The sequence below is a fragment of the Amantichitinum ursilacus genome (assembly GCF_001294205.1).
Lineage (GTDB): Bacteria > Pseudomonadota > Gammaproteobacteria > Burkholderiales > Chitinibacteraceae > Amantichitinum > Amantichitinum ursilacus.
The window spans coordinates 1-57671 of sequence record NZ_LAQT01000033.1; the positions used below are offsets into that span (position 1 = coordinate 1).

General features: G+C 59.2%; 52 protein-coding genes (1 of these 52 running past the window's edge). 24 read left to right on the forward strand and 28 right to left on the reverse strand.

From position 1 onward, the window contains the following. Positions 1-91: 91 nt before the first annotated feature. The 3 genes from WG78_RS18585 to WG78_RS18595 all read right to left on the reverse strand — a co-directional run bounded on the left by WG78_RS18585 (position 92) and on the right by WG78_RS18595 (position 4169). Positions 92-2266: a response regulator gene (locus WG78_RS18585; RefSeq protein WP_083459375.1), complete on the reverse strand. Its 2175-nt coding sequence runs from the start codon at positions 2264-2266 to the stop codon at positions 92-94. Positions 2267-2444: 178 nt separating this feature from the next. After that, the gene (locus tag WG78_RS18590; protein ID WP_152969293.1) at positions 2445-2633 is read right to left on the reverse strand and encodes a hypothetical protein; all 189 of its coding nucleotides are present in this window, start codon (positions 2631-2633) and stop codon (positions 2445-2447) included. 189 nt (positions 2634-2822) lie between these two features. Continuing rightward, positions 2823-4169 (reverse strand): cytochrome-c peroxidase, encoded by a 1347-nt coding sequence (locus WG78_RS18595; RefSeq protein ID WP_053939344.1) that lies wholly within the window; start codon positions 4167-4169, stop codon positions 2823-2825. Between the two features lie 193 nt (positions 4170-4362). Here WG78_RS18595 and acpA point away from each other — a divergent pair, with 193 nt between their 5' ends. Further along, positions 4363-6519 (forward strand): acid phosphatase, encoded by a 2157-nt coding sequence (gene acpA / locus WG78_RS18600; protein WP_053939345.1) that lies wholly within the window; start codon positions 4363-4365, stop codon positions 6517-6519. A gap of 60 nt (positions 6520-6579) precedes the next feature. Here acpA and WG78_RS22965 read toward each other — a convergent pair whose 3' ends face one another. The 10 genes from WG78_RS22965 to WG78_RS18635 all read right to left on the reverse strand — a co-directional run bounded on the left by WG78_RS22965 (position 6580) and on the right by WG78_RS18635 (position 16675). Then, the gene (locus WG78_RS22965; RefSeq protein WP_053939346.1) at positions 6580-10308 is read right to left on the reverse strand and encodes a patatin-like phospholipase family protein; all 3729 of its coding nucleotides are present in this window, start codon (positions 10306-10308) and stop codon (positions 6580-6582) included. Between the two features lie 254 nt (positions 10309-10562). Next, complete coding sequence (locus WG78_RS18610) at positions 10563-10976, reverse strand: DMP19 family protein (protein ID WP_053939347.1); 414 nt, start codon at positions 10974-10976, stop codon at positions 10563-10565. 439 nt (positions 10977-11415) lie between these two features. Beyond that, a complete protein-coding gene (locus tag WG78_RS22560) occupies positions 11416-11877 on the reverse strand; it encodes a hypothetical protein (protein ID WP_161805150.1) in 462 nt (153 codons plus the stop codon). Positions 11878-12547: 670 nt separating this feature from the next. Then, positions 12548-12862 carry a DUF4288 domain-containing protein gene (locus WG78_RS18615; RefSeq protein WP_053939348.1) on the reverse strand — a complete coding sequence of 105 codons (315 nt, stop codon included), beginning with the start codon at positions 12860-12862 and terminating at the stop codon, positions 12548-12550. A 180-nt stretch (positions 12863-13042) separates the two neighbouring features. Next, on the reverse strand, positions 13043-13555 hold the full coding sequence (locus WG78_RS22970; RefSeq protein ID WP_201782487.1) for an RHS repeat-associated core domain-containing protein: 513 nt from the start codon (positions 13553-13555) through the stop codon (positions 13043-13045). A 100-nt stretch (positions 13556-13655) separates the two neighbouring features. Beyond that, the gene (locus WG78_RS18625) at positions 13656-14087 is read right to left on the reverse strand and encodes a hypothetical protein (RefSeq protein ID WP_152969295.1); all 432 of its coding nucleotides are present in this window, start codon (positions 14085-14087) and stop codon (positions 13656-13658) included. Continuing rightward, positions 14042-14455: an RHS repeat domain-containing protein gene (locus WG78_RS18630; RefSeq protein WP_053939351.1), complete on the reverse strand. Its 414-nt coding sequence runs from the start codon at positions 14453-14455 to the stop codon at positions 14042-14044. Before WG78_RS18630 ends, WG78_RS18625 begins: the two co-directional genes overlap by 46 nt. 333 nt (positions 14456-14788) lie before the next feature. Beyond that, on the reverse strand, positions 14789-15271 hold the full coding sequence (locus WG78_RS22565) for a DUF6714 family protein (RefSeq protein ID WP_152969297.1): 483 nt from the start codon (positions 15269-15271) through the stop codon (positions 14789-14791). Positions 15272-15336: 65 nt separating this feature from the next. Then, positions 15337-15852: an RHS repeat-associated core domain-containing protein gene (locus tag WG78_RS23430; RefSeq protein WP_373278996.1), complete on the reverse strand. Its 516-nt coding sequence runs from the start codon at positions 15850-15852 to the stop codon at positions 15337-15339. A 67-nt stretch (positions 15853-15919) separates the two neighbouring features. Then, the gene (locus WG78_RS18635) at positions 15920-16675 is read right to left on the reverse strand and encodes a hypothetical protein (RefSeq protein ID WP_161805151.1); all 756 of its coding nucleotides are present in this window, start codon (positions 16673-16675) and stop codon (positions 15920-15922) included. A gap of 3 nt (positions 16676-16678) precedes the next feature. Here WG78_RS18635 and WG78_RS22760 point away from each other — a divergent pair, with 3 nt between their 5' ends. Then, complete coding sequence (locus WG78_RS22760; protein WP_161805152.1) at positions 16679-17056, forward strand: hypothetical protein; 378 nt, start codon at positions 16679-16681, stop codon at positions 17054-17056. Here the strand turns inward: WG78_RS22760 and WG78_RS18640 are convergent. Continuing rightward, positions 17053-17631 (reverse strand): hypothetical protein, encoded by a 579-nt coding sequence (locus tag WG78_RS18640; RefSeq protein ID WP_152969298.1) that lies wholly within the window; start codon positions 17629-17631, stop codon positions 17053-17055. The genes WG78_RS22760 and WG78_RS18640 overlap by 4 nt on opposite strands. 262 nt (positions 17632-17893) lie before the next feature. On the opposite strand from WG78_RS18640, the gene WG78_RS18645 reads away from it, so the two are divergent. From WG78_RS18645 to WG78_RS18670, 6 genes are all read left to right on the forward strand, one after another. Further along, the gene (locus WG78_RS18645) at positions 17894-18364 is read left to right on the forward strand and encodes a GNAT family N-acetyltransferase (RefSeq protein ID WP_053939354.1); all 471 of its coding nucleotides are present in this window, start codon (positions 17894-17896) and stop codon (positions 18362-18364) included. Between the two features lie 116 nt (positions 18365-18480). Then, positions 18481-19680, forward strand: a complete 1200-nt coding sequence (macA, locus tag WG78_RS18650) for a macrolide transporter subunit MacA (protein ID WP_053939355.1) — start codon at positions 18481-18483, stop codon at positions 19678-19680. 2 nt (positions 19681-19682) lie between these two features. Continuing rightward, positions 19683-21647: a macrolide ABC transporter ATP-binding protein/permease MacB gene (gene macB / locus WG78_RS18655; RefSeq protein WP_053939356.1), complete on the forward strand. Its 1965-nt coding sequence runs from the start codon at positions 19683-19685 to the stop codon at positions 21645-21647. Between the two features lie 43 nt (positions 21648-21690). Continuing rightward, a complete protein-coding gene (locus WG78_RS18660) occupies positions 21691-23064 on the forward strand; it encodes an efflux transporter outer membrane subunit (protein ID WP_053939357.1) in 1374 nt (457 codons plus the stop codon). A 198-nt stretch (positions 23065-23262) separates the two neighbouring features. Next, complete coding sequence (locus tag WG78_RS18665; RefSeq protein ID WP_083459379.1) at positions 23263-24210, forward strand: alpha/beta fold hydrolase; 948 nt, start codon at positions 23263-23265, stop codon at positions 24208-24210. Between the two features lie 135 nt (positions 24211-24345). Continuing rightward, complete coding sequence (locus WG78_RS18670; RefSeq protein WP_053939358.1) at positions 24346-24798, forward strand: DUF2214 family protein; 453 nt, start codon at positions 24346-24348, stop codon at positions 24796-24798. Between the two features lie 9 nt (positions 24799-24807). Here the strand turns inward: WG78_RS18670 and WG78_RS18675 are convergent, their stop codons facing one another. After that, positions 24808-25314: a DUF2442 domain-containing protein gene (locus WG78_RS18675; RefSeq protein ID WP_152969299.1), complete on the reverse strand. Its 507-nt coding sequence runs from the start codon at positions 25312-25314 to the stop codon at positions 24808-24810. A gap of 811 nt (positions 25315-26125) precedes the next feature. Between WG78_RS18675 and WG78_RS18685 the strand changes: the two genes are divergently transcribed. The 7 genes from WG78_RS18685 to WG78_RS18715 all read left to right on the forward strand — a co-directional run bounded on the left by WG78_RS18685 (position 26126) and on the right by WG78_RS18715 (position 34148). After that, complete coding sequence (locus tag WG78_RS18685) at positions 26126-27133, forward strand: putative 2-aminoethylphosphonate ABC transporter substrate-binding protein (RefSeq protein ID WP_053939360.1); 1008 nt, start codon at positions 26126-26128, stop codon at positions 27131-27133. A 68-nt stretch (positions 27134-27201) separates the two neighbouring features. Continuing rightward, positions 27202-27777 carry a phosphonate degradation HD-domain oxygenase gene (locus WG78_RS18690; RefSeq protein ID WP_053939361.1) on the forward strand — a complete coding sequence of 192 codons (576 nt, stop codon included), beginning with the start codon at positions 27202-27204 and terminating at the stop codon, positions 27775-27777. Continuing rightward, entirely contained in the window at positions 27774-28877 is a 1104-nt protein-coding gene (locus WG78_RS18695; protein WP_053939362.1) for a putative 2-aminoethylphosphonate ABC transporter ATP-binding protein, read from the forward strand. Before WG78_RS18690 ends, WG78_RS18695 begins: the two co-directional genes overlap by 4 nt. Next, positions 28874-30571 (forward strand): putative 2-aminoethylphosphonate ABC transporter permease subunit, encoded by a 1698-nt coding sequence (locus WG78_RS18700; protein WP_053939363.1) that lies wholly within the window; start codon positions 28874-28876, stop codon positions 30569-30571. Before WG78_RS18695 ends, WG78_RS18700 begins: the two co-directional genes overlap by 4 nt. A gap of 124 nt (positions 30572-30695) precedes the next feature. After that, a complete protein-coding gene (locus WG78_RS18705) occupies positions 30696-31793 on the forward strand; it encodes a 2-aminoethylphosphonate--pyruvate transaminase (RefSeq protein WP_053939364.1) in 1098 nt (365 codons plus the stop codon). A gap of 55 nt (positions 31794-31848) precedes the next feature. Continuing rightward, a complete protein-coding gene (gene phnX / locus WG78_RS18710; protein ID WP_053939365.1) occupies positions 31849-32700 on the forward strand; it encodes a phosphonoacetaldehyde hydrolase in 852 nt (283 codons plus the stop codon). Positions 32701-32702: 2 nt separating this feature from the next. Then, positions 32703-34148 (forward strand): FAD-dependent oxidoreductase, encoded by a 1446-nt coding sequence (locus WG78_RS18715; protein WP_053939366.1) that lies wholly within the window; start codon positions 32703-32705, stop codon positions 34146-34148. A gap of 218 nt (positions 34149-34366) precedes the next feature. Here the strand turns inward: WG78_RS18715 and WG78_RS18720 are convergent, their stop codons facing one another. The 7 genes from WG78_RS18720 to WG78_RS18750 all read right to left on the reverse strand — a co-directional run bounded on the left by WG78_RS18720 (position 34367) and on the right by WG78_RS18750 (position 41200). After that, positions 34367-35299, reverse strand: a complete 933-nt coding sequence (locus WG78_RS18720) for an exopolyphosphatase (RefSeq protein WP_053939367.1) — start codon at positions 35297-35299, stop codon at positions 34367-34369. 83 nt (positions 35300-35382) lie between these two features. Next, entirely contained in the window at positions 35383-36321 is a 939-nt protein-coding gene (locus WG78_RS18725; protein ID WP_053939368.1) for an SPFH domain-containing protein, read from the reverse strand. A 117-nt stretch (positions 36322-36438) separates the two neighbouring features. Next, the gene (locus WG78_RS18730) at positions 36439-36876 is read right to left on the reverse strand and encodes an NfeD family protein (RefSeq protein WP_053939369.1); all 438 of its coding nucleotides are present in this window, start codon (positions 36874-36876) and stop codon (positions 36439-36441) included. 213 nt (positions 36877-37089) lie between these two features. Next, the gene (gene serS, locus WG78_RS18735; protein WP_053939370.1) at positions 37090-38376 is read right to left on the reverse strand and encodes a serine--tRNA ligase; all 1287 of its coding nucleotides are present in this window, start codon (positions 38374-38376) and stop codon (positions 37090-37092) included. Between the two features lie 99 nt (positions 38377-38475). Next, positions 38476-39795: a replication-associated recombination protein A gene (locus WG78_RS18740; RefSeq protein WP_053939371.1), complete on the reverse strand. Its 1320-nt coding sequence runs from the start codon at positions 39793-39795 to the stop codon at positions 38476-38478. Continuing rightward, positions 39779-40393 (reverse strand): outer membrane lipoprotein periplasmic chaperone LolA, encoded by a 615-nt coding sequence (gene lolA / locus WG78_RS18745; protein ID WP_053939372.1) that lies wholly within the window; start codon positions 40391-40393, stop codon positions 39779-39781. Before lolA ends, WG78_RS18740 begins: the two co-directional genes overlap by 17 nt. Positions 40394-40501: 108 nt before the next feature. Further along, positions 40502-41200, reverse strand: coding sequence for an OmpA family protein (locus WG78_RS18750; RefSeq protein WP_053939373.1), 699 nt, complete (start codon positions 41198-41200; stop codon positions 40502-40504). Between the two features lie 303 nt (positions 41201-41503). Here WG78_RS18750 and gyrA point away from each other — a divergent pair, with 303 nt between their 5' ends. The 7 genes from gyrA to hisC all read left to right on the forward strand — a co-directional run bounded on the left by gyrA (position 41504) and on the right by hisC (position 49138). After that, on the forward strand, positions 41504-44179 hold the full coding sequence (gene gyrA, locus WG78_RS18755) for a DNA gyrase subunit A (RefSeq protein ID WP_083459381.1): 2676 nt from the start codon (positions 41504-41506) through the stop codon (positions 44177-44179). 21 nt (positions 44180-44200) lie between these two features. Further along, complete coding sequence (locus tag WG78_RS18760; protein ID WP_053939374.1) at positions 44201-44668, forward strand: PaaI family thioesterase; 468 nt, start codon at positions 44201-44203, stop codon at positions 44666-44668. Further along, the gene (locus WG78_RS18765; protein ID WP_053939375.1) at positions 44665-45087 is read left to right on the forward strand and encodes a PaaI family thioesterase; all 423 of its coding nucleotides are present in this window, start codon (positions 44665-44667) and stop codon (positions 45085-45087) included. Before WG78_RS18760 ends, WG78_RS18765 begins: the two co-directional genes overlap by 4 nt. 73 nt (positions 45088-45160) lie before the next feature. Next, entirely contained in the window at positions 45161-46255 is a 1095-nt protein-coding gene (gene serC / locus WG78_RS18770; protein ID WP_053939390.1) for a 3-phosphoserine/phosphohydroxythreonine transaminase, read from the forward strand. A 45-nt stretch (positions 46256-46300) separates the two neighbouring features. Continuing rightward, positions 46301-47374: a prephenate dehydratase gene (gene pheA / locus WG78_RS18775; RefSeq protein WP_053939376.1), complete on the forward strand. Its 1074-nt coding sequence runs from the start codon at positions 46301-46303 to the stop codon at positions 47372-47374. Positions 47375-47392: 18 nt separating this feature from the next. Then, on the forward strand, positions 47393-47980 hold the full coding sequence (locus tag WG78_RS18780) for an LOG family protein (protein ID WP_053939377.1): 588 nt from the start codon (positions 47393-47395) through the stop codon (positions 47978-47980). A 51-nt stretch (positions 47981-48031) separates the two neighbouring features. Continuing rightward, positions 48032-49138, forward strand: a complete 1107-nt coding sequence (gene hisC / locus WG78_RS18785; RefSeq protein WP_053939378.1) for a histidinol-phosphate transaminase — start codon at positions 48032-48034, stop codon at positions 49136-49138. A gap of 38 nt (positions 49139-49176) precedes the next feature. Here hisC and rarD read toward each other — a convergent pair whose 3' ends face one another. The 4 genes from rarD to rquA form a co-directional block, all read right to left on the reverse strand. After that, complete coding sequence (gene rarD, locus WG78_RS18790) at positions 49177-50061, reverse strand: EamA family transporter RarD (protein WP_053939379.1); 885 nt, start codon at positions 50059-50061, stop codon at positions 49177-49179. 124 nt (positions 50062-50185) lie between these two features. Further along, a complete protein-coding gene (locus WG78_RS18795; RefSeq protein WP_053939380.1) occupies positions 50186-50677 on the reverse strand; it encodes an SRPBCC family protein in 492 nt (163 codons plus the stop codon). Positions 50678-50790: 113 nt separating this feature from the next. Beyond that, entirely contained in the window at positions 50791-52707 is a 1917-nt protein-coding gene (locus WG78_RS18800) for a DEAD/DEAH box helicase (protein WP_053939381.1), read from the reverse strand. A gap of 304 nt (positions 52708-53011) precedes the next feature. Next, positions 53012-53776 carry a rhodoquinone biosynthesis methyltransferase RquA gene (gene rquA, locus WG78_RS18805; protein ID WP_053939382.1) on the reverse strand — a complete coding sequence of 255 codons (765 nt, stop codon included), beginning with the start codon at positions 53774-53776 and terminating at the stop codon, positions 53012-53014. Between the two features lie 205 nt (positions 53777-53981). Here rquA and WG78_RS18810 point away from each other — a divergent pair, with 205 nt between their 5' ends. Further along, the gene (locus WG78_RS18810; RefSeq protein WP_053939383.1) at positions 53982-55094 is read left to right on the forward strand and encodes an NADH:flavin oxidoreductase/NADH oxidase; all 1113 of its coding nucleotides are present in this window, start codon (positions 53982-53984) and stop codon (positions 55092-55094) included. After that, entirely contained in the window at positions 55091-55969 is an 879-nt protein-coding gene (locus WG78_RS18815) for an NAD(P)-dependent oxidoreductase (protein WP_053939384.1), read from the forward strand. The genes WG78_RS18810 and WG78_RS18815 overlap by 4 nt, the downstream gene beginning before the upstream one ends. 74 nt (positions 55970-56043) lie before the next feature. On the opposite strand, the gene WG78_RS18820 is transcribed toward WG78_RS18815, so the two are convergent. Together WG78_RS18820 and WG78_RS18825 are read right to left on the reverse strand one after the other, a co-directional pair. After that, positions 56044-57654, reverse strand: a complete 1611-nt coding sequence (locus WG78_RS18820; protein WP_053939385.1) for a GGDEF domain-containing protein — start codon at positions 57652-57654, stop codon at positions 56044-56046. Continuing rightward, a protein-coding gene (locus WG78_RS18825) for a diguanylate cyclase domain-containing protein (protein ID WP_053939386.1) crosses the window boundary here: on the reverse strand, positions 57651-57671 show its end. It continues 1533 nt past the right edge of the window; the window shows 21 of its 1554 coding nt (coding positions 1534-1554); the start codon falls outside the window, past its right edge; the stop codon is at positions 57651-57653. The genes WG78_RS18820 and WG78_RS18825 overlap by 4 nt, the downstream gene beginning before the upstream one ends.

The following is a 57671-nucleotide window of genomic DNA, read 5'->3' on the forward strand; positions in this document are numbered from 1 at the left end:
CTGGCAGACTGCTTTGTTTGGTGGGTCTCGACCCACCCTATGTGGCGCCGCGGGCGTCGAGCGGGCAGTCGCGTTTACGTCCGCCCATGGGTTACAGATTCGCGCTGCGCGCCAGCGCCTCGTGCAGAGCAAGATTCAGTTTTTCTTCGCTGAATGGTTTGGCCAGCACGTTGATGCGAGCTTTCAGCGCGCGCTGCAGTTCTTCGGCGTAGCCAGTCATCAGCAGTACCGGCAAATGCGGCCACGCCACCTTGATGGCCTCGGCCAGATCGATGCCGTTGATTTCGCCGGGCATGTGGATATCCGACAGCACCACATCCAGCAGCGCATCGCGTTGCAAGGCCTCTAACGCCGCAGCAGCGCTGGCGACGCGCGAAACCACGTGGCCGTCGGTATCGAGCATCGCGGCGATGCCCTCGGCGACATCGTCGTTGTCTTCCACCAGCAAGATGCGCAGCGGAATCGAGCTTCGCGTCGCCTGGGCGCGTAGTTCGCTCACCTTGACTGCCTCGGGTTGCGCGCGCGGCAAGTACAGATTGACGCTGGTGCCGCCATTAACCTTGCTTTCTACCGTCACCAGCCCGCCGGATTGCTCGCAAAACGCAAACACCTGCGCCAGGCCCAGCCCGGTGCCCTGGCCTTCGGCCTTGGTGGTAAACAACGGTTCAAACACGCGTTCGCGTACCGATTCCGGCATGCCTGGGCCATTGTCAGCCAGCGTTAACCGCACAAATTCGCCCGAACGCCCCGGACCGTCGGCGGGCAGCACAATGTTCTCGGCCCACACGGTAAACACACCGCCATAAGGCATGGCGTCGCGCGCATTGACGGCGATGTTGATCAGCGCCACCTGCAGCTCGCTCGGGTCTACCTTGATCGGCCAGATGTCATCGCTCAGTGCATTACGTAATTCGACTTTCTCGCTCAGGGCCGAGCGCAGCAGTTGCTCGGCCAGCTCAATCTGCCGCGGCAGGATCACGATTTCGGCGCGCAGCGGAAAGCGGCGGCTGACGGTCAGCAACTGCCGCGTCAACGCTTCGCCAGTTTGCAGCGCGCGTTCAATCGCATCGACATAGCGGTTTTCTTCGGTCAGATGGCGGCGGCGCAGGATTTGCACATTGGCCGACACCACCATCAGCAGGTTATTAAAGTCGTGCGACACGCTGCCCATCAGCTTGCCCAACGCTTCCATCTTGCGTGATTCGCGCCAGGCCGCTTCCATGGCGTGGCGCGCGGTGGCTTCGGTCAGCCAGCGTTGCCAGGCCTCTTCTTCACGCGAAAGCTGGCGCAGCGAATACATGATTACGCCCCACAGGGCGGCGCACGGCAGCAGAAAAATCAGGCTGAAGCCGGCAATCTGCCGCAGCCAAGCCATATACAGATCGTGCTCGGGGTAGGCCGAAATCACGTAACCGCCGTGGGCCTCCACGCGGCGATAGGCAAAGAATTTCCATTTGTTATCAAGGCCGGAGCGCGCTTCCAGCGTACCCGCCAAGGGTGAATTCTGATAAGCCGTAGCAAATTGCAGCGAGGGATTAAAGCGCATGCCTACGCGCGGGCTGGATGGAAAAATCGAGAGCAGCGTGCCGTCGCTACGCGTTAGCGCAATCGACTGGCCGGGCAGGTCGCCGGCCAGTTCGGCATAAAACTTCTGAAAATAATCGGGATTAAGCGAAATCAGCACCATGCCGGCAAAGCGCCCGCTGCTGTCGCGCCAGGCCACGCTGTCATTAAAGATGACATGCGGCGACGCGCGCGCCACCATCACATCGGACAAGCGCCCACCCACGCCCGCGCGGATGTCCTGAAAATCCTTGCGATCGGCGATATTGACTGGCATCGCCGGGTAAACGCGGCTGCTGACCAGCGCGGTGCCATCCGCGCCCACCACGGCGATCGCGTAGACCTGCGGCAGGTTGGTGGCCATGCGGGCCAGCCGTGCATGCAACTGCGCCTGATCGGCCTTTAACTGGTCTTCGCTGCGATTGCCCAATAGTTCGACCACGCGATCCGTCAGCGCGGCATCCAGATCAAACACTTTGTTGGCTTGTTCAGCAGCCACGCGCGTGGCGCGGATCAGCGTGGCTTGCACTTCATCTTTGCGATCTTCCAGCGCGCGATTGGCCACCACGATAAACAGCAGCAGCGGCAAAACCACCGCCGCGGCCAGCGTGGCTTTCAGCACGCGGCGCAGCAACTCGAAATTGCGAGGAGGGAGTGCCCGCAGCGGAATCATCTCTGCTGAGGAATCGTGCGCACGCGTCATGGCTGCTGCTGGACCTTGTTTATGCAAATAACATAGGGGGAGGGTGGGGCCGATTATGCCGTTCCGACCGGTCGGTTTCTACGTTGGTGCCCACATGTACAAAAAAACGTGAGCCAAGAAAAACCCCGCCGGGGCGGGGTGGGGGATCAGCGCAGCGGCCGGCCTTAAGGCGGGCTGCTTAGAAATCGTAGGTCGAGCCCGAGTTACGCGCTTCGACCAGATCTTCCAGCTGGCGGCGACGCAGGGTCTTTTGCCGGTTAGCGTTGGAAATCATTTCTTCGGTCGGACCACGACGGCGGGCCGGAGCCGGGCGGGTGGTCATCTGGGCTACTTCTTTTTCAAGCGTTTCGTCTGCGTTCATTGACATCTACCCCTTCCTGGAAACGTTACGCGGGTTAACAAGGTGTACTGCGGGTTGTTGTTAAGTCTTGCCTGAAACGTAATTACAAACCGCAAGAATAACACTATCTGCCCGGAAATTTCTGATATTTCCTTGTAACCCTCGAAAAAGCCAATGCGGCCCACAAGGGCCGCATTGCTTGCACCGCGCCAGGGCTTACTGCGCTTTAGCGGTGCGGATTTTGCCGCCTTGCTGGATCGGATCGGTGTAGCCATCGGTCAGCGTTTTCATAAACGCCACCACATCGCGGATTTCAGCATCGGTCATCGGCGGCTTGTCGCCCCGCTTGTGATTAAACGGCGCTTCCATATTGATGTTTTCCACATATTGCTTCGGCAGATCGTCGTATTTGATCACTTTGCCGTGGCTGTCTTTGGCGTACCACTTGCCCGGATTGGTTTCGCGCTCGTTATAAAAGTGCACCACTTTTTCCAGATCGTTAAACGCGCCGTTATGGAAAAACACCTTGCGCGTCGCGACGTTACGCAACGACGGCGTGCGGAACAGCCCGCAGAATTCGCCCCGGCCTTTCAGATCAGTACGGTCCGGGCCGCACGCGCCCATATCGTTGAACTTGCTGTTCTGGTTGATGGCCAGCTTCATGTTGCGCGGCACGCCGATGGCCAGCAAACCAAAGTCGCTAAAGTTGGGAAAGATGCCTTCGGGCGTCACGGCGCTGATGTGGCAGCTGGCGCAGTTGCCTTTTTCTTCGTCGTTAAACACCTCCAGGCCGTGCAGCTCTTGCTTGGTCAACTGGGTCTGATGGCGCAGGAAGGCGTCGTACTTGCTGCTGTAAGGATAGAAGTCGGCGGGCGTATCTTGATAGTCCTCCAGCGCCAACGTGCCCCACTTGAACAGCTGATCCGGGTTATTGAAAATCTCGTCGCCCAAGAGCTTGCGTAATTGTGGGGCATACGCCGCTTTTTGCAGTTTGGCGGCCACTTCAGCGGGCGAAGCATTGGCCATTTCGTTAACGGCCAGCAGCGGAATCCGCGCTTGCTCATGCACATTGCGCGCACGGCCATCCCAGTTATGCCCGCCGGTCGGGCCCGCATCGACGCTATCGTCGCCATCATCGTCATAAAAGTGCTCGGTAAACACCGGCACCGTTTGCAGATAACGCAGCGAGGGCACAGCGCGCGTGCCTTCCAGTTTGCCGTCGCGACCCCCCAACTGCACTTGCAGATTGTTGGGGGGGCCAAACGCATGATCAGGGCTGTGACAGGTGGCGCAGGCCATCTTGCCCGATGCCGACAGCGACGGATCAAAGAACATCAGCTTGCCGACGGCGGCCAGTTCTTTGTAGCTGGGCTGGTTTTTTACCGGCGCGTAATCAGAACTCTTCCAGGCCGGTTCTTTTTTGGCGGTGGCGCTGGCGCTACGGGCGGCAGGGGTGGCGGCCAGACTGTCTTTGCCGCCGTACAGGGCGCCCAGTGCCAATAAGGCGGCGCAGCTGAATACAGGAAAAAAGAGCCGGGATTGGGGTTTGGTGAAACGGGGCATCGCGGTTGCCTGCTTATCAAGAATTATTCTCAGGCCCGCAGTCTAGGTTTGACACATTACCGACATATGACAAGTCGGCGCATCGCTGACAGCGACACGGTAAATAAATTCCATCCCGCAACATTTCGCTAACGTGGCTGAAACATTGCAATACACATAATGCGCCCACTTCTAACAAGGAGATGTACAAAACATGAAGCGCGCACTTGTATTCCTGCCCATGGCCGCGGCCATTGCGGGCGCTCTGGTGGCCTGTGGCGAGGGCAATGATGGCGGCAACGTCACCACGCCCACCCCGTCGCCCACCCCCGTCGCAACAATCTCCGGTGTTGTAACCGGTAGTTACTTCCAGAAAGCCAAAGTCTGTATCGACGCCAACAACAACGGCGTGTGCGACACCGGCGAAACCAGCACCACCACCGATGCAAGCGGCGCCTTCACGCTGACCGGTACGGGCGCTCTGGTGGCCGAAATCGGCACCGACGCCGTCCGCTACGACCCGGACACCAAAACCAGCACGCCAGTCACCAGCAAGCTGGTGTTCCGCGCACCGAGCGGCGCCACCGTGGTCAGCGCGCTGACCACCGAAGTGGTGGCCATTGCCGGCACCAACGGCGGCGATATCGCCGCTGCGCAATCCACGCTGGCTACTCGCCTGGGCGTGACCATCGCGCAAGTGATGGAAGACCAGAACAAAGAAGCCGACACCAACGTTAAAGCCATCCTGAAAGCCGAAAGCGACCAGGGCATCACTCGTATCGCCACCGCAGTGGCAGCGGGCGGCGACGTGACCAAAGCGCTGACCAACGCGCTGGCGCTGGACCAGATCCAGAACGTGGTGGTCATCTACGCCGAAAACCGTGGCTTCGATAACCTGTATGGCTTGTTCCCCGGCGCTAACGGCATTCCGGGTGTTAACCCGACTGCAACTGGCTCGGTCGCCAAACAAACCGACTATGACGACAGCGTGCTGCCGTACCTGCCCAAAACCTGGGGTGGCCTGACCGCCGCCGGCCAGTCGGTGACCATCAGCGAAGCCATGACGGCCACCTTCCCGAACGGCATGTTCCAGATTGATGATCCCAAAGGCCTGCTGAACACCGGCGTGACGATGGACCAATCGGTACTGACGCGCGATCTGGTGCACCGCTTTTATAACAACCAGATGCAGATCAACGGCGGCAAGAACGACAAGTACGCCGCGTACTCGGATGCCGGTGGCCTTAGCATGGGCTACTTTGACGGCAGCAAGATGCAGATGTGGAAAGTGGCACAAAACTACGTGCTGGCTGACAACCTGTTCCAGGGCGCGTTTGGCGGTTCGTTCCTGAACCACCAATACCTGATCTGCGCTTGCGCACCGACCTACCCGAACGCCGAAGACGCCAGCAGCCCGGTCAAGAACGCCATTGCCGCGATCGACACCGACGCCAACGGCAACTTTGTACGCCTGACGCCGGGCACCAATGCGCCGGCCAGCTCGCTGACCAGCGCGCCGGTGTACAAGCGTGATGCCGCGATCACGCCGAAAGACGCGTCGGGTATGTATTACGCCGTTAACACCATGCAACCGGCGTACCAGCCGTCCAGCGTGGCGCCGCCGTCCACCGACAGCACCAAGCTATACGCCGACACCACCAGCGCCAGCTATCTGCCGCCGCAAACCCAGACCAACATTGGCGATCTGCTGAACGCCAAGAAAGTCAGCTGGGCGTGGTACGGCGGTGCGTGGGCCAGCACCCTGGCGCAAGCCAAGGCCGGCCGTACGTTTGCCAGCCCGATCCCGAACTTCCAGTTCCACCATCAGCCGTTTAACTACTACGCCGAATTTGATCCGGTAACGCACGCAGCCGACCGCGCGACGCACCTGAAAGACTTCGACACCGACATGCTGAACGACATCAAGAACGGCACGCTGCCCGCCGTTGCGTTCTACAAGCCGCAAGGTAACCTGAACCAGCATAACGGCTACGCCAACGTCACCGACGGCGACAGCCACATCGCGGATCTGATTGCCAAGCTGCAAGCCAGCCCGCAATGGAAGCACATGCTGGTCATCGTTACTTATGATGAAAACGGTGGTTTCTACGACCATGCTGCGGTGCCGAAGGCAGACCGTTGGGGCCCGGGTACCCGTATTCCGGCCCTCATCGTGTCGCCGTACGCCAAGAAAGGCACTGTGGACCACACGCAATACGATACTGCGTCGATCCTGCGCTTTATCACCCACCGTTATTCGCTGCCGGTACTGCCGGGCCTGACCCAGCGTGACAACGCGCTGGTGGCCAACGGCGGCAAGCCGATGGGCGACTTTACTGCGGCACTGGATTTCACCCAGAGCGTGCAATAAGCCATAACCTGAGCTGACGTTCTGACACCCACCCGGAAGGCGCAAGCCGACCGGGGTTTTTTATGGCGCCGCCGTGGGCGCGCGGGCAAGGGTGGGACGGAACGGACTCAGCGATGTAGTTAGCGCGGCGCTGGCCGCAGGCGGTGGCAGCCAGAATTCGATCACACCGGGGCGAGGCGACAGCACCGCAGGCAATTGGCGCGGCACTGCATGGGGGAAGGCCGCGGCCAAAGCTTCGGCGCACGCTTCATCGCCTGCGGCATACAAAAAGGTGGGCACGCTCCAGCGTTGTGGCGGCAGGCTGTTTTGCTTGAGCGCGGTGGTGGTCACGTTTTCGATGCCCGGCGTGCGTATGCCCGATCCGGCCAGGTTGTTGATAAAGCCCAGCGCTTTGCTGCGCTCGGCCTCACTATAAATCTGCACAAACAATCGCATCGGCCGCTGCGACAGATTGCACGACAGCACGATGCGGTCATAGGGCGTGGGCGTGGGCGTGGATCTGGCGCTGGCGGCGGGCGTTGGCGCGGCCCATGGGCCGGGTGCGGGGGCGGTCGCGGAGGCGGAGGCGGAGGCGGAGGCTGTCGCGGTCGCGGGCGCTGGAACCGGCACAGGCGCAGGCGCGGTGACGGTCGAGTCCTGCCCCAACGGGCCGGGCTGCAGACTGGCCACCTCCACGCGCTCGGTCAGCATCATCCGCAGCAATTGCCGCAGGCGCCCTTGCACGCCACCCACCCAGGGCAGATTGCCCAGGTCAAACGAAGCGGGCGTCGCGCTCTGGTCACCGCCGCGCACGCCGTACCAATACTGCCGCCACACTTCGCCCGCTTGCGGGTGCCCGGGCCGCGCTTTGAGCGTGGTGCAATGGTCGTCCTGGGTGTTCTTGCCGCAAAACGCGGTGATCGCCTTTTCGATACTCTTGAGCGCCGCATCGGTGGCGTCCGAGCGGCCAAAGCCTTGCTGTAATTCGCGCAGATGCGTAATGCGCACATTGATGGCCAAGGCGTCATCGCAAGCGCTGGCGGTGCACTTGGCCAGATCGGTTTGCACCTGGTCATACAGCTTGAAAAAATCCGCCGCCGCCTTGCTGTCATCGGCCTGTTTCTGATCAACGCCATGCCACACCGCGGCCAACAACGACAAGGTGGCCGTCGCACCCACGGTCCAGCGCAGGGCTGGTGTGGCGCGCTGGCGACGCGCGCTGTCCGGGTCGGCGGGTGGAGCGTCGGCCGCTTTGGCGGTTTCCACTTGTTGAATGGGCGTTTCCGCCGCCCAGCGCGGCAATTGCCAGACCAGATCGGGCGTAATGCGCTGGCCCAGAATCCGCCCCAGGCAGTGATAGCTCTCCCATTGCGCCTCATCAAAAAACTGATCGCCGCTGCTTTGCTGCGGAAAATCCGAATTACTGTCGGCGTAGCCAATCAGATCAAAGTCCGGTTGCCGGGCACGCCGCGGCTTGACCACCAATAACGCGCCAATGCGCGGATGCTCGCCGCGCTTGCAATAGCGGATGCGCGCCAGCAAAAAATGCTCGGGGCCTGCCTCCGCAGTAATAGTCGCCACGGTGCCCACCGCCGCTAAAAACGCATCGTGCCCATGCCAGCGCTGGCGCAAGGCGTCGGGCGCTAAAAATTCGATCTCCGCGCCATAATCGATGCGCGCTTTGCGCACCAGGTTTTCCAGATCCTCAAACAGATATTCCGGATCGGCGCTGCAATCGGCCAATACAATCACGGACGGCCGCCGCTTGAGCAGCGCATAAACGCCGGTATTGTCGAAATGCCCGCCATCCGATAAATACCAGTGCGGATCATTCAAGCCCGGAAAACGGGCCAGGCATTCGCCACAAATGGCCCAGTATTTGGCAAAGCGCTTTTGCCAACGTTTAAGTCGCAGCGTGTGCGCATTGAAATCGGCATCAATGGCCGCATTCGGCGGGCGCAAGCGTTTCGACCAATAGCCCAAACGCAAAGCGGATAAAAAGAACAGCGCGCTTAAACCACTGCGCGTACGCGATCCCATTCCTGAACCCACCGCCGCGCCGGAAATCACGGTCCATTGCGCCAGGGTGGTTTGCGCCGGCAAGGCCGCCAGATCCGGAAAACGCGTGCCGGTTTCCACGCCCAACGCACTGACCGCCATCGCAATGCCTTTGCGATCCGCGTTATAGCTATCGGTACGGTCATCAACCGTCTGGTTAATGCAGCAATTAATCAGATGAATAGGCCCGCCGTGTTTATGCGGTGCGTATTCACTCATCGGCGGATCATCACCATCGACAAATTCGGAGATATTGCAGATGCGATCCGCAATTTCGGAAGACACCGGGTCCAGCGGCGAACCGGCTCTAAAACGCCCACCGGCGCCGATATTGCCCAGCGACACATAAGCACGCGCCATGCGCAAGCGATAGAAATAATGCAGCGACGCCAGATTGGCGTGTTCCAGATCGCGCCCGGTTAAACACATATAAATAACCACCGGCACAAACAACACCAACCAGCGCAACGCGCCTTGCCATAACGGTGGATCGGGCAGGGCAGACAGATTCCACGAGAAATACAAATAGAACTGCAACGCCACCGACCATAACAGCAAGATAAACAGCAACAGGGCAATACCGACATAATGTGCAATGCGTTCCAGCGGAATTGAAACCCGCGTTTTGGCTTCCAGCGTTTGTTGGAATATCCGCACCGCCACCAACACCACACTGCTGGTGGATGCGCCCGTCAACAAGGACCACGCGTGATCTTCATTGGCCAACATAAACGCCAGTTGCCAACTGACCGCATCCAGCACGCAGGCCGCCAACAATAAGCCCGCGCAAAACAAACTTTGCGTTAGTCCCGCCGTCGCCCATTGCCGCAAACCCGCAGGCGGCATGCGCCGTACCCGTAAACGGCAGCTGGCTAATGCCGCACTGAGCAAACCCGATAACACCGCCAATAACACAATGCTGCTTAATGCGCTGACGCTGATCTGATCGACATCCATCGAACAGGGAAACTGCGCCGCCTGATTGCTATCGCGCGCGCACACCGCCGCATCGCTCAGCCCATCCAGCACGGTGCCGGTTAATGCGGCAAAAAAGCCCAACACCAACAAGGCAATTGCTAACGTTTGCCGCGGCGTACTGGTTTCGTTTTGCGAAAACCAGAACACGCCAATATGTTTGGCCAGGTAATACAAGGCAATGGGCCACGCCAGACACCACCATGACGGCAATGTCACGTTATGCAAAGTCAGCCATGGCGTTTGTAAAAGCAACTGCACCAGGCTTTCCAGCGCATGCGGCAATGTGACCACGCCCGCAATCAATAACATCAACAACGCGACTTCAAATTGCGTCGCAATAAAGCCGCGTAATGAGGTCGCAAAAAACAAAGCCTGATCGCGCGCGCCCCCGGGCATCAAATATCGACCATTGCTGCGCAACCACCACAACAAGGTGGAATCATCGCGCCGCATGCCGCCTTGCACTTCTTCGGCATTGGAAGATTCAATATCGCCGGTTTGCGCGGCATCGGCCCTTAAACCAAACAAACGTCCAAACGCCGCGCCGATATAGCCACCGCCGGAAACGGTGGATAAATAATCGACATGTTCAAGCACGCGGTTTTTGGCCAACGCACGCAAAAGGCCAAAGCTGAACGTAGCGCTGCGGATGCCGCCACCGGATAAAGCGACGGCAATAACGGGCCGCTGCTGGTCGGCAACCCCGGCGTGACGGCGGCGCTCGGCAATGATGTCATGCTCGAAATCGAGACCGGATGGTTCGGGGATTTGCATGGACACCGCTCCCGCATGATCAGGTTCATCAAGGCTGAGAGCGGGGCCGATCTGGCGGGTGACTGTCTGCTATTGCCGGCTATGGCAGGAGTATATGCGGCGAGTAAGAGGGAGCAAGGCGAGCTTATCGGCGGTGGCGCGTATGACATCAGATCCGATGGATGAGGCAAAGCTTGATTCGGTACGAGCAGCCATGCTGCGATCCTGAGCTTCGCCTCTTCATCTAATGGCGAATTTGTGCCTGTTCTTTAATTTCATGATTCCATTAAGTGGGGAGCGCTCTGTCGCAGATAATCTCTTAATGCTAGCCAGACCTCCTCGTTTCCAATTAGAAAGCTGTCGGCTTTTTTCCATTCGGGTAAATCTAAGGCTGTTTCGATTTCATATCTGCCCACGAGCTCGATTGAATTTCTAAGAATTTCAGCCTCTCGCTTCAATCCTACAAATTCATAGGCATCAGCGACGTCCAGGTATTGCACGCCACCGGGAAAGGCCGCCGACATCATGAATTCCACACCACCGTTATCGAGAATTCCTTGCGCGTGGTACACCAACATAAAATTTCTTAAACATTCTTCCAGTTGAAGCGGCGTTCCCTTTGAACTCGGCAATTTTGCTAATATTTTTTGATAGGCAAGGTCCAGCACTGCATATTCGTCGTTGTCCATTAGTATGCCGCCTCGCAACCGCCGATCAATCCGCAAATTATTGACTCTCCGATGCTAGTTGCCGCATCGGATGTACTTTCCCCGCCTTCTGCCGCCTCAACAATGGCTGGCAGGGCTGTAATCCAGACAATCCAAGGCAGAAATCCAGCAACGACTATTACATACTTGATAAAGGCCAACGTCCCTGAGATATTTTGCTTCCACCCAATAAAAAAATGAAAAAAAGAGAGCGAATACCAAAGTACATGCTAAGGAAAAATGCCCGAAAAATCATCTTCGATATCCTTATGGATGGCCATCGCGCGGCAGCCGATTAGCAAGTATGCTATCCCATACGTCTTCGCCAATGCCGATACGGCACCGGCGCAAGCCCCGGCATGAACCGAGTCTGCCTTGGGCCAGCGTATTTTTGTTCCATCTAATATCCACAATCGAACCTTCAAAGCAACCTCTCCGCGTGTCTCATACTTGCACACGTTATTTCAATGACAATTTCCCTATCAAAAACAATTTCATGTTCCACAAGGTTATTTTCTTGTCTCACTTCGTGGTAAAGCAAATCGGCCTCTCGCGCATTGCCAAAAAAATCGAAATTAGTCAGCTTACAATCTTTAATTTCAAAATATTTCAGAACATGAACCCTGTCGTGAAAAGGTCCAAGTAAATTAAGGGTTAGGTCCGGCTGCGCTTCAATATCATTATAAATATAATTTTTTGCGCGAAAAAAAATCGAATCGAGCCAGGCATCGTGAAGACTGCCTCGGCTGGACAAATCATGTCTTGACGGGTCCGACGCAAAAGCATAAATATCGGGTTTCATTTCGTTTTTTTTTGATTCTAAATATTGGAAATATTTGTCGTATGACATAAATCCATTCATATCTTCCCGAATATAGATCACGATTCATTACCTTCTCAAGTATTATCATCATTTATTCGTTTCTTAATATGCTGCATCGCACCCACCCATCAAACCGCACAGAATGTCTGCGGTAACCGCAGTGCCGATATCTCCTACGTCGTCGCCATTTGTGGCACCCTGCGCAATTGTAGGGAGGACGGTCAATAGCAGAGCCGCGGCACCTGCACCAGCTATTCTCGGCTTCATAAAATCCCCGACGCTTCTACCCTTGATGCTTGCGGTTCCTTTTTTGGGGACATAGCCAGCACGACGGGCAAAGTCATAAGCTTGGCCCCTGCATTGCGCCGCAACCGAATCTGGCAAATCAGCGGGGGCACCTATCTTTCCATGCTTGTTGAACCATCCATTTGGCCCATACAAGCCAGCTTCCTTTCCATTAGGTGAATAGACGTGAATCTCAAAGCTGGCTTGGCCCTCAACAGTGAATGTATCTATTCCACCTTTCCATCCTTGACCCAAGTCGACATAAGACCTTGCTAGTCCATATAGATCAATACCAATAACCGGATTGCCACGCGCATACGCATAAGTATTGATCCCCCCACCCAACCCGATCGGATCGAGCGAGCACTGCTGACTCGCCGGATGCTCATCAGACGTACCGCATAATCCCAGCGCTTGGCGTTTAAAATTCTGGCCGATTTATCGGCTAATCGAAGGGCATTAAAATACTGCGAGCTTCAGCAGCGCGCAGATATCTGGAGAAAATTTCTTGCCCATCGAAGAAGGGTTCGTCCACTTGTACAATGCGCTCCGCTCGGACATAAACCCAAGTAAGTTCACCGCGTTCAGTCGGATACACGATGCCGCTTCTGCCATGGCCGACGATATCAGCTTTGAGTGCAGCACTTTCTTCCGAGTCAGCAGTTACCAATACAAAGCTTTCCTCCCAAAAGCTCTCAAGGAGTTCACCCAACGATGACTGCACTTCACTTCGAAAAAACAGGCTGGCCATATAAATCATATTCAACTACCTTTTTAAAGCGCAAATCATTGAGTAGCGTCCACGCTGTTTTCGCAGTCTTGTCACCATTTTTTAAGGCCTCCAGGATCTGCTGCAGCGTTTTATCCTTCCATTGGCCGCGAAAGACTTCCCGAACGCTCGCCTTACATTCTTTTGCGATGATTCGATCCGCATTACTGGTCAGCCGGTTATGGCATTTTGAATAACAGCATTCTGCTCGCCAGAGCCCGCCGCATCCAGTAATGCCCTTAATTCGTCGACGTCTCCACGCCGAATGGCTTGTTCAATCGCTGCATCCACCGTGGTGCGCGCCATTGCGCTTGGATCGATAAACACTAAGGGGTTATTACCCACATACCCATAAGTACTTATCCCCCCACCCAGCCCGATCGGATCGCTCTGGATATACCGCCCCAAGCATGGATCATATTCGCGATAACCATTGCTGCTGCGCGAGATCTCCTTGTCCCGGTACTGCCCCGGCATGCGCAGGTTATACACAAATGTATTGCCCGTGCCGTCGTACTTTATTTTCCAGAGGTGGGTTTCTATCGAGGGTGGTGGCCAACCCTCAAACAATAGAAACAACAGCGCCCATGCAAGACGGGCGCCGAATATATTCAAAATGGGGGTTAGCCTATCCCGAAAAGAGAGCCCATTACGTTTTTCAACCACGCCTTTATGTCGGGCCAAGCCATTTTCTTCTTTTTAAAAGAAGATACCAGCAATGATCCGGTAAACCACACAACCAGACCCAAACCTACGATGATTGTTATAAATTCATACGTTGACATTAGAACCCCAAAGTTCCCAGTTCACGCAGAAGCTCGCTAGGCTCGGAGAGCAGATCGACGCCCTTTTCCTTAAAGAACTGAACAGGAGTCGGCTCATTCGGGTCATCATACTGAGTACCAAATGGCAGTACGCCAAGCAAATTTCGCCAACTAGCATCAGACCACTTGTCATTAATTGCCTCGCTGCATTCTTGCTTAGCGCGCTTCCAAGCCGAATTGGCTGAATTGATATTCCACGCCCCCCAAGCGGCGGCCCCCATTCCGGCAGGCGCACCTACAACGCTCGCATCCGGACCGGCCGCAGCCCCCAGCTTCAACATCCCCGCTGCATATAGTCTTCCGGCATTAGCAGCATTACCAAAGGATGCTGTAGCTTTCACCGGATTTAACAAACCCAGCGGATCAATATTGCCCGTTGGGTTGCCGTCCACATATGCACAAGTATTAATCCCCCGCTCAACCCGATCGGATCGGACTGGATATACCACCCCATATACGGATCATATTCGCGAAAGCCGTTGCTGCTGCGCGAGATTTCCTTGTCCCAATACTGCCCCGGCATGCGCAGGTTATACACAAACGTATTGCCCGTACCTTGCGGATCTTCATACGGATTCGGCGTCGGTCCGAACGGGTTGGTTTCCCAGCGCCACACCACCTTGTTGGTGGCCGGGTTGGTCACCTGTTTCGGGCTGCCCAGGTGGTCGGGCCAGACGTAGTACGCCACCGCCGTGCCAGCGCTGTTCAGCCGCACCGTGGCCATCGGCCAGTCGCCGAGGTAGACCGTCTCCTGCACCATCTTGCCGGTACAGTCGTACTCGCCGAGGATGTGGCCGGCTTCGTCTTGGAGAGGTGAGTCGCCGCACCGCCGGCGGTTTTCCACGCCGAACGAGATGTGCCACCTTGGAGGAAGATGTTCTCGGTCATTGAACGTGCGCCGGTATTTAGGCCATGTGCATACGCAGCCTGGCGGGCAGCATACTGTTGATTGAATGACTTTCTGCGGAGGAGCAAAGCCCGCCTTTACCAAAAGGTGCAGGAACCACGCCTGCTATTCACTTTTGGTGTCAACTATCAGATTCCGCAGATAAACTTGCCGGCATCCATCAGATGCGTCCGTGATGCAACCCGATCACCGCTTTTCTAGATATCGATGCCAATAAATTTCCAATGCATGTTTCGCCCCAAAATCGCCATGCTGAATCTTAAGATGCTGGAGCACCGTCGCGATTACCTGCCTTTGCTGTTTGTTTAAAAATTTTAATTTTTTTTCAATCCACGAAGCCCTTGGCTCTCCGTTCGATACGGGCGGGGTTAACGTGTTAATCACGGTGTCCACCAAGGCATCTGCCTCGCAATAGTGCGCCACAATCAGATCGAGGTAAGCCGGTATGTAATAGCCAAAAGCGACATCAGAAAGACTCCTTAAAGCGTCTTCCGTATGAAATAGCGACATTAGGTCAATATTATTCCAGGTCTTGCCTTGAAATAAATTCGCCGCCTGTGCTGCCCCATCTGAAAAGCCACATTCCGGCGAAATTAAATCAGCATCCGAAGGCAAGCGCGCAGTCCCAAAATGATTTTTTATGGACAGTCTAATTAACGTATTTTCCATTAGTTACAACCTTTCAATTGCGAGTGGAGCTGGCAAACATACATGGTGCCTCGCACGGTCTCTCTTTAAAGTTGATGGGCCAAGTCGCCCCCACGAAAGCATTGATTCATAATATTGTTTCTGGCATCCACGCATGATTGCCCTGCGTTCATTTTGTCACGAATCACTGCGCAACTATCCATTGGCGAGCACTTTCTCGGCTGATCGCAGCTCTGGCCTTTTTTATCTTTTAGATGGTTGTAGTGGTCGTCGTTGCAGTCGCCCGGGGGCGGCGGATTATTTACAGTGCCGCAAACGTTTTTCCACCATTTTTGCGCTTGGGCTGGGAGGTCAGGCGGCGAATCTGGTAACTGTTCTGATGGTGGCGAAGTCTCACATGCCGCGCCATCAGGTAGAAATGCACACGATTGGACGCCCGGGGCGAGTCCAATCGGATCTGTGTGGGTCAGCGGATTTCCACCCACATAAGAATATGTGTTAATCCCACCCGCAAGGCCAATCGGATCGGACTGGATATACCGACCCAGGTACGGATCATATTCGCGATAGCCATTGTGCTGCGCGAGATCTCCTTGTCCCAGTACTGCCTCGGCATGCGCAGGTTATACACAAACGTATTGCCCGTGCCCTGCGGACCTTCATACGGATTTAGGGCCGGTCCGAAGGGGTTGGTTTCCCAACGCCACCCCACCTTGTTGGTGGCAGGTCGGTCACCTGTTTCGGGCTGCCCAGGTGGTCGGGCCAGACGTAATACGCGACGGCCGTGGCCGCGCTGTTCAGTCGCATGGTGGCGACCGGCCAGTCGCCCAGGTAGACCGTTTCCTGCACCATTTTGCCGGTACCGTCGTACTCGCCGAGGATATGGCCGGCCTCGTCATAGACCAGGCGCGTGACCACGCCGCTGACGGTCTTCTGCATGCGCTGACCGATGGCGTTGTACGTGTACGTGCCCAGCACCGTACTGCCTTCGGTGGTTTTGACCATGCGGCCGACGTTGTCGTACACGAAGGTCGCACCGCCGCGGCTGGTCTGGTTGCCCGCCGCGTCATAGCCGAAATAGACGACGGGGCTGGCAGTGATGCTGTTCGGGCGGTTGCTGGTAGTGCTGTACACAAACGGGGTGGTAGCCGATGCGGTGCGGTTGCCGTTGGCGTCGTAGGTGTAGCTCCAGCTGCCGGTGCCGGCGATGCTGGTGGTGGTCAGGCGGTCCATATTGTCGTAGCGATACGAACCCGCGAATTGCGGGTGCGCCGAATCGACGATGTCGGTGACGTTGCCGACGTTGTCGTAGCTATAGACCTTGCTGGCATCGCCCATGCTGATGCTGGCCGTGCGGCCGACCGCGTCGCCAGCGCGTTGCCATCTGGCGCCGTTGGCCCACGTCCACGCCAGCGGGGCCGACATGGCTTGCCAGGCCACATTGTTGATCAGCGACTGGCCGTTGAAGTGCGGGCCGCACCGGCCGCTTCCGGAGCTTGGCCCCATTGCGCCGGGCTCTTTGCAATCAAGGCAAAGGCGATCACGCCGCCGGAAGAAAGAGGGAAAAATCTCTCGCCGGTGCCAGACAAGGCCAAGGTCGTACTCGCCTACGCGGAGGGGTGTTTAGACCAGCGGGCTTCCGCCCTCCGACCAGGAGGTGAAGTCAAACAGAAATGGGAGGAATCAGGCATGACTGAATTGATCGAAACCACTGCTTTTTTGCACCTCTGCCTCAAGAGTCGTACGGCGCTGTTTTTCTGCTTGTGTCCCGATTCCAGCCAATGCGGCGTGAGCTTTGAGAATTAACGGACGAAGGGTAGCGGCCTCGACTTGAGGCGAAAAATCTGTATCGCGTCCTCTCTGCCGAGAGTTCCCACAAGTTTGTTCAAATCGGAAATATCGCCGACTTGTCCATCAGCCTCAATATCCCATGCCTTCTGGACTGCATATTCGGGGTCTGGATACTCACCGCAAATATAGTAGTGATCAAGGGCATCAAAGATCCTTTGAGAAGCCCATATCGCGTTAGTAATATCGCCGGAAGCACATAGTCTTAGCCCGTAACATATCGCTGCGGCAGCGTCTTCTGCGTAAGGCTCCGCCGCATGCACTGATTCTTCGTCTGTGGGGATCGCGGCAAAAGTGGCTTCCGCCAGGTGTGCCAGGTCTGATTGACTTATGGGATTACCACCGGCAAACAGCCATATCGCTTCCTGCGCCCGCGTGAACAACGCTTGTCGCGCAATATCGCGTTCGCCTTCAAGATATCGAAGTAGGGCAGGCATCAATCTCGAACTGCAGGAAGCACTTATTGCGGCAGCATCAGGCAACGCTAATTGCCTGATCATTCCTATAAGCTTTTCACTTCTTTCTAATGACATAAAGCGATCACCATTCGGTCGTTGGATTCCGTTTCGACCACCAATGCAATGCACCCTGTTCGCCATGCTCCGCCTCGCTCTCGTGACTGGTCTCCTACGCGTTTAACTGGCCATGGAAAAGTTCATCTGGATACGTCGCGTGCTGGAAGGAACTATGGTTAGCGATGTTGTGGATTTTATGGCGCGAAACTTATCATTAAGCTCCAGCATTGGTACGAGTTTCAAACTCCTCTTGTATCTACAATGACACCAGTAGTAAGCGATGCTCGATAAAATTTGCCCCCAATCACTTCAATTCCACCCCGTCACCCCCGCCGATGCCCCCGCGCTGGCCGACCTGCGCGCCGACGCCATGCGCCCCAGCCTTGAGCGCGTCGGTCGTTTTGATCTGGATCGGGCGCGTGCGCGTTTGCTCGACCACTTCAACCCCGCGCAAACCACCGCCATCGAATACGCAAACCAGCGCGTTGGTTTCTTCGTGCTCGATGCGCCCGCGGAAGATGGCAGCGTTTACATCCGCCATCTGTATCTAAGCCCGGCCGCGTCGGGCCAGGGTATTGGTAGTCAGGTGATGCTGCGCCTGTGCGCAGCGGCTGATGCGGGCGGGTATGCGCTGACGCTGGGCGCTTTGTTGGAGAGCGATGCCAACCGTTTTTATCAGCGCCACGGCTTTGTCGAAACGCATCGCGATGCTTTCGATATCTATTACCGACGTGAGCCCCAATCCACGTAATTGGCGCTGGGGTTGAGCGTTATTTCTGCTTGTATCCAACGTTACCGCTGCGCGCGACGCGTCGGCATTTCTGCGGGTATGATCCTTTCGGTCCATCGTCCGGCTGTCTTTTTCCGATGAAATTAAAAAATACCAAAGTGCGCTGGCTTATCGGCGTGCTGCTTGTGGTTGTGCTCGCGCTCGTTGCCCGGCATTTCTTGTTTAAACCCGCTCCGCCGCAGTATCTGAGCACGCCGGTGGCGCGCATGGATCTGGAAGACACCGTGCTGGCCAGCGGCACCATCAAGCCGGTCAAGCAGGTGAGTGTGGGTGCGCAGGTCAATGGTCAGCTCAAGTCGCTGAAGGTGGCGTTGGGCGATCGCGTCAAAAAGGGCCAGTTGCTGGCCGAAATTGACCCGGTGTTGCAAGAAAACGATCTGCGTAAAGCCGAGGCCGGGCTGGCCAATGTGCAGGCACAAAAGGCCAGCAAGCAGGCGTTGTTGGCGCAGTATCAGCTGACGTTGACGCGGCAGCAGACCATGTATGGCGAGGATGCCAGCGCGAAGGCGGATCTGGAATCGGCGCAGGCGCAGGTCACGTCCACCAAGGCGGATCTGGCTGCGCTGGATGCGCAGATCAAGCAATCGGCGGTGGAGGTGGACACTGCCAAGGCCAACCTGGGCTATACGCGCATCACCGCGCCCATGGATGGCGAAATCATTTCTGTGGTAACGCAAGAAGGCCAGACCGTGGTATCGGCCCAGAGCGCGCCCACGATTCTGATCATGGCCAATCTGGACACGATGACGATCAAGGCGCAGGTGTCGGAGGCCGATGTGGTGCGCGTGAAGGCCGGGCAGCCGGTTTACTTTACGATTCTGGGCGCGGCGGACAAGAAGTTCAGCAGCACCTTGCGTGCGGTGGAACCCGCGCCGGAAAGCATCAGTTCTGAAAGCTCGACCACCACAACCACCAGTACCAGCAGCACCACCGCCGTGTATTACAACGGCCTGTTTGACGTGCCCAATCCGGGACATGTGTTAAAGACCGATATGACGGCGCAGGTTTCGATTGTGCAGGGCGCGGTCAAGCAAGTGTTGGCGATCCCGGTGACGGCGTTGGGGCAGAAGGCGGCCGATGGTTCTTATACCGTGCGGGTGGTGGGGCCGGATGGGCACGCGCAGCCGCGCAAAATCACTACGGGCCTTAACAATAACGTCAACGTGCAGGTGCTGACGGGTCTAGCGCTGGGCGACAAGGTGGTGGTGGGCGATTCCACCCAGATCAAACCGGCCAGTGATGAAGACCAGCATCGCGGCCCGCCGCCGGGGCACTAAGCATGAGCCAGGCACCCAAGCCCTTATTGCAGCTGTCCGGGCTGGAACGGCGTTTTCCGGCGGGCGAAGAAGAAGTGCGCGTGCTTAAAGACATCAACCTGACCATCCACGCGGGTGAGATGGTGGCGATTGTCGGGCAGTCGGGTTCGGGCAAATCCACCTTGATGAACATCCTTGGTTGTCTGGATCGGCCGTCGACGGGCAGCTACAAGGTGGATGGCCGCGAAACGCGCGAGTTGCAAGGCGATGAACTGGCCACGCTGCGGCGCGAATACTTTGGTTTTATCTTTCAGCGTTATCACTTGTTGCCGCATTTAAGCGCCGAAGAAAACGTCGAAATCCCGGCGGTGTATGCCGGCGCCGACAAGCAACAGCGCCGCGAGCGGGCGCGGTCCTTGCTGGGCCGTCTGGGTCTGGATAACCGCACCTTGCACCGCCCCAGCCAGTTGTCGGGCGGGCAGCAACAGCGGGTGAGTATCGCGCGCGCGTTAATGAATGGCGGCGACGTCATTCTGGCCGATGAGCCCACGGGCGCGCTGGACAGCCACAGCGGCGAAGAGGTGATGAATATCTTGCGCGAGCTGCATGCGCGTGGTCACACCGTCATCATCGTGACGCACGATATGCAGGTGGCCAGCAACGCGCAGCGCATTATCGAATTGCATGATGGCGAGGTGGTGGCCGACCGGCCCAATGGCGAGCAGCGTCCCGATCAGACCACCTTGCTTGATGCCAAACCCACCCGCCGCCAGGCCATGTGGATGGCGGCCTGGGGCCGCTTTGGCGAGGCCTTCAAAATGGCGTGGATTGCCATGGCGTCGCACCGCATGCGCACTTTGCTGACCATGCTGGGCATCATCATCGGTATTACCTCGGTGGTGTCGATTGTGGCGCTGGGGCAGGGCGCGCGGCAGAAGGTGATCAACGACATCAGCTCAATCGGCACCAACACCATCGACATCGTGCCGGGCAATGGCTGGGGCGATGATCGCGCCAGTACCATCCACACGCTGAACGCCAATGATCTGAGCATTTTGCAGCAGCAGTTCTATATCGACAGCGCTACGCCGGGCGTCAGCGGCAGCGTGATTTTGCGCTACGGCAACGTGAAAGCGTCGGCGTCGGTTAGCGGTGTGGGCGAGCAGTATTTTCGCGTGCGCGATATTGAAATGGCCGATGGCCAGGCGTTTTCGAATGCCGATGTGCGGCGTCAGGCGCAGAGCGTGGTGATCGACGACAACACGCGCAACAAGTTGTTTAAAACCTGGGAAAACCCGGTCGGCAAAGTGATCTTTCTGGGCGGCATGCCCGCCACCGTGGTGGCCGTCGCCAAGAAAAAAGAAAGCGCGTTTGGCAGCAACACCAGTCTGGAAGTTTATTTGCCGTATACCACGGCGATGGGGCGTTTGCTGGGGCAGACCTATTTCAACAGCATCACCGTGCGCGTGCGTGACGGCATGCCCAACGATCTGGCCGAGGCCAGCCTGACCAAGCTGCTGACCTTGCGCCATGGCACCAAGGATTTCTTTACCAATAGCAGCGACAGCATTCTCAAAACGGTGGAAAAAACCACCGCCACGCTCACCTTATTGATCTCGGCAATTGCGGTGATTTCGCTGGTGGTGGGCGGCATTGGCGTGATGAACATCATGCTGGTGTCGGTGACCGAACGCACTCATGAAATCGGCATCCGCATGGCGGTGGGCGCGCGGCAGAACGACATCATGCAGCAGTTTCTGATCGAGGCGGTTCTGGTGTGCCTGATCGGTGGCTTGATTGGCGTGGTGCTGTCGTTTGGTATCGGCGCGGTGTTCTCGATCTTTGTAAAAGCGATGTCGATGCAGTTCTCGATTGCTTCGATTGTGGCGGCGTGCGTGTGCTCCACGCTGATCGGCGTCATCTTCGGCTATCTGCCCGCGCGTAATGCGGCGCGGCTGGATCCGATCCAGGCGCTGGCGCGCGAATAAGCGGCGGCCCATCGACATGCGTTATTCATCAGGTTGTCGTTTTATGAAAATTTCGATTCTGGCGGCGGCAGTGCTTGCAGGTGGTGTGCTCAGCGGCTGCGGCAGCGCGCTGCAAACGCAATACCACACGCCTGCGGCCAGCTTGCCCGCGCAATGGAGCGGCTCGGCCGATGCGACGGCGTTAGCTGCCACCACCAGCACGCCGTGGTGGCATGCGTTTAACGATCCGCAACTGGATGCGCTGATCGAACGCGCGCTCAGCAGCAATAACGATCTGGCCGCCGCAGGCTGGAAAGTGCGCCAGGCGCGGCTGCAAGCGGGGCTGACCGATACCAATCTCACCCCGACGGTAAGCGTCGGCGCCAATGGCAGCCTGGCCAAGCCACTGAATGGCGGCGCCAGCACGCGCACCTATGGCGTGACCGGCTCGCTGAGCTATGAGATTGATCTGTGGGGCAAGCTGGCGCGGCAGCGCGATGTATCGCAATGGGAAGCCACGGCCACTGAGCTGGATCGGCAAAATACCGCGCTTAGCCTGGTCGGCACCACGGCCGACTTGTACTGGCAACTGGCGTATCTCAACCAGCGCATCGCCTCCACCGAACAAAGCATCGCCTACGCAGAGCGCACGCTGGCGCTGGTAAAAACGCAGCACGCGGCGGGTGCTTCCAGCGGGCTGGACGAAGTGCAATCGGCCCAATCCTTGGCCACGCAACGCGCGGGCCTGGCCACGCTGGTGCAGCAACGCGAAGAAGCGCGCAATGCGCTGGCCATCCTGTTTGATCAGGCGCCCGAAAACCGCAGTGCTGAATTGCCCCAGTTGCCCATCGGCAGCCTGCCCGATGTGCCAGCAGGCGTCCCCGCCGACGTGCTGGCCAGGCGCCCCGATCTGCAAGCGGCCGAAGCGCGTTTGCGCGAGAGCCTGGCCAATGTCGATTACACGCGCGCCAGTTTTTATCCGGCGTTTACGCTCACCGGCAGCGTGGGCACCAGCAGCACGTCGCTGGCCAATGTGCTGCGCGATCCTGTCGGCACGCTGGGCGCGGGTTTGACCTTGCCGTTTGTGCAATGGAATACCACGCAGCTCACGATCAAGGTGTCGCAGGCACAGTATGAGCAAGCGGTGGTGACGTTCCGCCAGACCCTGTATTCGGCGTTCGCCGATGTTGAAAATGCATTGTCGGCGCGCACGCAATACCTGCAGGAACAGCAGCAGCGGCAACTGGCTTTTGACTACGCCGTGCGCGCGGAAAGGCTCAGCGAAACCCGCTATCGCGTTGGCCAGACCAGTGTGAAAGATTGGCTTGATCAACAAGAGGCACGCCGCACCGCTGACTTGGCGTTAGCGGAAAACCGCTATAACCAGTTGTTAAATCTGATGAAGTTGTACCAGGCCGTGGGCGGCCAGCCCCTGTAGCGGCTGAAGGCAATGTATCGATGTAAGACCCCGCCCACAGCGATAGCAGCACGGCGGGGGCTGCAAACTGTGGCGTAGTGTGTGAATTTTTGGGCCTGTACACAGACATTACTGGCCCAACTTTCTCAAGAGCGATATTTTGAGAAAACGTGGCTTTCGATAAAAGTCAGCCGCCTGAACCCACAGACCGACGCCATCATGCCCCGTGCCCAGCTCAACCCGATCGAACTCGAATATCAGACGTTTGGCCAACCCGAAGACACGCCCGTGTTACTGATCATGGGTCTGGGTATGCAACTGCTCGGCTGGCCCGAGGAGTTCTGCCGCAATCTGGCCCGAGCGGGGTATTACGTTATCCGCTACGACAACCGCGATGTCGGTTTGTCGAGCAAGCTGGAACAACTGGGCCGGCCGCCGCTATTGCTTAACATGCTGCGCCACAGCCTGGGCTGGAAGATCCCCGCGCCATACACGCTGGACGATATGGCCGAAGACGCCATTGGCTTGCTCGATACGCTGGGTATTGCGCGTGCGCATGTCGTGGGCGCTTCAATGGGCGGAATGATCGCGCAACTGGTGGTAACGCATGCGCCGGAGCGTGCGCTGTCCTTAACCAGCATCATGAGCACCACCAGCGCACCCGGTTTGCCGGGGCCCACGGTGGCGGCGCGCGCCTGTTTAACCCGTCGCCCGCCGCGCAAGGCATATCTGCCGGAACAACGCGAGCTGATGGTCGAGTTCATGCTCAATAATCTGCGCGTGCTGCAAAGCCCCGGTTTCCCGATGGCGGATGAGATTGCGGCCGCGCGGATTCGTGAATCGCTGGATCGGTCGCTGTACCCGGCCGGCGTATTACGCCAGTTACTGGCGGTGGTGTCCGCACCGGATCGCAGCACTTTACTGCAGCAAATCAAAACGCCGTCGCTGGTGGTGCACGGCGTGGATGACCCGTTGATTCCGCTGGCGGCCGGGCAAGATACCGCCGATAAAATCCCTGGCGCGCGCTTTGTGGCGGTACATGGCATGGCGCACGACCTGGCACCCGGCGTCTGCGCCCGGCTGGAAGCGCTGATGCTGCCGCATTTTGCAGCGGCCGAAGACCTTGCGCGCAGCCGCATCACCGCCACCGCCGAAGTCATCGAATAAACCCAGGCAAGGCGGGCTGACGCCAGCGCGAGCGAAGCTCAGCGACTGCCGTCGTGCTGGCCTGATCGCGGTTGGCCGCTGGCGGCCCGCGTGGGCATGGGCTAACCTGGATGAATCATCCGCCGAGCACATCCCATGATCGAACGTTGGCTTCTCGCCGCCATCCATTTGCTGGCCTTCGCCTTTGCGCTCGCCGCCATCCGCAATCGCGCCCGTGCCTTACGCCAACCGGTGCCGCTGTTCGAGCCGCGCGACGTACTGCGACAAGACATGTTGTGGGGCCTGGCCGCGCTGGTGCTACTGCTCACCGGCCTGTGGCGCGCTTTCGGCGGTCTGGAAAAAGGCGCGCAATACTATCTGCACCAGCCGTTTTTCCATCTCAAAATGACCTGCCTGGCGCTGATCCTGATCCTTGAAGCGTGGCCCATGCGCGCGCTGATCAAATGGCGCGTCGCCCGCAGCGCCGACCCCGCCGCGCCACTGCCCGGCGCACGCAAACTGGCCATCATCTCCGACGTACAACTGCTGTTGCTGCTACTGATGGTGCTCGCGGCCACGGCAATGGCGCGCGGTGTGATGATGGGGTAGGGCCGCGCGTCAGGCGGTTTTTTTGAGGCTGGGCGCGGACGCTTCGCCCTCCGTATGCGGCTCGGTTTCTGTGCGCCGACGCGGTCGACCGCCTTTCTGGCCATTGATGCGTGACGCGGTTGCTTTCGCTTCGCTGCTGCGACTGCCGTTGCGCGCCGCCACCACCGATGCCGCCATTTTCAATAGTGGCTCGCTGGCCGCGATCAGGCCCGCGATGGAAACGTGGAGGTCGCGCGATTCCAGCGCCAGCCCGGCGCCCTCCAGGCAGATCTCCAACTGATCAAATTCCGTTGCATCCAGTGCGGCGAACTCAGGGTAGTTACGCACGGGCAACGCCACCGCGCTATCGTCAGCGAACCCGATCAGCAAGGCTTGTAGCGCCGACACATAGCGCACCGAGGTCGCGTGTAGTTGCGTGGCCTGTCGACGCCTCCCGCGCTCAATGGCGCGCGCTAACACCTCAGCGGTGACCACTTCATCCGGACCATCCTTGGCCCGTACCCTCTGGATATTCATAGTGCGATCTCCACTTGCCGGGGCTCTCCCGCAAGGTATAAAAACGTCTTCGATACCTCGGCTTCATACCGGGCCGCAACAATAACGGGCGGGCCCAGGCGTCCATCGGGAGGACCCCCCACGCGCTGCGCGGTGGCGTCCCAGGATTGATTTTCCAGGCAGACAGTGCCGGTGCCCAGCCACCACAACGCACGCGCCTTGCGAAGGTGATTTGCCTTTTTCATCTCGGTGCGAAAACCGCTCCAGCAACTTCACCGCCGGGCTGTTTTGCAAGGGATGCACATCCCAAAGCGCCACCCGATTGTCCCAGAAGCTGAACACAAAACGCGCGTCCCAATCCGGCGTCCGGACGTGCAAATGCGGAGGACAGTGTTCGTCGCGTACAAAAACTGAAAACACATATCCGTCGTAGCTGAAGACTTTCATTTATAACCCATCTGTTAGGTTTTGTCTGGTTTGTGAAGGGCGACGTTTGACACGGATAACCCGGGCCGCCCGCGAGCAAGCACGCAGACTACACCGGCAAAACCCAAGATCATTCCGAACGCTCACCAAACATTGACGCCCATCAAACCCGCGCCGCTGCTGGATTGAGGGCCTTCAAACCGCAATCAAACCCGTCCATACGGCAATCAGAAAACTCGCTATTTATGCCACCTCGAAGTCACCACGCGGACCCGCCACACCACCAAACGGCTAAACCAACCCACAGCCGCCGCCGGTTTCCAACACGTCTAGACGTTCATATCGTTGTAATGAAACACCCCCATCATTCGCCTCGAACCAAACCACAACATCGAGGATCACGGAAATGCTGCCACGCCTGTTTGCTGCCGCCCTTGCACTAAGCGCCACTGCCGCCTGGGCCGATACCACGTTGACCGTTTACACCGCGCTGGAGGCCGATCAGGTCAAGGCGTATCAAGACAAGTTCGAGCAAGAAAACCCTGGCCTGCATATCAACTGGGTGCGTGATTCCACCGGCGTGATCACCGCGCGCTTGCTGGCGGAAAAAGCCAATCCGAAGGCGGATGTGGTGATGGGTGTGGCTGCGTCGTCGCTGCTGATCCTGGACAAGGAAGGCATGCTGCAGCCGTACGCGCCCAGAGGCGTGGAAAAGCTGACCCGGTCGTATGTGGATAGCAAGAATCCACCCGCCTGGGCCGGCATGGATGTATGGGGCGCAACGGTCTGTTTCAACACGGTAGAGGCCGCCAAGCTGGGTCTGAAAAAGCCGGAGTCGTGGAAGGACCTGCTCAAGCCCGAGTTCAAAGGCAAGATCGTGATGCCGAACCCGGCTTCCAGCGGCACCGGTTATTTTGATGTGACCGCATGGCTGAAGATTTTTGGCGAAAAGGGCGGCTGGGATTACATGGATGGTCTGCATCAGAACATCGCCCAGTACGAACACTCGGGCAGCAAGCCGTGCAAGCAAGTGGCGGCGGGCGAATATCCGGTAGGCATTTCGTTTGAATATCGCGCGGCCACGCTGAAGAAGGGCGGTGCGCCGATTGATCTGGTATTCCCGAAGGAAGGCCTGGGTTGGGATCTGGAAGCCACCGGCATCATGAAGGGCACCAAAAACCTGGACGCTGCCAAAAAGCTGGCGGACTGGTCGGCTTCGCTGTCGGCCAACCAGTTGTATGAAAAGAACTTTGCCGTGGTCGCCATCCCTGGCGTGGCCAAGCCCATCGAATTTATCCCCGCTAATTACGAGCAGATGCTGATCAAGCAGGATCTAGGCTGGTCCGCCAGCAATCGTGATCGCATCCTGGCCGAATGGACCAAGCGTTACGACAGCAAGTCCGAGCCGAAATAAGCCTTGCCTCTTGCAGTGCTCAGGCCGACATCGCGTTGGCCTGCGCACTGTGCTTGCCGGATGTTTCTATGCATGACTCGTTAGCAGATTTACAAGCCCTGTACGCGCAACAAGGCGATCAGCAATACGGTGGTGAAGCCGTATCGCAACTGGAACACGCTTTGCAAAGCGCGTGGTTTGCCGAGCAGGACGGCGCGCCGGACAGTCTGGTGATCGCCGCGTTATTGCACGACGTTGGCCATCTGTTGGCGGGCCAGCACGATGACGATATTGCGCACGGCATTGATGACCGGCACGAGGCCGTCGCCATCCCCGCGCTCAAACCCTTGTTTGCGGAAGACGTGCTGGCGCCGATTGCGCTGCATGTGGCGGCCAAGCGCTATCTGTGCGCCGTGCAGCCTGATTATTTTGCGAGCTTGTCGCTGGCCTCGCGCCAGTCACTGGCCTTGCAGGGCGGCCCGATGAATGCCGCCGAGGCCGCGCGTTTTGCCGCCAGCCCATATGCGCAGGCGGCGATTGCACTGCGCACGTATGACGATCGCGCCAAGATCGAGAATCTGGCCACGCCGACGCTTGATCATTACTTTTTGCGTGCCCGTGCGATCAGTTTGCCCGCGCGTGCGCCGCGCCAGGAGCCTGTATGAAAGCCGATCCGGTCATCCATTTAACGCAAACGGCGGCGCTAGGCCTGGGCGGGATTTCCAAGCGCTTTGGCAGTTTTAGCGCATTGCGCGATATCGAACTGGCCGTGCATAAAGGCGAGTTTGTGTGTTTGCTGGGGCCGTCGGGCTGCGGCAAAACCACCTTGCTGCGCATAATCGCGGGACTGGACAGCGCCGATACCGGCCGCATCACCATGCACGGCAAGGATGTAACGCATCTGCCGCCGGCCAAACGTGATTACGGCATTGTGTTTCAGTCGTATGCCTTGTTTCCCAATCTGACGGTGACACAAAACATTGCCTATGGCCTGAAAGGCCGTCGCCAGGATCAACGTCAGCGCGTGACCGAATTATTGAGTCTGATTGATCTGGCCGGCATCGAAGATCGCTACCCCAATCAGTTGTCGGGCGGCCAACAGCAGCGCGTGGCTTTGGCGCGTGCGCTGGCCACCTCACCGGGTTTGTTGCTGTTGGATGAACCGCTGTCGGCGCTGGATGCACGCGTGCGCGAGCATCTGCGCCGCGAAATCCGCAGCCTGCAGCAACGCTTGGGTATCACCACCATCATGGTCACGCATGATCAGGAAGAAGCCTTGACCATGGCTGATCGCATCGTGGTGATGAACCACGGGGTAATCGAGCAAATCGGCACGCCCGAAGATATTTATGCGCGTCCGCAAAGCCGCTTTGTGGCCGAATTTGTGGGCCGCGCCAACTGGTTGCCCGGCGTGGTGGAAGCGGGCCATTGCGTGCGCACCGGCGATGTCAGCCTGCAGTTGCCCGACAGCGCCGCCGTCAAAACGGGCGACGCCGTGCAACTGTTTATCCGGCCCGAAGCCATCAGCATCGAAGCGCGCTGGCAGGGCGGTCGCAACGCGGTGCTGGCGCAACTGATCAGCCAGGAATTGCTGGGTGGTTTCTGCCGTCTGACGCTGAGCGTGCCCGCCATGGGCAACCTTAATCTGATCGCCGACGTTAGCCGGCCCACGCTGGCGCAATTGCGGCTGGACCAGGGTCAGCGTTTGCCGCTGACGCTAAGCCCGGCGGCCTTGCGCGTGTTTACCGACGAGGCCGCAGCATGAGCCTGTCGTTGCGGGTGTGGAGCGGCCGCCAGCCGCGCGCGCGGACCGACAAAGTGGCGGCGCTGCTGACCTGGCTGTCGGCGCTGGTGTTGCTGGTGTTTCTGGCGCTGCCGCTATTGGCGATGCTGGGTAAGGCATTACGCGACAAGTCCGATCAATTTGTCGGCCTGGCCAACTTTGCCGGCCTGTTCACGCCGCGCTTTGTTTTTCTGCTGGGCAACAGCCTGAGCGTGGCCGTGATCAGCACGCTGGTGGTGGTGCCGTTGGCATTTGTCTTTGCCGCCGCGCTCACGCGTACCTGCATGCCGGGGCGGCCGGTGTTTCGCATGCTGGCGCTGATCCCTTTGCTGGCCCCGTCCTTGCTGCCCGGTATTTCGCTGATTTATCTGTTCGGCAACCAGGGCTTGCTGAAGTCCTGGTTTGCCGCGGCGGGCATCTCGATTTATGGACCGTGGGGCATAGTGCTGGGCGAGATGTTTTATACGTTTCCACATGCGCTGATGATTTTGCTGACCGCGCTGGCGCTGGCCGATGCGCGCTTGTACGAAGCCGCCACCGCCCTGGGCGCGGGCCGGATGCGCCAGTTTGCAACGGTGACGCTGCCGTCGGTGCGCTACGGGCTGATTTCGGCAGCGATGCTGGTGTTTACCCTGGTGATGACCGACTTTGGCGTACCCACCATCGTAGGCGGCCGTTATGACGTGCTGGCGGTCGAAATCTACAAACAAGTGATTGGCCAACAGAACTTTGGTCGCGGCGCGGTTTACGGCATTTGTCTCTTGTTGCCTGCCGTACTGAGCTGGGTGCTGGACCGCCATGTGCAGCGCAAACAGCAAGCGATGCTCAGCGCGCGCGCTCAGCCACTGCAGCCCAAACGCCAACCGTTACGCGACGCGCTGGCCCTGCTGGTTTGCGTGGTGATCGCCTTGTGGCTGCTGGGCATGCTGGGCGTGTCGGTGGCTGCGGCCTTCATCAAACAATGGCCGTACAACCTGAGCCTGACGCTGGCGCATTTTGACTTCGACAATATGGATGGCGGCGGCTGGCAGGCGTGGCGCAATAGTTTGCGTCTGGCGGGCGGGGCGGCGTTGGTGGGCGGCGTGGTGGCGTTTATCGGCGCGTACTGGGTAGAAAAAACCCGCGCCGCGCCGCTGGGCCGCGCCACCATCAATATGCTGGCCATTTTGCCGATGGCGGTGCCAGGGCTGGTGTTGGGCCTGGGCTATATCTTTTTCTTTAACGCGCCGGGTAATCCGCTCAATGTTTTGTACGGCACGATGGCACTGCTGGTGCTGTGCACAGTGGTGCATTACTACAGCACGGCGCATCTGACGGCGCTGACCGCGCTCAAGCAACTGGATGGCGAATTCGAATATGTGGCCGCTTCGCTGCAAGTGCCGTTCTGGACCACGTTGCGCCGTGTGACGCTGCCGATTTGTCTGCCTGCCGTGCTGGATATCGCGCGCTATTACTTTGTCTCGGGCATGACCACGCTTAGCGCCGTCATCTTTCTCTATACGCCCGACACCGTGCTGTCCGCGGTGGCGGTGCTGAATATGGATGACGCGGGCGATACCGCCGCTGCCGCTGCGATGGCCAGCCTGATCGTGGCGACCTCGGTGGCGGTGTGCCTGGTGTTTGGCGGCGTGTCATGGTGGGCTTTGCGCCGCACGCAGCGCTGGCGTCTGCGGTGAGGGCGGCGTTGAGGGCGGCGGTTTGGGCGCGTATCGATTTCGGGCCAGCGCGTCACTTGCGCGCTGGCGATGTTCACACTTTTTTTGCCTCAGAATTCATCTAGACGTTCGGGAGACTTGACCTATGCGCGAACCCATCCTGTTAACTCCAGGCCCGCTCACCACCACGCTCAAAACCAAGACCGCCATGCTGTCGGACTGGGGCTCGTGGGACGCCGCCTTTAACGAACTGACTGCCAGCGTCTGCGCCGATCTGTTGGCGATTGCGCATGCGCAGGAAGACCACGTGTGCGTGCCCTTGCAAGGCTCGGGCACATTTGCGGTCGAAGCCGCCATCGGCACGTTGTTGCCGCGCACAGGCAAATTGTTGGTGCTGGTCAATGGCGCGTATGGCAAGCGCATGGCGCGGGCGGTGGAAGTGATGGGGCGCCAGGTGGCTATCCTCGAATTTGCCGAAAACGCGCCAGTCGACGCCGCCGCGGTGGCCCGGCGTCTGGCGCAGGAACCCGCAATTACGCATGTCGGCGTGATCCATTGCGAAACCAGCACCGGGGTACTCAACCCGCTGGCCGACATCGCCCGCGTGGTCGCGGCACAAGGCAAACGTTTGATTATTGATGCGATGTCGAGCTTTGGTGCGCTCGATATCGACGCGCGCGAGTTGCAATTTGATGCGCTGGTGGCGTCCAGCAACAAGTGTCTGGAAGGCGTGCCCGGCATGGGCATCATCATCGCGCGCCGTGCTGCGCTGGTGGAAAGCCTGGGCAACAGCCATTCGCTGTCGATGGATCTGCACGACCAGTACGTCTATATGCAAAAGACCGGCCAATGGCGCTTTACGCCACCCACGCATGTGGTGGCGGCCTTGCGCGCGGCGCTGGACCAATATCACGCGGAGGGCGGCCAGCCGGGCCGCCTGGCGCGCTATCAAGCTAATTATCAGATGCTGGTGACGGGGCTGGCGCGACTGGGGCTGACGCCGTTTCTGGCCAGGGATGATCAGGCCCCGATCATCGTGACCTTTCATGCGCCGGAACATCCCGATTATGACTTTCGCGCGCTGTATGAAGCGGTGCGCGAGCGGGGTTTTGTGCTGTATCCCGGCAAGCTCACCGAAGTCGAAACCTTCCGTGTGGGCTGCATTGGTGCGATCAACGAGGCTGAAATCGGCCAGGCCGTCGCGGCCATCGGCGAGGGGCTTAACCAGTTGGGCTGGCTGTGACGCGCTAACAACGTTTCATATCGTTTTCATATATGCCGTTTAACCTGAGACCATCATGAATATTGCTAACCCTTCCGCGGCGCGCCGCGCGTCGCCCATTGCCGCCCATTTGCAGGCTGTCATTTTTGACTGGGCGGGCACGATCGTCGATTTTGGCTCGTTTGCGCCGACGCAAGTGCTGGTCGAAGCCTTCGCCGGTTTTGATATTGCACTGACGCTGGACGAAGCACGCGGCCCCATGGGCGTGGGCAAGTGGCAGCACATCGAAGCGCTGGCGGGCGATCCGGCGATTGCGCCGCGCTGGCAAAAACGCTTTGGCCGCGCCGTGTGTGCGGAAGATGTCGATACGCTGTACCAGGCGTTTATGCCGCTGCAGATTGCGCGCGTCGGCCATTATTCGTGGCCCGTTCCTGGCGCTCTGGACATGGTGGAGCGTCTGCGCGCGGCCGGTTTGCGCATTGGTTCTTGCTCTGGCTATCCGCGCCAGGTGATGAATGCATTGCTGCCGCTGGCCGAGGAGCGCGGCTATACGCCCGACACCGCCATTGCCGCGGATGATCTGGCCGCCGGCGGCCGCCCTGGCCCGTGGATGGCGCTGGCCACAGTCCTGGAGCTGGGCATTGATGACGTCGCCGCGTGCGTCAAAGTGGACGACAGCACGCCGGGCATCGAAGAAGGTTTGCGCGCGGGCATGTGGACCGTGGGTTTGTCCGCCAGCGGCAATGAAGTGGGGCTGACGTTTGAAGAATGGCAGGCGCTCAGCGCGTCCGAACAGCTGGCACGCACCGCGCCCGCCGAACAAAAACTACGCGATGCCGGTGCGCATTATGTGATCGATACCGTGGCGGACTTATGGCCGGTGCTACAAGACATCGCCTGGCGCCGCAGTTGCGGAGAGCGTCCGTGAACATGCCCAGCGCGCCCGCTGAACTGAGTGTGTCCTACGGCCAGGCGGAGTTTCGTCCGTTCTGGTTTGAGCAGGCGTTGGCGCGCGAAACGCTGCCGCCCGCCGCTCCCTTGCTGGGCGAAACCACGGCCGATGTTTGCATTGTCGGCGGCGGCTTTACCGGCTTGTGGACCGCACTGCAGTTAAAGCTGGCGCAGCCGGAGCTTGATGTGGTGATCATCGAGCGCGATTTGTGTGGCGCGGGCGCGTCGGGCCGCAATGGCGGCTGCATGCTGACGTGGTCAACGCGGCTGTTTACGCTGCAACGTTTGTTTGGCCAGCGCGAGGCGACGCGGCTGGTGCGCGCATCCGAGCAAGCAGTGCACGACATCTCCGGCTTTTGCAAAGCGCATGGCATCGAGGCCGATGTACGCGTGGACGGCACGCTGTATACGGCCACCAACCAGGCGCAAGTGGGCAGCATGGATGAGCTGATGGCGGGGCTGACCAGCAGCGGGTGCAATAGCTGGCAACGCTGGAACGCCGCCGATATCCAGGGCCGTGCCGGTTCGGTGCGGCATCTGGAAGGCTGGTATTCACCGTCGGCGGGCACGGTGCAACCGGGTTTGCTGGTGCGGGGATTGGCGCGGGTGGCGCGTGAGATGGGCGTACGTATTTACGAGAACACGCCGATGCGCGCGCTCAAACCCTCCGCCAAACCGGTGATCCAGACCGAGCAAGGCCGGGTAGTGGCGGGGCAGGTGGTGCTGGCCATCAACGCGTGGATGGCCACGCAGTTCAGCCAGTTTGCCCGCAGCATCGCCGTAGTTTCCAGCGACATGATCATCACCGAGCCGCGCCCGGGTTTGCTGGCGCGTACAGGTCTGGCGCATGGCACCAGCGTGCTGGATTCGCGCACGTTTGTGTATTACTACCGCAGCACGCCCGACGGCCGCATCATGCTGGGCAAAGGCGGCAATACGTTTGCGTGGGGTGGCAAGATATTGCCCGAGTTTGATCAGCCCTCGGCCTATGCCAGTCAGCTGCAGGATGCGTTGCACGATTTCTTTCCGGCATGGCGCGATGTGCCGCTGGCGGCGTCGTGGAACGGGCCATCCGATCGATCCGTTACCGGCCTGCCGTTTTTTGGCCGGCTGGATGATCATCCGAATATCTTTTACGGCCTTGGCTATTCCGGTAATGGCGTGGCGCCCAGCTATATGGGCGGGCAGATTCTGGCGTCGCTGGTGCTGGGGCTGGATAACGACTGGACCCGCAGCGGCCTGGTACGTGGCCCGCGCGGCAAGTTTCCGCCGGAGCCGATCCGCTACGCGGGTTCCCTGCTGGTGCGCGACGCGATCCGGCGGAAAGAGTTTGCCGAAGATATCGGCCACGCACCCAGCCAGCTGGATTGCTGGCTGGCGCGACTGGCGAATGCGGCTGGGAAGTCGGATAAGGGCGGTGCTTGATCGAGCCCGCTCTTCCATAGGGTGGGTCTAGACCCACCATTCAAAGCCCTGGACTTGGGCGGCACCGGTTGGCGGTAGTGCGTTCAAACCCAGGCTGGCCAGGCCAAGCGTCCATCAGAGCGACCTTTTTGGTTCGAATCCACGGCTTTGACTGGTGGGTCGTGACCCACCCTATGCGGGGTGGGATTGATCGGGTGCGGCGTTGATGCATGGCCAAGTCAGCCGTCGGCCGTTATTTTGAGTATCAGCTCACGCAAAATCTGTTCGGCGCTGTCATTGGGCACCTGGCACGTACCGGCAGCTTCGTGACCCCCGCCGCCGTAATCGAGCATCAACTCACCAATTTTTGTGGCTGAGCTGCGGTTGATGACGGATTTGCCAGTGGCAAACACCGTGTTTTGCTGGCGCACGCCCCACAACACGTGGATCGAGATATTGCATTGCGGAAACAGCGCATACACGGTAAAGCGGTTGGTGACGTAGATCGTTTCTTCATTGCGTAAATCCAGCACCAGCAGATTGTCGTACACGCGCGCGCAGCGGAGGATTTGCTCCAGCGCCAGCGGGTTGTGTTCGGTGTAGACATCCACGCGTTGCTGCACATCGGGCAGCGCCAGAATCTCGTCGATATTGTGATCCCGGCAGTAAGTGATCAGGTCCATCATCAGCGCGTAATTCGAGATACGAAAGCTGCGGATGCGGCCCAGACCGGTGCGTGCATCCATCAAAAAATTGAGCAACACCCAACCTTGCGGCTGCAGGATTTCTTCGCGGCTGAAGTCGCCAGAATCGGCTTTGTCCACGGCACGGATCATGTCCATGCTGATATGCGGAAACGCCTCGGCGCCGCCGTAATAGTCATACACCACGCGTGCGGCGGATGGGGCTTCGGGATCAATAATGTGGTTGGGCCGCGGGCCCTGGTTGCGCACGGTTTCGGACTGGTGATGATCGAACACCAGATGCGCATCGGCCACGTAGGGCAGGTTGGTGGTGATATCGCTGGAATTGATATCGACGCGGCCATCCTGCATGTCTTTGGGGTGGACAAACAGGATGTCGTCGATCAGATCGAGTTCCTTCAGCAGCACGGCCGAAACCAGGCCATCGAAGTCGCTGCGCGTCACCAAACGGTAGCGGCGGGGCGGCATGACGAGCTCCTTTACGCCAGTGTGGGGCCGCGCCGGCTGGCGAGGCACTCCACAATATAGACGCTATGACGCCGCCCGCAGCCTTAAGATTTCTTGCCGATGATGGTGGTGGCGGTGGCCACCAGGCTGGCCACGTCACCTGCGTTGGCGGGCAGCAGGATGGTGTTGCCTTGCTTGGCGATATTGGCAAACGCGGCGATGTACTGCTCGGCCACTTTCAGGTTCATCGCTTCCAGACCACCTGGCGAGCGCACGGCATCGCCCACGGCTTTAACGGCATCGGCGGTGGCGGCCGCCACCAGGCGCAGCGCTTCGGCTTCACCTTGCGCGCGGTTGATGCGCGCCTGGCGCTCGCCTTCGGACTGATTGATCTGCGCGCGCATGTCGCCTTCGGATTTCTGGATGGCGGCGGTGCGCTGGCCTTCGGAAAGATTGATCTGTTCCTGGCGCACGCCTTCGGACTGCGCAATGCGGCCGCGCTTTTCACGCTCGGCGGTAATCTGCTGCTGCATGGCGTGCAGAATTTCTTTGGGCGGCGTCAGGTCTTTGATTTCATAGCGCAATACCTTAACGCCCCAGCTGGTGGCGGCTTCGTCCAGCGCCAACACGACGGCGCGGTTGATGTCGTCGCGTTCTTCAAACGTGCGGTCGAGCTCCAGCTTGCCGATGACCGAGCGCAGCGTGGTTTGCGCCAGTTGCGAAATCGCCATCACATAGTTGGACGAACCATACGATGCCAGCTTGGGATCGGTGACCTGAAAATACAGAATGCCGTCGACGGTGAGTTGCGTGTTGTCGCGCGTAATACATACCTGGCTGGGCACATCGAGCGGAATTTCTTTAAGCGTGTGCTTGTAGGCCACGGCATCGACAAACGGGATGACAAAGTTAAGGCCGGGTTGCAGCACGGAATGAAAGCGGCCCATCCGCTGCACAATCCAGGCTTCTTGCTGCGGGACAATGCGGAACGTGCGCGCCACAAAAATCACGGCGATAACAAACAAAGCTAATGCAAAAGGCATGGTCTTCCTCAAAGGCTAATGTGAGCGTGGCGTGTGCCAGCCCGCGCTGGCGTACTGGCGCGTGGGGCGTAATGCCGCGGTGTGGCGTTGACTGTTTTTAAGATTTTTTGGAACAGATTACGAATGGTGCGGGGGCGGCAGGATATCGATCAGCAGCAGATTGCCGCGCTGCGCCACGATATACCAGGCGTTGGCATCGGGCACCGCGCCGCGGGCGGCTTCTGCGTCCCACAGCGTGCCGCGATAACGTACCCGGGCGTGGATCTGGTCGGTCCAGCTGTCGATGCTGACGCGCTGGCCGATGTCGAGGCCGGGCATGGGCGCTGGGGGCATGCGGCCGATCTGGCGGCGGGCGCGCCACTGATGCAGCACGCCAACGGCAATCACTGCGGCCAGCGCGGCGCAAATAATCTGCGCGGGAACTGAAACCAGCAGCGACGCCAGCGCCCCCACCACCAGCCCGCAGGCGACTGCCAGGAGGTATAGCGTGCCGCTCAGCAGCTCCAGCCCGGCCAGTACCAGTGCCGCCACCAACCACATCATCAAGATCGACATACCGTGTCCTGTTCTGGCCTTGGCCAAGGGTTCTTATTGTGTGCTGGAGATATAGATCACGGCTTGGGTTAGCGCAAAGAAGCGGCAGATAAGCTGTTGCGTTGCAGCATCAGGCGGTATTTTTGAGGCGTGGTGTGGGCGTGATTGCGCAAATAAAAAGGCGCCCGCGGACGCCTTTTTATGAACAAGCTGGATGGCTTGATCGTCGCGCAATTACATCGACAGTTTTTCAACGCCACCCATGTATGGACGCAGGGCCGTCGGCACAGTGACGCTGCCGTCGGCGTTCTGGTAGTTCTCCAGCACCGCCACCAGCGTACGACCTACCGCCAGGCCAGAGCCGTTGAGCGTATGCAGCAGTTCGGGCTTGCCGTTTTCATTGCGGAAACGCGCTTGCATGCGTCGCGCCTGAAACGCCTCGCAATTAGAGCAGCTGGAAATCTCGCGATAAGTATTTTGCGCGGGCAACCAGACTTCCAGATCATAGGTTTTAGCGGCCGAGAAACCCATGTCGCCGGTACACAAATTAACCACGCGATAGGGCAATTCCAGTTTTTGCAGAATTGCTTCGGCATGGCCGACCAATTCTTCCAGCGCGGCATACGAATTATCAGGATGTTCAATTCGCACCATTTCAACTTTATCGAATTGATGCTGGCGAATCATCCCGCGTGTATCTCTACCATAAGACCCTGCTTCCGAACGGAAACATGGCGAATGCGCAGTCAGTTTGATTGGCAATTCTTCGGCTTTGATAATGCTATCGCGCACGGTATTGGTCAGCGTAATTTCGGAAGTCGAAATCAGATATTGCGCCGGGCTATTTTCATCACCGCCTTTTTCTACCTTGAACATATCTTCGCCGAATTTCGGCAATTGGCCAGTGCCAAACAAAACATCGGCATTGACAATGTAAGGCGTGTAAGTTTCGGTGTAGCCGTGTTGCGTGGTGTGCGTGTCGATCATGAACTGCGCCAGTGCACGATGCAGGCGGGCAATCTGGCCGCGCAGCAGCGTAAAACGGGCGCCAGACAGGCGTGCGCCGCCTTCAAAATCGAGGCCCAGCGGGCCGCCGACGTCAACGTGGTCTTTCGCGTCAAAGTCGAATGCGCGCGGCGTGCCCCAGCGGCGCACTTCCACGTTGTCTTTGTCATCCTTACCGGCCGGCGTATCCGGGTGCGGCAGGTTGGGGATGGACAGCAGCAGGGCGTTCAGCTTGTCTTGCAAAGCGGCCAGCGCGGTTTCGTTGGCTTTGAGCTCATCGCCCAGCGTGGCTACTTGGGCCATGATGGCGGATACATCTTCACCGCGTTGCTTGGCTGCGCCGATCGACTTTGAACTGGCGTTGCGCTGGGCTTGCAGATCTTGCGTGCGGGTCTGCAGGGTTTTGCGTTCGGATTCGAGCGCGGTAAAGGTCGCCGCGTCGAACTGATAGCCACGGGCGCCAAGGCGGGCGACGACCTGGTCAAGGTCGTTGCGGAGCAGATTGATATCGAGCATGTTTGGCCGCTGTTTAAATGTAAGAGTGTGATCGAGATTGGAAAGGGGTGTGGCAGCACACCCGGGCGCTGACGGCTTGCGCCAGCGCGTCGGACGATTTTACCCGTTTTGCTCGCGCCACGCGGCATCGAGTTCAGCCAGATGGCGCAGCTTTTCGGCAATTTTAGCTTCCAGCCCGCGTGGCGTGGGCTCGTACAGCCGCGTGCCCTCCAGGCCTTCGGGCAGATAAGTCTCGCCGGCAGCGTAAGCATCGGGCTCGTCATGCGCGTAGCGATACAGCTTGCCGTAGCCGAGTTGCTTCATCAGCTTGGTGGGCGCATTGCGTAAATGCTCGGGCACCGGCCGCGATTTGTCTTTGCCGATCAGGGCGCGCGCATTGTTATACGCCATATAGCCAGCGTTGGATTTGGGTGCGATGGCGAGGTAGATCACCGCTTGCGCCAATGCCAGTTCGCCTTCCGGGCTGCCCAGGCGTTCGTAAGTATCGGCGGCGTCCAGGGTCATGCGCGCAGCACGCGGATCGGCCAGGCCAATGTCTTCCCACGCCATGCGCACCAGTCGGCGCGCCAGATAGCGCGGGTCTGCGCCGCCATCCAGCATGCGCGTCAGCCAGTACAAGGCAGCGTCCGGATTGGAGCCGCGCACCGATTTATGTAGCGCTGAAATCTGGTCGTAGAAGGCATCGCCACCTTTATCAAAGCGGCGGGCATTGAGCGACAGCGCATCTTGCAAAAACGCGGCGTCGATATCGGTGCGGTTGCTGGCGCGGGCGGCATTGGCGCTTTGCTCAATCAGGTTAAGCATGCGGCGCGCGTCGCCGTCGGCATAACCCACCCAGGTATTGACGGCGTCATCGCTGGCGGCAAGTTGCGGAAAGCAGCTTAACGCGCGGCCAGCCAGTTGGCGCAGATCGTCATCAGCCAGCGCTTGCAGTACGTAAACCTGGGCACGCGACAACAGGGCGGCGTTGACCTCAAACGAGGGATTCTCGGTGGTGGCGCCAATAAATGTGACGAGGCCTGATTCCACAAACGGCAGAAACGCGTCTTGCTGCGCCTTGTTAAAACGGTGCACCTCGTCCACAAACAACAGCGTAGGGCGGCCGCGCATGCGGTTGCGGTCGGCTTCGTCCATGGCGGCGCGGATGTCCTTGACGCCTGAAAACACGGCTGACAGCGAGATGAACTCGGCGTCAAACGCATTGGCCAGCAGCCGCGCCAGCGTGGTTTTGCCCACGCCCGGCGGGCCCCACAGGATCATTGAATGCATCTCGCCCGAAGCAATCGCCAAGGCCAGCGGCTTGCCCGGTGCCAGTAAATGGCGCTGGCCGACTACTTCGTCGACCGTCGCGGGCCGCAGGCGCTCGGCCAGCGGCTCGTGTGGCATGTCGGGCGTAAACAGATCATTGGTGGACGACATCGGCGTCTTTGGGCGGGGTAAAGTGGAACAAGCTGGCGTCGAGCTTGGGATTGCGGGTGATCTGGCTAAAGCGGATCTGCGTGGTCTGGCCAAATTTGTCGAGCAGATCCATTTGCGCGATCTGGCCGTTGGCAAAGCCCAGCCGCACCACTTCAAAGCTACTGTCGGCGCGTTTGGGTGTAGCTTCCAGCCAGGTCATATTGTCTTTGTCGGCCAGCGTGCGCAGCGTGTAGTTCCTTTCCCAGCCGCTGTCGCCTGCAAGTATGGCTGCAGGGCTGCTTTCCAGCGCATTGCCCATATCCTTGACGGTGGCTTGTTTCAGGTCGGGGTCATACAACCAGACTTGCTGGCCATCGCCCACAATCAGTTGCTGATACGGCTTTTGATATTCCCAATGAAACTTGCCCGGAATGGCGATCGCCACGGTGCCGCTGCTGTTCTGTGCCTTACCTTTGCCGGTGACGGTCTGGTTGAACTGGGCCTGCAGCGAATGCGTGCTGGATAAAAACTGCTTGAGGTCGGCGGTGGCATCCGCTTGGGCAAATGCAGCAACGCCGGCAAAAACCAGCGCCGCCGCGGAAATCAATGTTCGGGTCATATCGATCTTCTGGTGAGGGTCTTGTAAACAAAGACCGGCGTACAACGATTGCGTTCTACAAAAAGAAAAAGCCCCACCATCAGGCGGGGCTTTTGCTGCGAGCGCAAATTACTGAGCGGCAGGCTGGGTCACTTCGTGAACGCCTTGCACGTCGATTTCAACGCGGCGATCCGGAGCCAGACACTCGATCAGTTTCTTACGCGGCTTGACCTTGGCGCAAGAATCGCCAGTCACCGGATCAGCCTTGCCCTTGGATTGAGCGTCAACCTTGTCTGCCGGAGCACCCTTGCTAACCAGGTAATCAGCAACAGACTTGGCGCGACGATAGCCCAGGTCGAAGTTGTACTTCTCGCTGCCGATACGGTCGGTGTAGCCAACCACAACAGCTTTGCCTTCCTTCGGATCCAGATCCTTGACTTGTTCGTACAGCTTGTCCAGAGCGTCCTTGCCTTGCGGCTTCAGGGTGGACTTGTTGAATTCGAACAGCACGTCAGCCTTCAGCGTGAAGTGCTTGGTTACGGTAACAGGGACCGGAGCCGGAGCCGGAGCGGGGGCAGGGGCCGGAGCGGGTGCCGGAGCGGCAACAGGCTCAACGTAACCTGCACAACCTTTCACAGCTTTGTCTTTGGACCACGTGCCGGTTTGCCAGCATTCGCCAATACCATTCTTCACAACGCCTTCCGGGTTGGCGTCATTTACGTTGGTGCCATTGGTCAGGTATGCATCAGTTGCAGCGAAAGCGGAAGCGGAAAAACCGAGTGCCGCAACTACGGCGAGACTCGTCATCGTTTGCTTGAGCGACAGCATAGTTTTTTCTCCTGGTTGAATATCGTTCGTTTGAGATGATTTATATGGTGGTACAGATGTTATTGGGTATAACCAACATACCCTGGATGTCAAGTTGTTCTTCTTTCCAAACACCTTGCGCATTTTAGTGGTTTAACTTAAACGCAGGCAAATAAAAACACTGTGAACTTTTGCCGACTCCGCGTTGAAATTGGTCTACCTGGCGCGGCATGTTAAACTCCCGCACATGTCACGGCCTGCTTATGCAGGCTGTCCACCTGATCCGGTCCGCAAGGGCCACAACGCCAGATCGAATCCAGGAAGATGTCCGAACAGCCTAGCTTTGCCAAAGAAACATTACCCGTCAGCCTCGAAGAGGAAATGCGCCGGTCCTATCTTGATTACGCCATGAGCGTCATCGTAGGTCGCGCCCTCCCGGACGTTCGCGACGGCCTCAAACCGGTCCATCGTCGCATCCTGTTTGCGATGCATGAAAGCAACAACGTCTGGAACCGACCCTACGTCAAATGCGCCCGCGTGATCGGTGAGGTACTGGGTAAGTACCATCCGCACGGTGACTCCGCCGCGTATGAAGCGCTGGTGCGTATGGCCCAGGACTTCTCGCTGCGCTACACGCTGATTGACGGGCAAGGCAACTTTGGTTCGATTGATGGTGACATGGCGGCGGCCTATCGATATACCGAATGCCGTCTGGAAAAGTTGTCAGCGGAACTCTTAGCCGATATCGATAAAGAGACCGTCGATTTCACGCCCAACTATGACGAAAAAGAACTCGAGCCCAGCGTATTGCCGACTCGCGTTCCTAATTTGTTGATTAATGGTTCGTCGGGTATTGCGGTGGGCATGGCCACCAATATTCCGCCGCATAATCTGAATGAAGTGATCGACGCCAGCCTGCGTTTGTTGCATGCGCCGGAAACCACGGTCGACGAGATCATCGACATCATCCCCGCGCCTGATTTCCCCACCGCCGGCATCATCTACGGCGTGCATGGCGTACGCGAAGGCTATCGCACCGGCCGCGGCCGCGTGGTGATGCGCGCCCGCACTCACTTCGAAGACATCGCACGCAGCGCCGATCGCCAGGCGATCATCGTTGACGAACTGCCGTACCAGGTGAACAAGGCGCGTCTGCTGGAGCGCATTGGTGAGCTGGTGCGTGAAAAAACCCTGGAAGGCATCAGCGAAATCCGCGACGAATCCGACAAGTCGGGCATGCGCGTGGTGATCGAACTGAAGCGCGGCGAAGTGCCTGAGGTGGTGCTCAACAATCTGTACAAGCAGACCCAGCTGCAAGACAGCTTTGGTATCAACATGGTGGCGCTGGTCGATGGCCAGCCGCGTTTGTTGAACATTAAGCAAGTACTGGAAAGCTTCCTCAAACATCGTCGCGAAGTGGTTACCCGTCGCACCGTGTTTGAACTGCGCAAGGCGCGTGAGCGTGGCCATATTCTGGAAGGCCTGGCCGTTGCGCTGTCCAACGTCGACGAAATCATCGAGCTGATCAAGGCCGCGCCGACGCCGGCCGAAGCCAAGACTGGCTTGATGGATCGCCTGTGGCGTTCGGCGCTGGTGGAAGACATGCTGGCGCGCACCGACATCGGCGCCTCGCGCCCCGATGGCCTGGGCGAAGAATTCGGCATGACCGCCGACGGCTATCGTTTGTCCGATGCGCAAGCGCAAGCCATTCTGGAATTGCGCCTGCAACGCCTGACCGGCCTTGAGCAGGACAAGATCGTCGCTGAATACAAAGAAGTAATGGAACGTATTCTGGATCTGCTGGACATCCTGGCCAAGCCGGCACGGGTTACGCAGATCATCGAAAACGAACTGGTTGAAGTCAAAACCAACTTTGGCGATGCGCGTAAATCCGAAATCATCACGCACGCCGAAGACCTGTGCCTGGAAGATCTGATCACGCCGCAAGACATGGTGGTGACGCTGACGCACAGCGGTTATATGAAAGCGACCTCCACCGAGGAATATCGTGCGCAGCGCCGTGGCGGCCGTGGCAAGCAGGCGGCAGCTACAAAAGAAGACGATTTCATCGACAATCTGTTCGTAGCGAACACCCACGATTACATCTTAAGCTTCTCCTCACGCGGTCGGGTTTACTGGCTGAAAGTGTACGAAGTACCGCAAGGCGGCCGTAACAGCCGCGGCAAGCCGATCAACAATCTGCTGCCGCTGGAAGACGGCGAGAAGATCAACGCGATTCTGCCGGTGAAGGAATTCCGTGAAGACCAGTATGTCTTTATGGCCACTGCAGATGGCACGGTCAAAAAGACCTCGCTGACCGATTTCTCGCGTCCGATGAAGCGCGGCATTATCGCGATCAATCTGGACGAAGGTAACAACCTGATTGGCGTGGCGCTCACGTCGGGCAATGACCAGGTGATGTTGTTCTCCGATGGTGGCAAGTCGGTACGCTTTACCGAAACCGACGTGCGCCCGATGGGCCGTGCGGCCGGTGGCGTACGCGGCATGATGTTGGGCGAAGGCCAGAAAGTGATTTCGTTGCTGGTGGCCAATGACGACGCGCAACAGGTGCTGGCCGCCACCGAGAAGGGTTACGGCAAGCGCACGCCGGTGGGCGAATATCGTCTGACCAGCCGTGGCACGCAAGGCGTGATCGCCATCGATACCGGCGAGCGTAACGGCAAGCTGGTGGCCGCCACGTTGGTTACCGATAGCGATGACGTGATGCTGATTACCACGGGTGGCGTGCTGATCCGTACCAAGGTGGCCGAGATTCGCGAAACCGGCCGCGCCGCGCAAGGCGTGCGTTTGATCAACCTGGATGACGGCGAAGCATTGTCCGGGCTTGAAAAAGTGGTTGAAACCGGTGACGACGACGAAGAAGGCATCGAAGGCGTAGAGGGCGAGGAAGGCGGTAGCGAGGCAGCGGCAACGCCGGATGCGGATGCCCCGGCCGCCGATGACGCCAGCGACGCTGAAGGCCCGCAAGACGAAGTATAAAAATCACGGAGAGCGGCACGCATGAACAGCCTTTGGTTGCCTGTAGAAAACCCGGTGTTTTTTGAGCAGTTGCAGCAGTGGTTCATGGCGTTGCCGCATTGCCGTGCGCTCGGTATGCGTTTTGCCAGTGCCGAGCGCGGTCGCGCCACGCTCGAACTGCCTTTCAACGACAAGCTGATTGGCAATCCCGATACCCGTGTGATCCACGGTGGCGTGGTCACCTCGCTGATCGATACCTGCAGCGGCACTGCTATATATACGTTGCTGGGCGGACCGGAACCCCTGGCCACGCTTGATCTGCGCATCGACTACCTGCGCCCGGCCCGGCCGGATGCATCCCTGTACTGTATGGCCGAGTGCTACCGCCTGACCGACAATGTGGCGTTCACGCGGGCGACGGCGTATCAGGATGATCCTCAGAAGCCGGTGGCGCACAGTGTGGCCACTTTCGCGCGCGGCATGGACCCGAAAGGCAAGGTGGCCGCATGAGCACATTACATCCGGTCCACACGATTGAAGACCTGGCCTGCGCCATCGCGGCGATTCCGTATGCCTCGTTATTGGGTATGCAGGTGCGCGACGAGGCCGGCCAGCCGATGTTTTTTCTGCCCTACGCCGAACACAATATCGGCAATACCTTGCTGCCTGCCTTGCATGGCGGCGTGATCGGCGGGTTTCTGGAAAATGCCGCCGTGTTACATCTGATGTGGGCGCGTGAGGCCGAAGGCATTCCGCGAGTGATTGATTTTTCGATAGATTATTTGCGCAGTGGCAAACCGCAAGACCTGTTTTGCCGCTGCGATATCGTGCGCCAGGGCAAACGCATCGCCAATGTCCTGATGACCGCGTGGCAAGACGACGCGGCCCGCCCGGTGGCGCAAGCCCGCGCGCACTTTCTGCTGGCCTGAAGGCCACGCACCCGACACATCGTGCGCCGCTGCGGCGGCCGCGTTTTCCACTGCGTAACCAGCAAGGATGATCATGTCCCAGATCTATAACTTCAGCTCCGGCCCCGCGGTTTTGCCGCGTGAAGTTCTGCAGACCGTGCAGGCCGAATTGACCGACTGGCACGGCTCCGGCATGTGCGTCATGGAAATGAGCCATCGCGGCAAAGAATTTACCCAGATCATCCATGAAGCCGAAGCCGATCTGCGCAAGCTGCTGAATGTGCCGGCCAACTATCGCGTGCTGTTTTTGCAGGGCGGCGCGCATTTCAACTTTGGCATGGTGCCGCTCAATCTGTCGAAAGAGGGCGATACCGCCGATTACGTTGACACCGGGCACTGGTCGCGCATCGCCATCAAGGAAGCGCGCCGTTACGCCAACGTCAACGTCGTCACCAGCAATGAAGACCGCGGCAGTACCTATGTGCCGGACGAAGCCAGCTGGAAGCGTTCGGCCAACGCGGCGTATCTGCATTACTGCAGCAACGAAACCATCGGCGGTGTTGAATTTCCGTTTGTGCCAGCCAGCACATTTGAGGGCAAAGACATCCCGCTGGTGTGCGATATGTCATCCAACATTCTTAGCCGTCCGCTCGATATCGCAAAATTTGGCGTGATTTACGCGGGCGCGCAAAAGAACATCGGCCCGTCGGGCCTGACGCTGGCCATTGTTCGTGAAGACCTGCTGGGGCACGCCCGTCCGGGCACGCCGACCATGCTGGACTACCAGGTGCATGCCGCCGCCGATTCGCTGTACAACACGCCGCCCACGTTTGGCATCTATGTGGCCGGCCTGGTGTTCAAATGGCTGTTGGCCAACGGCGGGGTAGCCGCGATGGAAGCACGCAATATCGAGAAAGCCGCACTGCTGTATGAAACCATTTCGGCATCGAATGATTTCTACCGTTGCCCGGTTGAAAAGGCGTTCCGCTCGCGCATGAACGTGCCGTTCTTTCTGCATGACGACGCACTTAACGAAGCATTCCTCGAAGGCGCGCAAGCGCGCGGTTTGTTGCAACTGAAAGGCCATCGCGCCGTCGGCGGCATGCGCGCTTCGATTTACAATGCCATGCCGTTCGAAGGCGTGAAGACGCTGGCCGAATACATGCGCGAATTTGCCCGCTCGCATTAAGCCAGCGCGCATTAGTCCCGATCAAACTGAATGACTGGAGAAGGCATGTCGGATGACTTGCTGAAGGCGCATCGCGACGCAATCGACGCGATCGATGCCGAGATGTTGAAGATGCTGAACCAACGCGCCGAGCACGCCCGCACCATTGGTGAAATCAAGGGCGGCGGCGTGGTGTATCGCCCCGAGCGCGAGGCGCAAGTGCTGGCGCGCATCAAGCAGCTTAACCAGGGCCCGCTGTCGGATGAGACCGCCGCCAAGCTGTTTCGGGAAGTGATGTCGGCGTGTCTGGCGCTGGAACGTCCGCTGACCATCGCCTATCTGGGCCCGGAAGGCACATTTAGCCAGGCCGCGTCGATCAAGCATTTTGGCCACGCCGCGCATACGCAAGCTTGCGCGTCGATTGATGAGGCATTCCGCGTGGTAGAAAGCGGTTCGGCCGATTATGTGGTGGCGCCGGTGGAGAACTCGACCGAGGGCGCGGTGGGCCGCACGCTCGATCTGATGGTGACGTCGCCGCTGCATATTTGCGGCGAAGTGGTGCTGCGTATTCATCACCATTTGCTGCGTAGTCAGCCCGGTGTGGCAGGCATTCTGCGCGTGTATTCGCATGCGCAGAGCCTGTCGCAATGCCATGAATGGCTGAACAAGAATCTGCCTTCGGGCGTTGAGCGCATTTCGGTGTCGAGCAATGCCGAAGCCGCCCGCCTGGCCGCCCGCGAACCCAATAGCGCCGCGATTGCCGGAGATGCGGCGGCCGAGCGCTTCTCGCTGCAGCGCCTGGCCGAAAACATCGAAGACGAACCGAACAACACCACGCGTTTTCTGGTGTTGGGCCGCCAGCAAACCGGGCCATCGGGCAAGGACCGCACTTCGCTGGTAATCTCCGCGCCCAATCGCCCCGGCGCGCTGCATTCGCTGGTGGAACCGTTGGCGCGCAATGGCGTGTCGATGAGCAAGTTTGAATCGCGCCCCAGCCGCACTGGCTTGTGGGAATACGTATTTTTTGTCGACATCGAAGGTCATGCCAGCGAGCCCAATGTCTTGGCGGCGCTGGACGAACTGCGTGGCGTTGCCGCATTCGTCAAAGTGCTGGGTTCCTACCCGCAAGCGGTGATCTGAGGTCGAGTTGGAGCAGTCATGAAATCAGTCGTTGTGTTTTGTGGTTCGCGCCATGGAGAAAAACCGCAGTACGCCGAAGCCGCGCATGCGCTGGGTACCCAGTTGGCGCAACGCGGTCTAACGCTGATTTACGGGGGCGGCCGCGTCGGTTTGATGGGCGAGGTGGCGTTGGCCGCCTTGCATGCGGGTGGCAATGTGGTCGGCGTCATCCCCAGCTTTATGAGCGAGCGCGAACTGGCGTTGCGCGAATGCACCGAGCTGATCGAAGTCGATTCGATGCACACGCGCAAGGCGCGCATGGCGCAACTGGCCGATGCCTTTATCGCGCTGCCTGGTGGTTTCGGCACGTTTGATGAATTGTTTGAAATCTTGACCTGGTCGCAAATCGGCCTGCATGGCAAGCCAGTGGGTATCCTCAATACGGCCGGATATTACGATGGTTTGCGCCAGTTTCTGGGCACCACCGTCACCGAAGGGTTTGTACGCGCGGGTGAATTCAGCAAGCTGCAATTTGCCGATACGCCCGCAGCCATCCTCGACAAACTGGCCGCCACCCCCGCCTTGCCTGGCCGTTGGGAAAAGGCCGATCTGGTCAACAAGACCTGAGCGTTGCCGGCCTGACGCCCGCAACCACAACCATCAGCACTGGAAACAAGTATGTCTACGTCTTTGCGTGAACTCGCCCCTGAATACATTCGCGCCATTGCGCCTTATCAAACCGGCAAGCCAATCAGCGAACTGGCGCGCGAAACCGGCATTGCCGAGGCCGATATCGTCAAGCTGGCGTCCAATGAAAACCCATTGGGCTTAAGCCCGAAAGCCAAGGCGGCGATCGAACAGGCGCTGGCCGATCTGGCGCGTTATCCCGATGGCGGTGGCTTTGATCTGAAGGCGAAGATCGCGCAGAAATTCAACGTGGGCCTCGACCAAATCGTTTTGGGCAACGGCTCCAACGATGTTCTCGAACTGGTGTCGCACGCGTTTTTGACCACGCAGGATTCGTCGGTGTATTCGCAATACAGCTTTGCCTGCTACCCGCTGGCGGTACAGGCGGCTGGCGCGCGTCATATCGCGGTCAAGGCCGTTGAATATGGTCACGATCTGCCCGCTATGTTGGCCGCCATTGCGCCCGATACCAAAGTGGTGTGGATTGCCAACCCCAATAATCCGACCGGTACTTATGTGCGCCCGGGCGACCTGATCGAATTCCTTGAAGCGTGCCCGCCCAACGTGATCGTGGTGCTGGATGAGGCATATACCGAGTTTCTGCCGGTCGAAAAGCGCACCGACACACTGGCCTGGGTCAAGCGCTTTCCCAATCTGATTGTGGTGCGTACGTTCTCGAAGGCATATGGCCTGGCCGGTCTGCGCGTGGGATTTGCGCTCACCAGCCCTGAAGTGGCCGATATTCTCAATCGCGTGCGCCAGCCGTTTAACGTCAACAGCCTGGCGCAGGCTGCGGCGTGTGCGGCGCTGGATGATGTCGAGTTTCTGGAAGAATCGCGCCGCGTTAACGAAGCGGGCATGAAGCAGCTTAGCGAAGCATTTGTGCGCTTGGGCCTGGCGTTTATCCCCAGCTACGGCAATTTCATTACTTTCCATTGCGGCGATGCGGCGGCGCTGAACCAGTTTCTGCTGAACAAGGGCGTGATTGTGCGGCCGATTGCGGGCTATGGTCTTAAAGACAGCCTACGTGTTTCCATAGGCTTGCCGGAAGAAAACGCGCGCTTTATTGCGGCGCTGGAAGAAGCGTTGGGCGACTGATCCGCACCGGATTGCCGCCCCGTCGGGTCGTCACCGCATTACGCGGTCGCGGCCCGATTTTTTTTTGCCTGACGCAGGTTGTCGGCCGTGTACACCGCCAGCGCTAACCAGATCACGGCAAAGCCGAGAAGCCGTTGCTGATCAAAAGGCTCGTGCCACAGCCAGGCGCCAAGGATGAATTGCACGGTGGGTGCCACATATTGCAGCAGGCCCAGCGTGCTGAGCGGAATGCGCTTCGCCCCCAACGCGAACAGCAGCAAAGGCACCGCCGTGACCGGCCCGGCCAGCACCAGCAAAGCCTGCAGCGACACCGGCGCATTCACCATCATGCTGTGCCCTTGCAGTGCCAATACCAGTAGCCAGATCAGCGCAAACGGAAACAGCACCAGCGTTTCCAGTGTCAGCCCTTCCAGCGCGCCAACGGGATTGGTTTTGCGCAGTAAACCGTAGATGCCAAAGGTGCAGGCCAGGCCGAGAGAAATCCATGGCAGCGTGCCCGCTTGCCATGTTAACCAGACCACGCCCGTTGCAGCGATTGCGACGGCCAGCCATTGCCCGGCACGCAGCCGTTCGCGCAGCACCAGCACGCCCAGCAACACGTTTACCAAGGGCGTAATGAAATATCCGAGGCTGGCATCGATCACCCGGTTATTGGCGACGGCCCAGATATAGATAAACCAGTTGGCGGATAAAAACAGCGCGGTGCAGGCAATGCGTGGCATCAGGCCCGGCTGGCGCAATGCGGGCCGCAGCCAGCGCCAGTGTTTGCGCATGGCCAGGATCAGCGCCAGAAACACCAATGACCAGGCGATGCGGCACATCAACACTTCGGCAGGTGAGACGCCTTGCAGCGTTTTCAGATAAATCGGCAGCAAGCCCCACAACAGATAGGCGAGGGCGGCAAAAGCAACGCCGGTTTGCATGATGGATACCGGGGAATGAAACAGGGCCGCCGATGATACCTGGCAGCCCTGGCAATGCATAGACGGCGTAATTACGCGCGTCGGTTTTACGGATTACGCGAAGCGGGAGTAACCGCGCAGGCGCTCAGTCTTTGCCGAGCAAACCGGCAGCCGCCAGTTCGCGAATGCGGCGCACGGTGTCGATATCGGCTTCCTGATACGCAGATTTAACGTACGAGGCGTAGTACGCGTCTTCAGCCGCTTCTGAGCCCGGCGTGGCGGTTTCGGGCAGGCTGGTGCGGTAGATAAACCGTACAAACAGATGTAGCGGCTCGGGTTGTTCCAGTCGCATGGTCAGTACGCCGCCGCCATGCTGATCGTTGGGCTGCGTGTCATAGATGATTTCGCGGCCGGTATCCCATTCAATGTGGTCACGGATATTAAGCTTGCCCAGTGCGAATTCGCGCACCAGAAAATCATCACCCTGCTCGATGATTTCGAGTTCGGTAATGTCTTCCTGAAAATCTTGCGGCTTTTCAGCGCGCCACATCAGGCCGCGCCACACTTGCGCTGGCGTTAACGTGGTCAGCATCGGGTTGTTGGGGTCGTTGATTTCGACCAGATGTTCAAAGATCAAAGCGGTGACTCCTGTTCAACATGGCTGACTAGATCGGGGCAAAACGCGCTAACCCAATCCGGCAAACAAAAACAGGGCCGTAATGGCCCCGTTTTTTGCGACATTACATCGGCTTAACGATGACGGCCGTGGGTGCGGCGCGGTTGATCAAACCACGTCGAAACCGGCGTGTTTTCGTTGCTCAGCGGCTGGGCATCGCCACGGCGAATCGCTTCACGCAACGAAGCATCCACTTTCGGTGCGGCGCTGCTGTTGCCATTGCCATTGCCGCCGCTACGTGCACCGCCATTGCTGCGCGGCTGACCGGTGCCAGCACCCTGACCACCACGGCCCTGACGCGGTTGACCATTGGCCGCGCCCTGGCCTTGCGCACGGCCTTGGCCGCCCTGGCCGCCCTGGCCGCCATTGCGACCCTGACGCGCTTGACCATCACCACGCGCCTGGCCTTCGCCACGCGGCGCGCGCGGTTGACCGTCGCCACGCGCCTGGCCTTCCGCACGCGGTTGGCGCGGCTGACCATCACCACGGCCTTCGCCACGCGGTGCACGCGCCTGGCCGTCTTCGCCACGTGCTTGACGCGGTTGGCCGTCGCCGGTCTTGGCACCACGGTTTTGACGTGGCTGACCATTGCTGCGGCCCTCGCCGCGCGGCTGACCTTCTGCGCGCGGTTGACGCGGACGACGCGGCTGTTGGCCTTCTTCGCCCACCACCGCGGTCTCGCCGTCGGCGCTGGCTTCTGCGCGATCACGACGCGGCTGGCCGCCACGTTGACCACGGCCGCCGCCACCGCTGCGGGCCTGTTGTTCGCCACGGCCCTGACCACGACCCTGGCCTTGCTGTTGGCGGCCACGGCGACCTTGTTCAATCGGCTCGGCTTTGGCATTCGGATCGGGCTCAAAGCCCGGCACGATTTCGCGGGTCAGGCTGCGCTTGGTCAGCTTTTCGATATCCGACAGCAGGCGCATTTCGTCGATGCAAACCAGCGAAACCGCTTCGCCTTCCGCCCCCGCGCGGCCGGTACGGCCAATGCGGTGGACGTAATCTTCGGCCACCATCGGCAGCTCAAAGTTGATGACGTGCGGCAGTTCTTCGATATCGATACCGCGCGCGGCGATATCAGTGGCCACCAGCACCTGCAGCGTGCCGGATTTGAATTCGCTCAGCGCGCGGGTACGGGCTGACTGGCTCTTGTTGCCATGGATGGCCAGCGCGGGAATTTCTTCTTTCGACAACTGTTCAGCCAGGCGGTTGGCGCCATGCTTGGTGCGGGTAAACACCAGCACCTGAAACCAGTTGTTTTGCTTGATCAGATGCGCCAGCAACTGGCGTTTCTTTTCGCGATCCACCAGCACCACTTTCTGCGTGATGGCTTCGACAGTGGCATTGCGACGCGCCACTTCGATCAACACTGGCTGGTTGAGCAGCGTGTCCGCCAGCTGTTTGATTTCATCCGAATAGGTGGCCGAGAACAGCAGGTTCTGGCGTTTTTTCGGCAGCAGCGCCAGCACTTTTTTGATGTCGTGGATAAAGCCCATGTCCAGCATGCGGTCGGCTTCGTCCAGCACCAGAATTTCGATAGTGGACAGATCCACCGTGCCCTGCTGCGCATGATCAAGTAAACGGCCCGGTGTAGCCACGAGGATATCCACGCGGCCTTTCAGCGCCTTAATCTGCGGGTTGATGCTCACACCACCAAAAATGCAGTGCGATTTGTGTTCGGTGTATTTACCGTAATCACGCACGCTTTCTTCGACTTGTGCGGCGAGTTCACGGGTGGGGGTGAGTACCAGCGCACGGATCGGGGCTTTTTCGCCACGTTTTACCGTGATGGGATTGGCGCTGAGTAATTGCAGGATGGGCAGGGTAAAGCCGGCGGTCTTGCCGGTGCCGGTTTGTGCACCGGCCATGATGTCGTCACCAGCCAGTATGGCCGGGATCGCTTGGGCTTGAATGGGGGTCGGTTCGGTGTAACCCAGTTCGGTTACGGCGCGAACGAGTTCATCCGCGAGTCCTAAAGCGGAAAAGGTCATGCAAATAACTCCAGAGCGTGTATCGGCCCACGCCGCGTGCGCGGCCCAGTCCAGAGCGGATACAGAGAATTGTCAGGTGAGAACGGCGACGACTGGTACGCTCAGCGTGGTTCGGTTTATTTGGCTTTAAGGCAACTGCCGGCGTCGACAGTTCGCGCTTTCAGAAAACCTGCATGCTGGTTGCACACCCGGTATTGGCTGCCTGAGGGGTACGGCGCCAGTTTGCGACCACGCCGGGCACATTATACGCATGCCAACCCACCCGTCGAGTGTTTTGCCGGAATCACCTGTCAGCTGGATGACATTACACGCCGGTTTGCGGCAGCCGAGTGGCTACCACGCATTGGTAAACGCCGCCAAAAAAGGTGCGCTTGTGCCAATGGAACAATTGCGGCGTATGCGCATAGCTGTAGATTTCGCGCCGCCACAAGGCATGGGCAAACGGCTCCAGCCACGCGTTTACGCCGCGCAGCAGCCAGCCGATCGGTTGCCACCACGCGGGCTTGTGATAATCGACAAACACCGCTTCGGCGCCGGGCTGCAACTGGTTGAGCATGCTGTTTACCACTTCAAACTTTTTGTCTTCCGGCACTTCATGCAACAGAAAGAAGCTGCAGATCACATCGTAATGTCCCACTCCGGCAAACCGGGCGGCGTCGGATTGCCAGACGTTGGCCCAAGGCATGGACTCCAGTTTGGCGCGCGCATGCCGTACTTGGGCAGGGGTCACGTCGGTGAGATGAAATGCGCCGCTGTGGCCCACGCGCCGCGCCGCCCGTTGCACCAGATCGCCATATACATGCGCCACTTGCCACACGCGCATGCCGGGCTGAAGCCGCTCCAGGTAAGACCGCATCAGACGTTGATCCTGCCCGAACAGCAAGGTGCGCACCACCAGATTGCGGTCCAGCCAGCGCACATTGCGCGAATTGACATAGGCCCAGTCATACACCTCAAGCATGTAATCCGGCACACCATGATGGTCGGGTTCGAGGTCAGGTGTGGGGTGAGTGGGGTCCAGTTGCAGATCGTGCGGCGCGATGGTTTCGAGTGGCGGAGGAGTAGTCATGATGCTGCGTAGCCTCTACAAAGAAAGACAACAGCATGCAGCGATCAGAATCATCCGTTATTGCGCTGCACCAAATTTTGCTGAAAAAAGCCCTTGCAGCGGCGCGGTGCGGCTCCATCTGCCTCGTTGACGCGACCGATCGGTCTAAACCGGCCCGCGCCCGGATTTTTGCTGTCATTCAACCTGATTGCGGAGTACCTGCCCGATGTCTCATCTTTTTTCTCCTTTTCAATTACGCGGCGTAACGCTGCCCAACCGCGTGGTGATTTCGCCGATGTGCGAATACTCGGCGGTGGACGGCGTGGCCACCGACTGGCACCTGGTGCATCTGGGCAGCCGTGCGGTAGGCGGTGCGGGCCTGGTCATTCTGGAGGCCACTGCGGTCAGCCCGGAAGGCCGCATCAGCCCGGCTGATCTGGGCTTGTGGAATGACACGCAAACGGTCGCGCTCAAGCGCATCGTTGATTTTATGCATGAACAAGGCAGCGCCGCGGGCGTGCAACTGGCGCACGCGGGCCGCAAAGCCAGCACGTTTGCGCCGTGGGCAGGCAATGGCGCGGTCAGTAAGGCCGAGGGCGGTTGGGACGTAGTGGCGCCGTCTGCCGTACCGTTTTCGCCGGAGTATCCGCAGCCGCAAGCGCTGGACCAGGCGGGCATCGACAAAGTGGTAGCCGACTTTGTCGCCGCTACTCAACGCGCCCACACCGCCGGCTTTGATGTAATTGAAATCCATGCTGCGCATGGTTATCTGCTGCATCAGTTCTTGTCGCCGCTGTCCAATCAACGCACCGACCAATACGGTGGCAGCCTGGAAAACCGGGCACGTTTGCTGCTTGAAGTAACCCGGGCCGCGCGCGCCGCATGGCCCGCCGAACTGCCCTTGCTGGTGCGCGTATCGGCGACCGATTGGGCCGAAGGTGGCTGGACCGCCGACGAAACCGTTACCGTGGCGCGCTGGCTGAAGGACGCGGGCGCCGATCTGATTGATGTGTCCAGCGGCGGTTCGATTCCCGCACCGCAAATCCCTGTCGGTGCAGGCTATCAAGTGCCGTTTGCCGAACGCGTGCGCCGGGAAGTCGACGTGCCCACCGGTGCGGTGGGCATGATCACCGACCCGATGCAGGCCGATCAGATTGTGCGCAATGGCCAGGCCGATCTGGTGTTGATTGCGCGTGAATCGCTGCGCGATCCGTACTGGCCCGTGCATGCCGCCACTGCGCTGCATCAGACGCCGCATTGGCCCGCCCAGTATCTGCGTGCTGCCCCCAAGGGCGCGGTCGCGCGCAAGCCGTTTACCCAGCAAGGGGACGCCGCATGAAGCTCGCATTGATCGGATTGGGCCAGATGGGCGCGGGCATCGCCGCCAACCTGTTAAAGGCCGGGCATGACGTGACCGTGCATAACCGCAGCCCAGGCAAGGCCGAAGCGTTGCTGGAGCAAGGTGCGCATTGGGCTGCCACCCCGCGCGAGGCTGCATTGGGCGCTGAGGCCGTATTGAGCATGGTGGCTGATGACGCCGCATTGCTCGGCATAACGCAGGGCGACGACGGTTTGCTGGCGGGTCTGGCCGCAGGCGCGGTGCATGTCTCGATGAGCACGGTAAGCTCGGCGCTGGTTGAGCAGCTGGCGCTTGGCCACGAAGCCGCGGGCGTGGCGCTGGTCGCTGCGCCGGTGTTCGGGCGGCCCGATGTGGCGGCAGCGGGCAAATTGACGGTGGTGGCGGCTGGTGATGCGCAAGCCATCGAAAAAGTCCGCCCCGCGCTCGAAGCCATCGGGCAGAAGCTGTTTGAAGTGGGCACCCAGCCGCAGCAGGCCGCCTTGATCAAGCTGATCGGCAATTTTCTGATCAGCGCGGTGATCGAAGGCTTGGGTGAGGGTGCTGCGCTGGCGCAGAAAGCCGGTGTTGATCCGGCCAGGCTAATCGAGGTGTTAACCAGCACGTTGTTTAACGCGCCGGTGTATCACACCTACGGCAATTTGATCGCGCAGGGCCAATATCGTCCGGCCGCATTTGCCTTGCCCTTGGGCGCGAAAGACAACCGGCTGGTGTTGCAGGCGGCCGAAGCGCTGAATGTGCCGCTGCCGTTTGCCAGCGTGGTGCGTGACAAGTTTGTGCAAGCGCAGGCTTTGGGCCTGGGTGATGCCGACTGGTCGGCCATTGCCAGCGTGTCCGCCACCAACGCCGGGCTGTAACGCGGCGGAGTGGGTGCTCATAAAAAACGGGGCAGAGGGTTAATCTGCCCCGTTTTTACGTCGGATTGCCGGGCTCAGGAATTAATGCGGTTACGTCCGGCGCGCTTGGCGGCATACAGCGCCATATCCGCGCGGGCCAGCAAGGCTTGATGTGGCTCGTCCGTGCGCAATGCCGCTGCGCCGATGCTCACCGTGACCTGCAAAGCCGCATCCAGCGTGCTCCAGTCATAGTCGGCCACCGCATGCCGCACGCGTTCGGCGACATGGCTGGCGGCTTCCAACGTCGCGCCCGGCAATAACAAGGTGAATTCTTCGCCACCATAGCGCGCGATGAATTCATTGTTGCGGCAGGTCTGGCCGATCAGTTTGACCACCTGTTGCAATACCTTGTCGCCCACCAGATGGGTAAAGCGGTCGTTGATGTCCTTGAAGTGATCGAGGTCAATCATCAGCACCGCCATGGCCTGCTGCAAACCTCGCGCTTCGGCGTGCAGCGCCTGCAGCCGGTCTTCCAGCGCGCGCCGGTTCCACGCCCCGGTCAGCGGATCGGTTTGCGCGGCGCTGGCCAGGTTCTGGATGGTCTGCTCGTGCGTTTGCACGCGCGCCATCAGATGGTGGTTTTCGTGGCGCGCCTGTTCCAGCTCCATGCGCTGTTCCAGCTTGTGCAGACGCCGTTGCGTGACGCGCTGCAATCGCTGTTCGCGCGCGCGTTGCTGCAGCGTGATCTGGCATTGGTGTAGCGAACGATGGTGGTTCAGTGCCAGCTCGTGTTGCGCACTGTCTTTGTACAACTGATACAGCAGGCGATGCGCTTGCAGCACTTGCCACGACGCATTGACGGCATTGGCAAATTCGAGCGCCTCGTGCAACGAGACGATGGCGTCTTCAGCATCGCTATTGCGCGCCAGAAACGTGCCATGCGCCAGCAAAGCCAGGGCGCGGGACCAGCGGAACAGTGGGCCGGCATCGTGCGATAACGCCAGTGCCTGGCTCAGCCAGCGCTGTGCTTCCGCGGCATGGCCTGATGCCGCGTGGGCCTCGGCGTAATACACCGAAAGCTCCACGTGCCAGGTTTCAAACCCATGTACTTCGGGCAGCGCATCATGCGCAATCTTCAGCGCCACAAAGGCGCTGGGCACTTGCCCCAGCCGCAGATAATCGGTGGCCAGGCACAGATAAATTGCGCTGTAGATGGTGGGGTCGTAAAACGCCAAGCCGTAACCGGCTGAGCGCAAATGATGCGTTTTGGCTTGTTCGTAATCTTCGAGCGCGTAATAGATCTTGCCGACACCCAGATGGCCGCATACGCACATGGCGGTGTCCTGCGTCTGCATGGCGTATTCCAGGCATTCCACCCAGTGCCGCATCGCCATATCAAAATGACCATGCATCAGCGCCAGGTCGGCGGCGCGGTCCAGCGCCATCGGCAAATCGGCGATCAAGCGTTGGCGGCGCGCCAGGTCAATGGCTTTTTCCAGCATGCCGGTGGCAGCGTCTTCGCCTTCCCAGCTCAGCGCCAGCGCGTGGTACAGCTGCGCGCGCGTCAGGGTTTTGCGGGCGCGCAATACGCTGGCTTCTTCGGCAATATCCAACGCCGCGCGGCGCGCTTCGTCGGGCGCTGATTTCAAAAACAGGCGCACGCGATCGAGTTCGGCATCCAGCAAACTGGTTTGTTCGAGGCTCATGGCAGGATATCCATGGT

What these genes read in the sequence shown, in the direction of transcription:
- WG78_RS18670 (WP_053939358.1), top strand. Translation starts at nt 24,346, where the DNA reads ATGATCGAACGTTGGCTTCTCGCCGCCATCCATTTGCTGGCCTTCGCC.
- WG78_RS18640 (WP_152969298.1), bottom strand. Translation starts at nt 17,631, where the DNA reads ATGTCATTAGAAAGAAGTGAAAAGCTTATAGGAATGATCAGGCAATTA.
- WG78_RS18720 (WP_053939367.1), bottom strand. Translation starts at nt 35,299, where the DNA reads ATGCCGCCCCGCCGCTACCGTTTGGTGACGCGCAGCGACTTCGATGGC.
- serS (WP_053939370.1), bottom strand. Translation starts at nt 38,376, where the DNA reads ATGCTCGATATCAATCTGCTCCGCAACGACCTTGACCAGGTCGTCGCC.
- WG78_RS18635 (WP_161805151.1), bottom strand. Translation starts at nt 16,675, where the DNA reads ATGTCGGCCCCGCTGGCGTGGACGTGGGCCAACGGCGCCAGATGGCAA.
- WG78_RS22565 (WP_152969297.1), bottom strand. Translation starts at nt 15,271, where the DNA reads ATGGAAAATACGTTAATTAGACTGTCCATAAAAAATCATTTTGGGACT.
- WG78_RS18645 (WP_053939354.1), top strand. Translation starts at nt 17,894, where the DNA reads ATGCTCGATAAAATTTGCCCCCAATCACTTCAATTCCACCCCGTCACC.
- rarD (WP_053939379.1), bottom strand. Translation starts at nt 50,061, where the DNA reads ATGCAAACCGGCGTTGCTTTTGCCGCCCTCGCCTATCTGTTGTGGGGC.
- WG78_RS18690 (WP_053939361.1), top strand. Translation starts at nt 27,202, where the DNA reads ATGCATGACTCGTTAGCAGATTTACAAGCCCTGTACGCGCAACAAGGC.
- serC (WP_053939390.1), top strand. Translation starts at nt 45,161, where the DNA reads ATGTCCCAGATCTATAACTTCAGCTCCGGCCCCGCGGTTTTGCCGCGT.
- WG78_RS18765 (WP_053939375.1), top strand. Translation starts at nt 44,665, where the DNA reads ATGAGCACATTACATCCGGTCCACACGATTGAAGACCTGGCCTGCGCC.
- WG78_RS18675 (WP_152969299.1), bottom strand. Translation starts at nt 25,314, where the DNA reads ATGAATATCCAGAGGGTACGGGCCAAGGATGGTCCGGATGAAGTGGTC.
- acpA (WP_053939345.1), top strand. Translation starts at nt 4,363, where the DNA reads ATGAAGCGCGCACTTGTATTCCTGCCCATGGCCGCGGCCATTGCGGGC.
- macB (WP_053939356.1), top strand. Translation starts at nt 19,683, where the DNA reads ATGAGCCAGGCACCCAAGCCCTTATTGCAGCTGTCCGGGCTGGAACGG.
- lolA (WP_053939372.1), bottom strand. Translation starts at nt 40,393, where the DNA reads ATGACCCGAACATTGATTTCCGCGGCGGCGCTGGTTTTTGCCGGCGTT.
- WG78_RS22965 (WP_053939346.1), bottom strand. Translation starts at nt 10,308, where the DNA reads ATGCAAATCCCCGAACCATCCGGTCTCGATTTCGAGCATGACATCATT.
- WG78_RS18630 (WP_053939351.1), bottom strand. Translation starts at nt 14,455, where the DNA reads ATGGTGCAGGAGACGGTCTACCTCGGCGACTGGCCGATGGCCACGGTG.
- WG78_RS18730 (WP_053939369.1), bottom strand. Translation starts at nt 36,876, where the DNA reads ATGTCGATCTTGATGATGTGGTTGGTGGCGGCACTGGTACTGGCCGGG.
- WG78_RS18820 (WP_053939385.1), bottom strand. Translation starts at nt 57,654, where the DNA reads ATGAGCCTCGAACAAACCAGTTTGCTGGATGCCGAACTCGATCGCGTG.
- WG78_RS18725 (WP_053939368.1), bottom strand. Translation starts at nt 36,321, where the DNA reads ATGCCTTTTGCATTAGCTTTGTTTGTTATCGCCGTGATTTTTGTGGCG.
- macA (WP_053939355.1), top strand. Translation starts at nt 18,481, where the DNA reads ATGAAATTAAAAAATACCAAAGTGCGCTGGCTTATCGGCGTGCTGCTT.
- WG78_RS18595 (WP_053939344.1), bottom strand. Translation starts at nt 4,169, where the DNA reads ATGCCCCGTTTCACCAAACCCCAATCCCGGCTCTTTTTTCCTGTATTC.
- WG78_RS18660 (WP_053939357.1), top strand. Translation starts at nt 21,691, where the DNA reads ATGAAAATTTCGATTCTGGCGGCGGCAGTGCTTGCAGGTGGTGTGCTC.
- WG78_RS18705 (WP_053939364.1), top strand. Translation starts at nt 30,696, where the DNA reads ATGCGCGAACCCATCCTGTTAACTCCAGGCCCGCTCACCACCACGCTC.
- WG78_RS18615 (WP_053939348.1), bottom strand. Translation starts at nt 12,862, where the DNA reads ATGATTTATATGGCCAGCCTGTTTTTTCGAAGTGAAGTGCAGTCATCG.
- WG78_RS18815 (WP_053939384.1), top strand. Translation starts at nt 55,091, where the DNA reads ATGAAGCTCGCATTGATCGGATTGGGCCAGATGGGCGCGGGCATCGCC.
- WG78_RS18685 (WP_053939360.1), top strand. Translation starts at nt 26,126, where the DNA reads ATGCTGCCACGCCTGTTTGCTGCCGCCCTTGCACTAAGCGCCACTGCC.
- WG78_RS18590 (WP_152969293.1), bottom strand. Translation starts at nt 2,633, where the DNA reads ATGTCAATGAACGCAGACGAAACGCTTGAAAAAGAAGTAGCCCAGATG.
- gyrA (WP_083459381.1), top strand. Translation starts at nt 41,504, where the DNA reads ATGTCCGAACAGCCTAGCTTTGCCAAAGAAACATTACCCGTCAGCCTC.
- WG78_RS18780 (WP_053939377.1), top strand. Translation starts at nt 47,393, where the DNA reads ATGAAATCAGTCGTTGTGTTTTGTGGTTCGCGCCATGGAGAAAAACCG.
- hisC (WP_053939378.1), top strand. Translation starts at nt 48,032, where the DNA reads ATGTCTACGTCTTTGCGTGAACTCGCCCCTGAATACATTCGCGCCATT.
- rquA (WP_053939382.1), bottom strand. Translation starts at nt 53,776, where the DNA reads ATGACTACTCCTCCGCCACTCGAAACCATCGCGCCGCACGATCTGCAA.
- pheA (WP_053939376.1), top strand. Translation starts at nt 46,301, where the DNA reads ATGTCGGATGACTTGCTGAAGGCGCATCGCGACGCAATCGACGCGATC.
- WG78_RS18585 (WP_083459375.1), bottom strand. Translation starts at nt 2,266, where the DNA reads ATGACGCGTGCGCACGATTCCTCAGCAGAGATGATTCCGCTGCGGGCA.
- WG78_RS18760 (WP_053939374.1), top strand. Translation starts at nt 44,201, where the DNA reads ATGAACAGCCTTTGGTTGCCTGTAGAAAACCCGGTGTTTTTTGAGCAG.
- WG78_RS18810 (WP_053939383.1), top strand. Translation starts at nt 53,982, where the DNA reads ATGTCTCATCTTTTTTCTCCTTTTCAATTACGCGGCGTAACGCTGCCC.
- WG78_RS18715 (WP_053939366.1), top strand. Translation starts at nt 32,703, where the DNA reads ATGCCCAGCGCGCCCGCTGAACTGAGTGTGTCCTACGGCCAGGCGGAG.
- WG78_RS18750 (WP_053939373.1), bottom strand. Translation starts at nt 41,200, where the DNA reads ATGCTGTCGCTCAAGCAAACGATGACGAGTCTCGCCGTAGTTGCGGCA.
- WG78_RS18800 (WP_053939381.1), bottom strand. Translation starts at nt 52,707, where the DNA reads ATGACCTTTTCCGCTTTAGGACTCGCGGATGAACTCGTTCGCGCCGTA.
- WG78_RS18700 (WP_053939363.1), top strand. Translation starts at nt 28,874, where the DNA reads ATGAGCCTGTCGTTGCGGGTGTGGAGCGGCCGCCAGCCGCGCGCGCGG.
- WG78_RS18665 (WP_083459379.1), top strand. Translation starts at nt 23,263, where the DNA reads ATGCCCCGTGCCCAGCTCAACCCGATCGAACTCGAATATCAGACGTTT.
- WG78_RS18695 (WP_053939362.1), top strand. Translation starts at nt 27,774, where the DNA reads ATGAAAGCCGATCCGGTCATCCATTTAACGCAAACGGCGGCGCTAGGC.
- WG78_RS18610 (WP_053939347.1), bottom strand. Translation starts at nt 10,976, where the DNA reads ATGGACAACGACGAATATGCAGTGCTGGACCTTGCCTATCAAAAAATA.
- WG78_RS18740 (WP_053939371.1), bottom strand. Translation starts at nt 39,795, where the DNA reads ATGTCGTCCACCAATGATCTGTTTACGCCCGACATGCCACACGAGCCG.
- phnX (WP_053939365.1), top strand. Translation starts at nt 31,849, where the DNA reads ATGAATATTGCTAACCCTTCCGCGGCGCGCCGCGCGTCGCCCATTGCC.